56 protein-coding genes (2 of these 56 cut by a window edge) are annotated in these 57,671 nt (G+C 58.2%); 32 read left to right on the top strand and 24 right to left on the bottom strand.

Translation table 11 applies throughout. From position 1 onward, the window contains the following. The 3 genes from aroC to HY282_18165 all read right to left on the bottom strand — a co-directional run. Positions 1-314, bottom strand: partial view of a chorismate synthase gene (gene aroC / locus HY282_18175; GenBank protein ID MBI3805682.1) — the start only. 745 nt of this gene lie to the left of the window's left edge; only the first 314 of its 1,059 coding nucleotides appear in the window; the start codon lies at positions 312-314; its stop codon lies off the left edge, out of view. Between the two features lie 67 nt (positions 315-381). Continuing rightward, entirely contained in the window at positions 382-975 is a 594-nt protein-coding gene (locus tag HY282_18170; protein MBI3805681.1) for a hypothetical protein, read from the bottom strand. Positions 976-1,193: 218 nt separating this feature from the next. Further along, positions 1,194-2,447: an MFS transporter gene (locus HY282_18165; protein ID MBI3805680.1), complete on the bottom strand. Its 1,254-nt coding sequence runs from the start codon at positions 2,445-2,447 to the stop codon at positions 1,194-1,196. A 321-nt stretch (positions 2,448-2,768) separates the two neighbouring features. On the opposite strand from HY282_18165, the gene HY282_18160 reads away from it, so the two are divergent. The 8 genes from HY282_18160 to HY282_18125 are packed head-to-tail and all read left to right on the top strand — an operon-like array spanning position 2,769 to position 9,740. Next, entirely contained in the window at positions 2,769-3,680 is a 912-nt protein-coding gene (locus HY282_18160; GenBank protein MBI3805679.1) for an STAS domain-containing protein, read from the top strand. Beyond that, entirely contained in the window at positions 3,681-4,124 is a 444-nt protein-coding gene (locus HY282_18155; GenBank protein MBI3805678.1) for an STAS domain-containing protein, read from the top strand. It abuts the gene before it with no gap. Beyond that, positions 4,111-4,518: an anti-sigma regulatory factor gene (locus HY282_18150; GenBank protein MBI3805677.1), complete on the top strand. Its 408-nt coding sequence runs from the start codon at positions 4,111-4,113 to the stop codon at positions 4,516-4,518. Before HY282_18155 ends, HY282_18150 begins: the two co-directional genes overlap by 14 nt. Continuing rightward, entirely contained in the window at positions 4,509-5,537 is a 1,029-nt protein-coding gene (locus HY282_18145) for a SpoIIE family protein phosphatase (protein MBI3805676.1), read from the top strand. Before HY282_18150 ends, HY282_18145 begins: the two co-directional genes overlap by 10 nt. Then, positions 5,534-6,889, top strand: coding sequence for an ATP-binding protein (locus HY282_18140; protein MBI3805675.1), 1,356 nt, complete (start codon positions 5,534-5,536; stop codon positions 6,887-6,889). The genes HY282_18145 and HY282_18140 overlap by 4 nt, the downstream gene beginning before the upstream one ends. Positions 6,890-6,892: 3 nt before the next feature. Beyond that, the gene (locus HY282_18135; GenBank protein ID MBI3805674.1) at positions 6,893-7,291 is read left to right on the top strand and encodes a response regulator; all 399 of its coding nucleotides are present in this window, start codon (positions 6,893-6,895) and stop codon (positions 7,289-7,291) included. Between the two features lie 47 nt (positions 7,292-7,338). After that, positions 7,339-8,976, top strand: a complete 1,638-nt coding sequence (locus tag HY282_18130; protein MBI3805673.1) for a hybrid sensor histidine kinase/response regulator — start codon at positions 7,339-7,341, stop codon at positions 8,974-8,976. Then, complete coding sequence (locus HY282_18125; protein MBI3805672.1) at positions 8,928-9,740, top strand: hypothetical protein; 813 nt, start codon at positions 8,928-8,930, stop codon at positions 9,738-9,740. Before HY282_18130 ends, HY282_18125 begins: the two co-directional genes overlap by 49 nt. Positions 9,741-10,441: 701 nt before the next feature. On the opposite strand, the gene HY282_18120 is transcribed toward HY282_18125, so the two are convergent. The 4 genes from HY282_18120 to HY282_18105 all read right to left on the bottom strand — a co-directional run bounded on the left by HY282_18120 (position 10,442) and on the right by HY282_18105 (position 18,268). Next, complete coding sequence (locus tag HY282_18120; protein MBI3805671.1) at positions 10,442-11,788, bottom strand: cytochrome P450; 1,347 nt, start codon at positions 11,786-11,788, stop codon at positions 10,442-10,444. A gap of 148 nt (positions 11,789-11,936) precedes the next feature. Next, on the bottom strand, positions 11,937-15,005 hold the full coding sequence (locus HY282_18115) for a PAS domain S-box protein (GenBank protein MBI3805670.1): 3,069 nt from the start codon (positions 15,003-15,005) through the stop codon (positions 11,937-11,939). Between the two features lie 48 nt (positions 15,006-15,053). Further along, on the bottom strand, positions 15,054-17,591 hold the full coding sequence (locus HY282_18110) for an FtsX-like permease family protein (protein ID MBI3805669.1): 2,538 nt from the start codon (positions 17,589-17,591) through the stop codon (positions 15,054-15,056). Next, positions 17,588-18,268 carry an ABC transporter ATP-binding protein gene (locus tag HY282_18105; GenBank protein MBI3805668.1) on the bottom strand — a complete coding sequence of 227 codons (681 nt, stop codon included), beginning with the start codon at positions 18,266-18,268 and terminating at the stop codon, positions 17,588-17,590. Before HY282_18105 ends, HY282_18110 begins: the two co-directional genes overlap by 4 nt. 277 nt (positions 18,269-18,545) lie before the next feature. On the opposite strand from HY282_18105, the gene HY282_18100 reads away from it, so the two are divergent. After that, positions 18,546-19,238: an arylesterase gene (locus HY282_18100; protein MBI3805667.1), complete on the top strand. Its 693-nt coding sequence runs from the start codon at positions 18,546-18,548 to the stop codon at positions 19,236-19,238. Between the two features lie 23 nt (positions 19,239-19,261). Here HY282_18100 and HY282_18095 read toward each other — a convergent pair whose 3' ends face one another. From HY282_18095 to HY282_18025, 15 genes are all read right to left on the bottom strand, one after another. After that, on the bottom strand, positions 19,262-20,053 hold the full coding sequence (locus HY282_18095; GenBank protein ID MBI3805666.1) for a DUF3108 domain-containing protein: 792 nt from the start codon (positions 20,051-20,053) through the stop codon (positions 19,262-19,264). Between the two features lie 257 nt (positions 20,054-20,310). Continuing rightward, the gene (gene era / locus HY282_18090) at positions 20,311-21,195 is read right to left on the bottom strand and encodes a GTPase Era (GenBank protein MBI3805665.1); all 885 of its coding nucleotides are present in this window, start codon (positions 21,193-21,195) and stop codon (positions 20,311-20,313) included. An 85-nt stretch (positions 21,196-21,280) separates the two neighbouring features. After that, positions 21,281-21,604, bottom strand: coding sequence for a septum formation initiator family protein (locus tag HY282_18085; protein ID MBI3805664.1), 324 nt, complete (start codon positions 21,602-21,604; stop codon positions 21,281-21,283). Positions 21,605-21,643: 39 nt separating this feature from the next. After that, positions 21,644-22,372, bottom strand: a complete 729-nt coding sequence (locus tag HY282_18080; GenBank protein MBI3805663.1) for a hypothetical protein — start codon at positions 22,370-22,372, stop codon at positions 21,644-21,646. 113 nt (positions 22,373-22,485) lie between these two features. Continuing rightward, positions 22,486-23,766, bottom strand: a complete 1,281-nt coding sequence (gene eno / locus HY282_18075; GenBank protein ID MBI3805662.1) for a phosphopyruvate hydratase — start codon at positions 23,764-23,766, stop codon at positions 22,486-22,488. A gap of 24 nt (positions 23,767-23,790) precedes the next feature. Then, complete coding sequence (gene gatB / locus HY282_18070) at positions 23,791-25,224, bottom strand: Asp-tRNA(Asn)/Glu-tRNA(Gln) amidotransferase subunit GatB (GenBank protein ID MBI3805661.1); 1,434 nt, start codon at positions 25,222-25,224, stop codon at positions 23,791-23,793. A gap of 75 nt (positions 25,225-25,299) precedes the next feature. Continuing rightward, a complete protein-coding gene (locus tag HY282_18065; GenBank protein ID MBI3805660.1) occupies positions 25,300-25,749 on the bottom strand; it encodes a gamma-glutamylcyclotransferase in 450 nt (149 codons plus the stop codon). Next, positions 25,746-27,206, bottom strand: a complete 1,461-nt coding sequence (gatA, locus tag HY282_18060; protein ID MBI3805659.1) for an Asp-tRNA(Asn)/Glu-tRNA(Gln) amidotransferase subunit GatA — start codon at positions 27,204-27,206, stop codon at positions 25,746-25,748. Before gatA ends, HY282_18065 begins: the two co-directional genes overlap by 4 nt. Further along, a complete protein-coding gene (locus HY282_18055; protein MBI3805658.1) occupies positions 27,203-27,568 on the bottom strand; it encodes an aspartate 1-decarboxylase in 366 nt (121 codons plus the stop codon). The genes gatA and HY282_18055 overlap by 4 nt, the downstream gene beginning before the upstream one ends. Positions 27,569-27,619: 51 nt before the next feature. After that, a complete protein-coding gene (gene gatC, locus HY282_18050; protein MBI3805657.1) occupies positions 27,620-27,907 on the bottom strand; it encodes an Asp-tRNA(Asn)/Glu-tRNA(Gln) amidotransferase subunit GatC in 288 nt (95 codons plus the stop codon). Positions 27,908-27,918: 11 nt separating this feature from the next. After that, positions 27,919-30,207, bottom strand: a complete 2,289-nt coding sequence (locus tag HY282_18045; protein MBI3805656.1) for a UvrD-helicase domain-containing protein — start codon at positions 30,205-30,207, stop codon at positions 27,919-27,921. Between the two features lie 130 nt (positions 30,208-30,337). Further along, on the bottom strand, positions 30,338-32,167 hold the full coding sequence (gene glmS / locus HY282_18040) for a glutamine--fructose-6-phosphate transaminase (isomerizing) (protein ID MBI3805655.1): 1,830 nt from the start codon (positions 32,165-32,167) through the stop codon (positions 30,338-30,340). A gap of 62 nt (positions 32,168-32,229) precedes the next feature. Then, positions 32,230-33,720, bottom strand: a complete 1,491-nt coding sequence (gene glmU, locus HY282_18035) for a bifunctional UDP-N-acetylglucosamine diphosphorylase/glucosamine-1-phosphate N-acetyltransferase GlmU (GenBank protein ID MBI3805654.1) — start codon at positions 33,718-33,720, stop codon at positions 32,230-32,232. Between the two features lie 158 nt (positions 33,721-33,878). Further along, positions 33,879-34,724, bottom strand: a complete 846-nt coding sequence (locus HY282_18030; protein ID MBI3805653.1) for an amidohydrolase — start codon at positions 34,722-34,724, stop codon at positions 33,879-33,881. A 79-nt stretch (positions 34,725-34,803) separates the two neighbouring features. Continuing rightward, the gene (locus tag HY282_18025) at positions 34,804-35,814 is read right to left on the bottom strand and encodes an alpha/beta fold hydrolase (protein MBI3805652.1); all 1,011 of its coding nucleotides are present in this window, start codon (positions 35,812-35,814) and stop codon (positions 34,804-34,806) included. A 167-nt stretch (positions 35,815-35,981) separates the two neighbouring features. Between HY282_18025 and HY282_18020 the strand changes: the two genes are divergently transcribed. From HY282_18020 to HY282_17970, 11 genes are all read left to right on the top strand, one after another. Continuing rightward, positions 35,982-36,638 carry a dTMP kinase gene (locus HY282_18020; protein MBI3805651.1) on the top strand — a complete coding sequence of 219 codons (657 nt, stop codon included), beginning with the start codon at positions 35,982-35,984 and terminating at the stop codon, positions 36,636-36,638. Next, positions 36,616-37,710 (top strand): DNA polymerase III subunit delta', encoded by a 1,095-nt coding sequence (holB, locus tag HY282_18015; protein MBI3805650.1) that lies wholly within the window; start codon positions 36,616-36,618, stop codon positions 37,708-37,710. The genes HY282_18020 and holB overlap by 23 nt, the downstream gene beginning before the upstream one ends. Further along, on the top strand, positions 37,707-39,683 hold the full coding sequence (gene metG, locus HY282_18010; protein MBI3805649.1) for a methionine--tRNA ligase: 1,977 nt from the start codon (positions 37,707-37,709) through the stop codon (positions 39,681-39,683). Before holB ends, metG begins: the two co-directional genes overlap by 4 nt. Positions 39,684-40,206: 523 nt before the next feature. After that, positions 40,207-42,138 carry an NTPase KAP gene (locus HY282_18005; protein ID MBI3805648.1) on the top strand — a complete coding sequence of 644 codons (1,932 nt, stop codon included), beginning with the start codon at positions 40,207-40,209 and terminating at the stop codon, positions 42,136-42,138. Further along, entirely contained in the window at positions 42,138-42,950 is an 813-nt protein-coding gene (locus HY282_18000; protein MBI3805647.1) for a hypothetical protein, read from the top strand. The genes HY282_18005 and HY282_18000 overlap by 1 nt, the downstream gene beginning before the upstream one ends. Positions 42,951-42,995: 45 nt before the next feature. Next, entirely contained in the window at positions 42,996-44,360 is a 1,365-nt protein-coding gene (locus HY282_17995) for a hypothetical protein (protein ID MBI3805646.1), read from the top strand. Between the two features lie 56 nt (positions 44,361-44,416). Next, complete coding sequence (locus HY282_17990; protein MBI3805645.1) at positions 44,417-45,133, top strand: TatD family hydrolase; 717 nt, start codon at positions 44,417-44,419, stop codon at positions 45,131-45,133. Between the two features lie 149 nt (positions 45,134-45,282). Further along, positions 45,283-45,570, top strand: a complete 288-nt coding sequence (locus HY282_17985; GenBank protein MBI3805644.1) for a hypothetical protein — start codon at positions 45,283-45,285, stop codon at positions 45,568-45,570. Between the two features lie 29 nt (positions 45,571-45,599). After that, positions 45,600-46,229 (top strand): hypothetical protein, encoded by a 630-nt coding sequence (locus tag HY282_17980; protein ID MBI3805643.1) that lies wholly within the window; start codon positions 45,600-45,602, stop codon positions 46,227-46,229. 191 nt (positions 46,230-46,420) lie between these two features. Further along, a complete protein-coding gene (locus HY282_17975; GenBank protein MBI3805642.1) occupies positions 46,421-47,011 on the top strand; it encodes a YdeI/OmpD-associated family protein in 591 nt (196 codons plus the stop codon). 267 nt (positions 47,012-47,278) lie between these two features. Continuing rightward, a complete protein-coding gene (locus HY282_17970; GenBank protein ID MBI3805641.1) occupies positions 47,279-47,701 on the top strand; it encodes a hypothetical protein in 423 nt (140 codons plus the stop codon). 271 nt (positions 47,702-47,972) lie between these two features. Here the strand turns inward: HY282_17970 and HY282_17965 are convergent, their stop codons facing one another. Then, complete coding sequence (locus HY282_17965) at positions 47,973-48,431, bottom strand: SRPBCC domain-containing protein (GenBank protein MBI3805640.1); 459 nt, start codon at positions 48,429-48,431, stop codon at positions 47,973-47,975. Between the two features lie 84 nt (positions 48,432-48,515). Between HY282_17965 and HY282_17960 the strand changes: the two genes are divergently transcribed. The 8 genes from HY282_17960 (at position 48,516) to HY282_17925 (ending at position 54,891) form a co-directional block, all read left to right on the top strand. Continuing rightward, positions 48,516-48,965 (top strand): helix-turn-helix transcriptional regulator, encoded by a 450-nt coding sequence (locus HY282_17960; protein MBI3805639.1) that lies wholly within the window; start codon positions 48,516-48,518, stop codon positions 48,963-48,965. Between the two features lie 192 nt (positions 48,966-49,157). After that, positions 49,158-49,538 carry a hypothetical protein gene (locus tag HY282_17955; GenBank protein ID MBI3805638.1) on the top strand — a complete coding sequence of 127 codons (381 nt, stop codon included), beginning with the start codon at positions 49,158-49,160 and terminating at the stop codon, positions 49,536-49,538. A gap of 136 nt (positions 49,539-49,674) precedes the next feature. Further along, on the top strand, positions 49,675-50,532 hold the full coding sequence (locus HY282_17950; protein MBI3805637.1) for a methyltransferase domain-containing protein: 858 nt from the start codon (positions 49,675-49,677) through the stop codon (positions 50,530-50,532). Between the two features lie 292 nt (positions 50,533-50,824). Next, positions 50,825-51,049, top strand: a complete 225-nt coding sequence (locus HY282_17945) for a hypothetical protein (protein ID MBI3805636.1) — start codon at positions 50,825-50,827, stop codon at positions 51,047-51,049. A gap of 356 nt (positions 51,050-51,405) precedes the next feature. After that, positions 51,406-52,593 carry an exo-alpha-sialidase gene (locus tag HY282_17940; GenBank protein MBI3805635.1) on the top strand — a complete coding sequence of 396 codons (1,188 nt, stop codon included), beginning with the start codon at positions 51,406-51,408 and terminating at the stop codon, positions 52,591-52,593. Continuing rightward, positions 52,590-52,886 carry a MoaD/ThiS family protein gene (locus tag HY282_17935; protein ID MBI3805634.1) on the top strand — a complete coding sequence of 99 codons (297 nt, stop codon included), beginning with the start codon at positions 52,590-52,592 and terminating at the stop codon, positions 52,884-52,886. Before HY282_17940 ends, HY282_17935 begins: the two co-directional genes overlap by 4 nt. Positions 52,887-52,954: 68 nt before the next feature. Then, positions 52,955-53,401: an SRPBCC family protein gene (locus tag HY282_17930; protein MBI3805633.1), complete on the top strand. Its 447-nt coding sequence runs from the start codon at positions 52,955-52,957 to the stop codon at positions 53,399-53,401. 407 nt (positions 53,402-53,808) lie between these two features. After that, on the top strand, positions 53,809-54,891 hold the full coding sequence (locus HY282_17925) for a metallophosphoesterase (protein ID MBI3805632.1): 1,083 nt from the start codon (positions 53,809-53,811) through the stop codon (positions 54,889-54,891). A gap of 189 nt (positions 54,892-55,080) precedes the next feature. Here HY282_17925 and HY282_17920 read toward each other — a convergent pair whose 3' ends face one another. Beyond that, on the bottom strand, positions 55,081-55,500 hold the full coding sequence (locus tag HY282_17920; GenBank protein MBI3805631.1) for a cupredoxin domain-containing protein: 420 nt from the start codon (positions 55,498-55,500) through the stop codon (positions 55,081-55,083). A 297-nt stretch (positions 55,501-55,797) separates the two neighbouring features. Here HY282_17920 and HY282_17915 point away from each other — a divergent pair, with 297 nt between their 5' ends. The 4 genes from HY282_17915 to HY282_17900 all read left to right on the top strand — a co-directional run. Further along, the gene (locus HY282_17915; protein ID MBI3805630.1) at positions 55,798-56,175 is read left to right on the top strand and encodes a VOC family protein; all 378 of its coding nucleotides are present in this window, start codon (positions 55,798-55,800) and stop codon (positions 56,173-56,175) included. Between the two features lie 24 nt (positions 56,176-56,199). Then, a complete protein-coding gene (locus tag HY282_17910; protein ID MBI3805629.1) occupies positions 56,200-56,700 on the top strand; it encodes a VOC family protein in 501 nt (166 codons plus the stop codon). A 13-nt stretch (positions 56,701-56,713) separates the two neighbouring features. Next, on the top strand, positions 56,714-57,277 hold the full coding sequence (locus HY282_17905; GenBank protein MBI3805628.1) for a dihydrofolate reductase family protein: 564 nt from the start codon (positions 56,714-56,716) through the stop codon (positions 57,275-57,277). Between the two features lie 105 nt (positions 57,278-57,382). Then, positions 57,383-57,671, top strand: the beginning of a protein-coding gene (locus HY282_17900) for an NAD(P)/FAD-dependent oxidoreductase (GenBank protein MBI3805627.1). Its footprint extends 878 nt past the window's final position; 289 of the gene's 1,167 nt are visible here — the first part of the coding sequence; the start codon lies at positions 57,383-57,385; its stop codon lies off the right edge, out of view.

Below are 57,671 nucleotides of genomic sequence, written 5' to 3'. Positions count from 1 at the left end.
CCGGGACGGAAGAGTTCTTTGATTGCGTCGTAATCTTTTGATTTGGCATCTTCATTGTAGATGATCAGGCCGATCGGCGTGCCGGTGGTTTTTCCTTCGAACGTTCCGGAGAGTATTTTAACCGCGTCGGACTCTTTTCGCTGGGTCACCAGCTTGCTCTGACCCGGCTTTCGGCGGTCGAGGTCTTTCTGGAGCTCCTCCTCGGAGAGGGGAAGCCCGGCGGGGCAGCCGTCGACGATGGCGCCGAGCGCGACCCCATGGCTTTCGCCGAAAGTCGTGACACGAAAAATCTCTCCAAACGTATTTCCCGACATCGCCGCTCCCAAAAAACGGGCGGGTCACCGACCCGCCCTGATAAATCCACTCGATCATTCAAGCGGCTCAGTGCACGCCGACCTGAAGACACTCCTTGCAAAGCTTCTTTCCCCCCTGCGCTTTGAGGAGCGCCACATTCGTCTGCTCGCCGCACTCGCCACACGCTTCGGCGTCGTACTTTCCCGACTTCGGCGGGGGGGGCAGCGTCACATGGTCGATTTTAAAGAGGACTGACTCCGCCGCGGTCAGGATCTCATTGATCTTGTCGTCGGTCAGCTTCTGAAAGGCCTCCTTCTGTGCCGCGGTGGCATCGGGGCCGGTCGCCTCTTTTCGCAGCTTCCGGAGCAGGCCATGGTCGAAGGTGTCCCAGTAAGTGCAGTAGGCCCGAACCGCTTTTCCGCTCTTCGTATTTTGGAGGATATAGACCGGCTTGCCGACGTTCGTGAGATAAAGGTTTCGCTTGCCGAAGGTGCAGCCGGTGATCTCTTGGATCGCATCGAGCGCGCAGGTCTCATTCCCGACCAGCGCCACCAGCTCCTTCATGTTCTTCATCTGGTCCCCCATCTCCCGCATCAACAGCTTCGCCGCCCGATAACCGACGGCAATATCGAGACAAAGATGCCGATGAAAATCGACCGCCTTCTTAAACTCCTGATCCATCCCAACCCCTCCCAACAAAGTGACCTTATCAGCCGCCGATCATACCATATAATTCCAAGAAATCAAAAACGAACAATCCTAACAAAGCGCCCCCATGTGTCAGGCCTCGCTCCATCCCTCATATCTCTTCTTACAATCAAACACCCCATCCGCCGCATTCGGTCAGCCGATGCAGCAGTCCGTCGCTGCCCTGCGCGCGGTCGCTAAAGCTGCTAAATTTACTCAATCCCCGCCGCCGGCTCCCCCGTCGCCACCTCCGGCGCTTCCTTCTCAACCACCCACCCCTTCACCCAAGGCAACAACGCAAACGCCGGCCAAGAAAGAAAAAAGGTCGCCAAAAAATAGGTCGCATACCCCAGATGCTGCGTCGCCACCCCGGAGAACGCCCCCGCCACATTCCGCGCCAATCCGAACAGCGCCGACAACAACGCATACTGCGTCGCCGCATGCCGCTTGTCGCAGATACTCATTAAAAACGCAAGAAACGGCGCCGTCCCCAACCCGCCGCAGAACGACTCGACCACCGACGAAAGATACATCAGCCCGTCCGACGGCGGAAGCGACGCCGCGCCGGCGTAGAAAAGATTCGAGACCGCCTGGGCGATTCCCAAAATCCAAAGTCCTTTGAAGATCCCCCAGCGGCTCGTCAGCATCCCCCCCAGAAGCGCTCCGGCGATCGTGCTCACCACCCCGAGCGTCCCCGGCACCATCCCGATCTGAACCGGCGTGAAGTTTCGATCGACCCAAAACGGCTTTACCATCGGCCCGAGCGCCATGTCGCCGACCTTGAAGAGGAGGATGAACAGGGCGACGAAGAGAAAGCCGGGCCGCGACGCGAATTGCTTCAATGGGGTTAAGATGGCGTCGGACACCGGCGACGCGGTCGGGCTGGAGGCGGCAAGCGAGCGACCCCGGCGCTCCTCCGGGGCGCGGCTGGAGATCGCCGCGATGACGAAGAGAAGCGCCGCCGCGGCGACAAAGGCCTCCCGCCAGCCGATCGATCCGGCGAGCGCGACAAAGAGCCCCCCGGCGGCGATGAGGGCGATCCGATAGGTCGTCACCCGAATGCCGTTCGCCTCCCCCATCTCGCTCGAATCGAGGAGCTCGATCGTGTAGGCGTCGATGGCGATATCTTGCGTGGCGGAGAAGAAGGCGAGGGCGACCATCAAGAACCAGAAGAAGGGGCCGGTGTCTCCGGCGGGAAGGGCAATGAGAATCAAGAGGGTGGTCGCCATTGCGGCTTGGCAGGCGATCATCCAACTGCGGCGCCGTCCCCAAAAATCGACCGCCGGCGCCCAGAGGAATTTCAGCGTCCAGGGGAGTCCGACGAGGCTGAAGAGACCGATCTCCTTCAGGCTCACCCCATGGACGCGGAAGTAAACCGGCAAGGCGTCGATGATCAGGCCGAAGGGAAACCCCTCCGCGAAATAAAGGATCGCCACCCAGAAGAGCTTTTTACGAAGTGTCGTCATGAATCACCGAGGGCCCTGCCCGGGCTTTAAATCGACGTTGCGTCGAGGCCGGACCGACGGCACGGGACGCGTAAACACCGCTACTTTACCCCGTTCGGCCTCTTTTGTCATCTCTATTACATTCGACATTACATCGACCCTGCCGAGCGGCATAAAACCACCGGAAGGATTGACTTCCTTAAGAGGATCGGTGTAATTTAGGATTACCCTTTTTTTCAGCCTTTTTTAACCGATCCATGATTATCGTTCAAAACCAAGGAGTGATCCGATCCTGATCTTCCGGCGTCGGATTTCATCCTGATCACGGGGAGAGCATCGAGGATGAAAGAACAAAAATTTTCTGAGATCTTGAAAAAACGAAGGGAAGAAATCGTCGGAAGTTGGACCAAGCAGCAACTTTCTCTGGCGGGCAAAGCGGGGCTGACCCCGGAAGAATTCCGCCGCAAGTGCGGCGAGTTTCTGGAGCTCTTGGGAAATGTCGTGGAGAGCGGAGCATCGCTCGATCTTCATCACCCCAAGGCGGCGCCGATCGTTGAATTTCTCAAAGAGTTCTCCAGGGAGCAGGTGCTGAAAGGCTTCTCCCCGACCGAAACGGCGACCTTCGTCTTCAGCTTGAAAGAGGTGGTCCTTCCCCTCCTCCAGCCGCTCGCCAAGAGCGAGGAGACCTTTACCAGCGAGGTGATGCCCTTCTCAACCCTCCTCGACCAGCTGGGGCTCCTCACCTTCGAGTTCTACCTCAACTCCCGCGAGGAGGTCATCGCCCGGCAACAGCTCGATATGTCGGAGCTCTCGACCCCGGTCGTCAAGATTTGGGAGGGGATTCTCGCCCTGCCGCTCATCGGCACCCTCGATTCCCGGCGGACGATGACCGTCATGGAAAAACTGCTTCAAAAAATTGTCGATACGGCGGCGACCGTCGCGATTCTCGACATCACCGGCGTCCCGACGGTCGACACCCTGGTCGCCAACCACATCATGAAAACGGTGGCGGCGACCCGGCTGCTCGGCGCGGAGGTGATCATCACCGGCGTCTCCCCGGCGATCGCGCAGACGATCGTCCACCTGGGGGTCGATCTCTCCGGCATTCTGACCCGGGCCACCATGGCGGAGGGGCTCAAGCTCGCCCTTCGAATGACCAAACAACAATTGACCGACGACCGACGGAACGGAATGACCCCCTTGGAAAAGGGAGCGGCAACCCAGGCCGCCGCACCCCAGAAGGGACGGGCTTAAATGGAGAAGATCCCGATCATCAAAGTGGGCGACACCCTCCTCGTCTCGATCCAAACCGACCTCCAAGATCAGGTCGCCATGTCGATGCAGAGCGATCTGCTCACCAAGATTGAGAAGACGTCGGCCCGCGGGGTGATCATCGACATTTCGGTCCTCGACATTGTCGATTCTTTTCTGGGACGGGTTCTCTCCGACACCGCCTCGATGGCGCGGATCATGAACGCCGTCGTCGTGGTCGTCGGGATCCAACCCTCCGTCGCGATTACCCTCATCGAGCTCGGCTTGGATTTAAAACAGATCCCGACCGCGCTGAACGTCGAGCTCGGACTCCAGCTGCTGCGACAGAAGATCGGCGAGCGGGACGATGAAGAGGGGGAAAGCAACGGCGCCGGCGCGGACGACTTGGGATGGATGGAGGAGCGCTCCCAGAATGGCCATCGTTAATAAGGCGGCCCGCCTTTCGATCGCAAACGAGACCGATGTGGTCCGGGCCCGACAGGAGGTCCGCCTCAAATCCCAGGCGATCGGGTTCAGCATCGTCGATCAGACCCGAATCACCACCGCGGCGAGCGAGCTGATCCGGAACATGCTCAAGTATGCCGGCGGCGGCACCCTCGAGATGGAAATCCTCCAGAACGGCACCCGCTCCGGGCTCCGCATTGTCTGTGAAGACAAAGGACCGGGCATTCCCAATCTCGAGCTGGCGATGAAAGAAGGTTATACCACCGGCAACGGCCTCGGATATGGATTGCCCGGCTCAAAGCGGTTGATGGACGATTTCGACATCTGGTCGGAGGTCGGGAAGGGAACGCGGGTCACGGTCGCCAAATGGCGTTAAAGGTGACGGAGCTCTCCTCGATTGTCCCCGAAGGAGAAGCATGGGCCGGTGAGATCCGCCGCCGAATGACAGGCATCGCGAAATCGATCGGCCTCTCCGAGGAGAAATGTTCGAATGTCGGCCTGGTCGCCACGGAGATGGCGACCAACCTGGCGCAGCACCGCGCCGCCTCCCCGATGATCCGTTATGGGATCACCCTCTCCGAGCAGGGGGAGAAGGGATTGCTGATCCTCTCGGAAGACCGCGGCCCCGGCATCGCCGATCTGGACCGGGCGCTTCAAGATCATTTTTCGACCTCCGGCACCTTGGGGGGAGGGCTCGGGGCGATCCGCCGGCTCTCCGACGACTTCGCCATCTATTCCGAGCCGGTCCGTCCGGGGGTCGCCTTTCCCGGGACGGTGGTGATCTCGCGCACCTGGAGCCGGCTCCCCACTTCCGAGCCGTTCGACTGCGAGGCGCTGACCCGGCCGAAACCGGGTGAGACCGACAACGGCGACGGCGTCTCCTACGCGCCGGGCGACGGCCGGCTGCAGGTGGCAGTCATCGACGGCCTGGGACATGGATTGGGGGCGAGCAAGGCGGCCAAGGCGGCCCGGGAAAAACTGAAAGGAAGCGGCACGCTCCCCTTGGCCGACCTCCTCGACCAGCTCCACATCGAGCTTCAAAAAACGCAGGGGGCGGTGATCGGCCTCCTCCGGCTTGATTTAAGGGAGGGACGGGCGACCTATGCCGGGATCGGCAACATCGACTGCCGGATCTACGGCCGTCAGCCCGCAAGACCGATTTCGGTCAACGGCTCGCTCGGGGTCGTTCCGCCCCGGTGTCGGGAGGAATCGTTTTCTTTCGGGAAGGGAGACCTCTTCATCCTTGCAAGCGACGGCCTCTCCACCAAGTGGGAGCCGAGCCATTATCTGAAAAGGACAGACCCCTCTCCCCTACTGCTCGGGGCGCTCCTGCTGCGGGACCAGCTGCGGGCGAACGACGACGCCACGGTCGTCATCGGACGGATCGGATCATGATGAATCTCACGATGGAGAAGAAGGTTCTCTCCGTAGCGATCGGAAGACAGACCCAGCTCCTCACCATCCGGAACAAGATCCGGACGGTGCTCGATTATTTCGATATCCCGCGCCGGGAACAGAACCGGCTGATCATCGCCCTCTCCGAGTTGATGCGGAACACCATCCTCTATGCGAAATCGGGCGAGCTGACCCTGTCGGCCGCGCAAGAGGGATCGGAGTGGTCGATCACCTTCGTCCTCTCCGACAAGGGACCCGGCATTTCCCGTCTCAACGAAATCCTGCAGGGGGCCTATCGCTTTTCGCCCGGACGCGGTCTGGGAATCCTCTCCGCCAAACGCCTTCTCGATGAATTGGAGATCAGCACCGCCCTGGGCGAAGGGACCGAGGCGCGCGGTTCGATTCGGATCGGCCGCCTCGATGTGCAACGACTCGACGACAGCCGTCTCGCCCGCCTCTACCAGATGCTCACGCTTCAGCCCGACGTCGAAGACCTCGTCACCTCCCTTCGGGAAAAAGAGCAGTTGATCGACCAGTTGAACAAAGAGCTGAGCGTCACCAATGAGGGGATCATCGCCCTTTATCGGGAAATCGATGAGAAGAACACCGAGCTCTCCCGCGCCAATCAGATGAAGTCGACCTTTCTCGCAAACATGTCCCACGAGCTGAGAACCCCGCTGAATTCGATTTTGGCGCTGAGCCAGATTCTCCTTGATCGGATCGACGGCGAGCTGGCCGCCGAGCAGGAAAAGCAGGTCGGGATGATCCAGAACTCCGGCGAGCAGCTCCTGCATCTGATCAACGACATCCTCGACCTCTCCCGAATCGAGGCGGGGAAGGTTCGGATCGAGAAAGCCTGGATCGATCTAGTGAAGGTGATTCAAGAGGCGGTGAAGAGTGTCGAGCCGCTCGCTCAGAAAAAGGGGCTGACCCTCCGGTTCGACCCGCCGGCCTCCTTCCCTTCCGTCTTTGCCGACGAAGCGCGCGTTCGCCAGATCGCACTCAACCTCCTGAGCAATGCGGTCAAATTCACCCTCTCCGGACGGGTGGGGGTCACCCTTTCCCTCGGAAAAAATGGAGAGGGAAAAGAGGAATTTTTTATTTCTGTAAAAGACAGCGGAATCGGAATCGAGCCGAAGAACCTCGGCTACATTTTCGAGCCGTTCCATCAGATCGACAGCAGCGCGGCCCGTAAGTTTGGCGGGACCGGTCTGGGGCTGTCTATCTGCAAACAGTTGGTCGAACTGATGGGAGGGAGAATCTGGGCCAACAGCGCCGTCGGCAAAGGGTCGACCTTTACCTTTACCCTTCCCCAGTCGGACGCGCCGGCCGGCTTTAAAGTGCAGGAGTAGGAAATGCCGAAACGGATCTTGATCGTCGAGGACACGCCGGCCAATTTCTACGTTCTCCAGCGGGTCTTTCTCAAAGAGGGATTCGAAGTCATCCAGGCCGGCAACGGAAGAGAGGCGATCGGGAAAGCGGAGAGCGACGCCCCCGATGTCATCTTGATGGACATGCGCCTTCCCGACATGAGCGGCTACGAGGCGATTCCGGAGATCCGGCGGAACAATTCCGCCGTGCCGATTATCGCGGTGACCGCCGACGCCCTGCCGGGAGACAAAGAGTCCTGCCTGAGCCTTGGCTGCGCCGCCTACTTTTCCAAGCCGATCCAATATCGCGAGATCGTCGAGAAGGTCTTACAGATCCTCTCCGATCCCGATCAACATAAGGGACCGGCCGCACTTGCCGGGTGAAGAAGCGGTTGAATGACTTTCAATAATCAGACGGAAAAGGAGACGCCATGGCAACGATCTTGGTGGTCGATGATGTTGAAACCAACCGGTATGTCTTAGAAAAAATTCTCAAGGCCGACGGTTTTCGCGTGATCACGGCGGCGGACGGCGCCGGTGCGCTGGCCGGCGCCCTGCAGAAGCCCGACCTGATTCTCCTCGATATCAATATGCCCGACATCGACGGCTTCTCGGTCTGCGACCGGCTCAAGAAAGATCCGAGAACGGAAGTCATCCCGATTCTGATGACCTCCGCCACCTATTATGACCTCGAGAGCCGCGTCCGCGGCCTGGAAACCGGAGCGATCGACTACCTTGCCCAGCCAATCAACAAGGCGGAATTGCTCGCCCGCGTCCACAGCAATCTCCGCTCCAAATACTACTATGACCGCGCGCAGCGCGAGACCCGGCGCTTTCAGCTGCTGGCGGAGATCGGGAATCTTTTCTTTACCTCCCTGACGAACGGCCGGTTTTCGCCGGGGATCCCGGAGAAGATCATGGCGATGTTCGACGGAGTCGGCGCCGGCGTCTTTTACCGCGACCGCGCCGAAGGCGCATTCCGTTGGCTCTTGACCGGCGGACTCTTTACCGGAATCGAGGCGGTCCCGAATGCCGGAACCGAACCCCCTTCCGGTCTGCTCGCCCGCGCCTTGAGTAAACGACGGATGATCGTTGCCTCCCGGGCGGAGGTCGACAGGGACCCCTTTTTGGAAGCGGCGTTGCGGGGTCTCACCTTCGACGGGCTGGCCCTCTCCCCCCTTGTCTACCAAGAGTACAGCAAAGGGATTTTATTGATCGCCCTCCCGAAAAATGATCTCTCCCCGGAGGAGGAGCAGCCGCTCGAGGTCCTCTCCTCCCGCCTCACCTCGGCGCTCTTAAATCAGGAAGCCTATCTTTATCTGCAACGGATGAACGAGACCCTCTCCCGTTCCAACCTGAAACTGCGCGAAGAGGCGATGCGGAGCAAAACCGCTCTCTCCTATGCGTCGCATGACCTCAAAACACCCTTGAACGCCATCCTCGGATTTACCTCCCTCCTTCTCGATCGGGCGATGGATTCGAAAAAAGCAGAGGAGGCGCTGAAGCGGATTCTCGCCAACGCGAAAGAGCTCCTTCGAATCCTCGACCGGGGGCTCAATGAATTTCGCTATACAATGAGCGGCGCGGTGGAGGTCGACGTCAGCGCGCTCGTTCTGGAGCAGATCCAAAACGAACTGGCTCCCCTTCTCTTCGGAAAGGAAATCGACATAAAGAGCCGGGTGGAACCCGATGTCCGCCTCCCCGTCTCCGAACCCGACATGATTAAACATATCCTCTCCAACCTCTTCTCCAATGCAGCCAAATTCACCGTTTTGGGATCGATCGAAATCGGCGTTCGAAAGGTCAAGGAGCGCAACCGGGAGGGGGTTCAGATCACCGTCTTCGATACCGGTATCGGGATTGCGCCGGAGCGGCTCAACCAGATTTTCGATCCATTCAATCATACCTCCGGCTATGACGGGAGCGGGTTGGGATTGACGATCATCCATGGCATCGTCCAAGCGATGGGAGGGAAGATTAAGGTGAAGAGCAAACCCGGCGTCGGCAGCCGGTTCACCGTTTGGCTGCCGGCAGAGCCCCCCCTTCCCTCTCCCGAACCGGCGCGGTGAGCGACGAGGCGATCGCGCCGGACCGATCGGAACGGATCACCTTCTGCCTTGTCCATCCGGAAAGCCCCGGCAACGTCGGCGCCGCTGCCCGCGCCCTCAAAAACATGGGGTTCAGCCGGCTCGCCCTCGTCTCCCCGACCGATCCGCGCGGAGAGGAATCGATTCGGATGGCCTACCGCTCGCGTGAGCTCCTCGACCAAGCGGCGCACTTTCCCGATCTCGACGCCGCGCTCGCCGAGGCCCACTGGGTCGTCGGCCTGACCGGCCGCGAACCGAAGAAACAGAGGCGGTCCCATACCTCGATTGAAGCGCTCGCGCCGGAGATCTGGCGGCGCGCGGAGGATCAAAAGATCCTCCTCCTCTTCGGCTCCGAAGGAACCGGTTTGAACAATGAGATCCTCGCCCGCTGTCACCGCACCGCCTTCATCCCGACCGGCCCCTCCTTCTCATCGCTGAATCTTGCCCAAGCGGTCCTCCTCACGGCGGCGGCGCTCCTTCGGACCGCTCCTGCCGACGCCGGTCCGAAAGAAAAAAACGCCCGCCGCGCGCTCCTCCCCGTCGGGGCGTTGGAGCCGTTGTTCGAAGAGATGGAAGAAGCGCTCCGGGAAATTGGATTTTTAAAACCGCCGGCGGATAAAAAGATGGTGAGGATGCTCCGGACATTATGGTTGCGGGCGGAGATGGATCTGGAGGAGGCGAAGATTTTGAGGGCGATGTTTCGGGAGGTTCGCCAGGCGTCGAGGAGAAAAGCGCCGGAGCGGTAATGCTGGACCGCGAAGAAGAAGAGAAGGGCCTCAGGTAGAATCAAATGGGTTGGGATGGGGCGCTGCTCTTGACCTGACTGCCTGAAGGTCGTGGGGTTTTACCCCACCCCCCACCGTGGGGGCCGATTGCCCGGCCCCCTCCGGCCTCCCCGTGCAGCCGGGGGGAGAGATCCCCCCCGCTCCCCCCTTACGGTCACAACTTGCACCACGCGCGGGAAGGGCACCGCGGATGGGGCTTCGACAGGTGACCTGATTCGGTAGGTAAACCGTCGGATATAAAACGCAGCAGCGTGGGGGGGCGGAGTACGCCCTTGCCGCGCAGTCGCTTACGATCTTTTTTAATTCAAACAAAAACAGTACTAGATTTGGGGTTATCTGCTCGGTGGCACGCTGTGTCGGAGAGAAAGGGCCCCACGGGGGGATGGGTGGAGCGAGGACGCAGTGCGCCACCGCTATAATGAAAACGTTCCACCTACCTTTTCAGGGCGCCTGTCTGAGGCGCAGTCCGCACTATCCTTGTGCGGTCGCGCCGAGTTCGGCCGCAGGGGGGCCAGGGGGTTCCACCCCCGGCGTCTGGGGAAGCCGGAGGGGGCGCGACGAGGCGCCCCCTCGGTGGAGGGTGGGGTGAAACCCCACGACCTTCAGCCGTACTCAGCAGCATACTCTGAGCTGACTCAGGGCGCCTCTATCCGCCCGCGCCCCTATCCCCGCCGCGTCGCAACCATCTTCATCCCATACCGGGGCCGCAGCGTAATCAACGGCTGAAGCACCACCGGGTGGCCCGGAACCAACCGAAGCTGCCAGCGCCGGGCGATCGCCGCCATCACCAGAATCGCCTCCATCCAGGCGAACGTCTCCCCGATGCAGACGCGGGGGCCGCCGCCGAAGGGAAAGTAGGAAAACTTCGGCCGGGCCGCTTTCGCCTCCGGCGTCCACCGCTCCGGATCGAAACGAAATGGATCGGGAAAATAGCGGGAATCGTGGTGGACCACATACTGGCTCATCAGGAAAATGGTCCCCCCGGGCACGTTATATTTTTCGAACGAATAATCGTCGATCGCGCGATAGCCGACCAGCCAGGCGGGGGGATAAAGACGCATCGATTCGGCGAGCACCTTCTCGACATATTGAAGTTTGGGGAGATCGTCGACCGTCGGCAGCCGGTCGCCTAAGAGGAGATCGATTTCCGCGTGTAATTTCGCCTCTACTTCGGGATGCTGCGAGAGGAGATACCAGGTCCAGGCGAGGGCGTTTGCGGTCGTTTCGTGGCCGGCGAGAAAAATCGTCATCGCCTCATCCCGCAGCTGAAGGTCGGTCATCCCGCCGGTCCCCTCTTCATCGGTGGCATGGAGCAGCATCGAGAGAAGGTCGCCGCGGTCTTCGTCGCTCGCCCGCCGCTCGGCGATCATCCGGTAGATCGTTTCGTCGAGGCGCTGCTTCGCCTTTTTAAACCGGAGGGTGCTCGGGATCGGCAGCTCCGCCATCAGATCGGCGAACGGGAGGGTGAATCGGTTGAAGAACTCGACCGCCGTCGAGAGCGCCTCCCCGATCTCGTGCGCTTTCGAATCGACATCGGCATCGAAGAGGGTCTTCGCCGCAATCCCCATCGTCAGGTGCATCATCTCGGCATGCAGATCAAACGGCGTCCCCGCCTTCCACCCCTCACGCATCCGGGCGGCATAGCCGGTCATGATCTCGCCGTAGGAGGCGATCCGCTGCCGGTGGAAAGCCGGCTGGGCGATCCGCCGCTGGCGGCGATGGAACTCCCCTTCGCTGGTGAGCAACCCCTCGCCGAGAAGCCGTTTGGCCCATTGCAACCCCCGGCCCTTGGTAAAGTTGCGGTGGTCGGTCGTCAAGACCGCTTTGATACTTTCGGGATGGCTGAGGAGGACCATCTCCTGAGAGCCGATTTTGAAAGAGGCGGCGTCGCCATACTCTTTGGCAAGCCGCATGAGGAAACGAATCGGATCGCGGCGAAAGGCGAAGAGGTGGCCGACCAGCGGCTTGCCGGACGGGCCCGGCGGAAAGGAGTATTCTTTCGTGGACATGGAGTGGAGAATACCTGAATCGGCGCGCAATCTCAAGGGGGAGCGGGGCTTTGCATCTGTCTGCGGCCGGCCTGCAGTCTGAAGGCGTGAGGTTTTACCCCATGACTCTCACAATCCCGAATCAGAATTTCGAATCGGCCGGGAAGGATCAAGCCGGAGGATCATAAGGAATCCGAACCGTCACCGTCGTTCCCACCCCGACCGCGCTGCCGATCTGCACCGTCGCACCGAGGAGGTCGGCGAATTTCTTGACAATAGACAGTCCCAACCCCGACCCTTCGTGGGAGCGGGTATCGGAGGTGTCGGCCTGGTAGAACGGCTCAAAGAGGCGGGAGAGGTCTTTTCCGGAGATTCCGATCCCGGTATCTGAGACCTCGACGCCGACCCGCTGCTCGGCGGGGAAATCCAACAGCCGGACCGTCACCGAGCCTCGGTCGGTAAATTTGATGGCGTTGGAAACCAGATTTCGGACGATCTGCTCGATCTTCTTTAAATCGGAGCGGATCGCGAAGGGGCCGACCTCATTGATCAGATCGACCTTCAGTCCTTTTTCTTCTCCCATCGTCCTCAGGTTATCAACGATCTTTTCGACCACATCGACCAGGAAGACCGTTTCGACCGTCACCGGCATCTGCCCCGCTTCCAGCCGGTTGAGGTTGAGCAGATTGTTGATCAGGTCGAGCAGGATGCGGGCATTATAGGAAATCCGGTCGACCCGCTCTTTGAGTTTGGCCGGATCTTCCACCGGACGCGGCCGGCTGAGAAGGTCGGCGTAGCCGATGATCGCGTTCAGCGGCGTCCGGAGTTCGTGGGAGATCATCGAGACAAATTGCGTTTTGGCCCGGCTGGCCTCTTCGGCCTCGACCTTCTTTTGGTTCAGCGCCTCTTCCACCTGCTTGCGCGCCGTGATGTCGAAGGAGACGCCGATCACCCCGATCAACTCCCCTCTTTCATTCCGAATCGGCGTATCGACGACCATTGCCGTAAAGAGGCTTCCGTCCCGGCGGCGGACCTGAAACTCGCCCGACCATCCCCTTCCCAGCGCCAGCCGGCGCATGATCTTCACCCCTTCTTCATACGAAAGATCGGAAGGGGTCACTTCGGTGATGTTTCGGCCCAACACCTCTTTGGCGCTCCAGCCGTAGAGCTTTTCCGAGAACCGATTCCAATAAAGAATGACCCCGGCGAGATCGGTGACGATAATCGCCTGTTCGACGACATCGAGCAGATTGGCCTGAAAGCGGATCTGCTCCTCCACCTGCCGCCGCTCGGTGATATCTGCAAAGGTGGCGTAAACCTGATATGGCTTCTTCTCTCCCGGTCGGAATTGCGGGATGGCATTCACATTGATCCAGCGGTACCCCTTCTCTTCGGGATGGAAAACCCCCATGATCACATTTTTCACCGGCGCCCCGGTTCTCAGGGCGACCATCGCCGGATGCGCTTCTCCCGGGAGCGCCGACCCGTCGTCCCGGATCGCCCGCCAATCGAGATCGAAGGAACTCCGCCCCTGCATCTGGTCGATCGTCAACCCCAAGATCCGCTCCGCCGACGGGTTCGCCGAGAGGATTTTTCCCTCCTCATCCTGATAGACGACCCCTTGCGTCATCGTCTCGAAGAGAGTCCGATATTTCTCCTCGGAGTGGCGCAATCCCTCCTCGGCCCGCTTGCGCTCGGTGGTATCGATCACAAAGGCGACCCCTTCCGAACCCTCATTGAGCAGGGCGCCGCCGAACAGGCCCCAGAACCGGCTGCCGTCTTTTCGGAGATATTCCCTCTCATAAGGAACACAGCTCCCATGTTGCTTCATCTCCTCAACGGCCTGCCGCGTCCGCTCGATCCACTCCGGCGGCGTCAGGGGGTCCCAGCGGACCTTTCCGGCCCGCAGCTCTTCCCGACTGTATTGAATCATCTTCAGGAAGGCATCGTTGGCATCGGTGATGGAACCGGAAAGATCAAATGAGGCGATGCTCAGAACACCGCTCTCGCCGAGCCGCCGGAAGCGCTCTTCACTCTGCCGGAGCGCCGCTTCCACCTCTTTCCGTCGCGCGATCTCTTGCTGGGCGTCGCGATAGAGCCGGGCATTTTCAATCGCCAGCGCCGCGCGGCGGGCCAACTCTTCGGCCAAAGCGAGATCGACCCGGCTGTATTGCCGATCGGATTCGACTGAGATAAAGGTGATCGCGCCGAGCACCCCCTGTCGGCCGGTAATCGGGACCACCATCGCCGACTTCATCCGGAGTTGCTCCAACAAGGTTCGATGCTTTGCATCCGAAGCCGCTCCTATGACAACGGCGTCGGAAATCTCCGGATAGAGTTCCGATAGACCGGTCCGTATCACCCGGGCGGCGCCATAAGGCCCATCGGGATCGAGCGGCTGGCGCTGAAGGTCTTCTGCCAGGTTTGCCTGGGCCGGATCGGCCGCCGCCACCGCCACCCGGCTGATCGACCGATCTTCCTCACGCATGTTGATCAAACACCAATCGGCGAAACGGGGGACGACGAGACGGGCGATGTTCGAAAGGGTCGTTTTATAGTCAAGCGCATTGGAGAGGAGGGCCGTCGCCTCGGTCTTCATCGACTCCGCCATCCGCTCCGTCCGCCGGTGCATCAGCGCCTGCTCGACGACATAGGCGGTATGCGCCGTTAGGATCAGCCGCTCCGGATTGCCCTCCGTCGCCGGCGTACCGATGCCGATCGCGCCGAGGGTGCTGCCGTGGACTCGAATCGGCGCCGCAGTGCAGGTATACCCATGAAAGAGCTGGATGTAATGCTCCGGCCCGGAGACCGCGATCGGCTGGTTGGTCGCGAGGGCGGTTCCGACGGCATTCGTCCCCATCCGGCGCTCCGACCAGTCATAGCCGGGGAGGACATAAAAGGCCTCGCGCATCAAATGATCGTTTCCGGTCGCATAGAGAATTAGTCCGTCCCGATCGACCAAAAACGCGGTATGGCGCAAACCGGACAGGGAGGAGGAGATCCAGTCGAGGTGGAGCGCGGCGACCTCAATGAACTCTTGGTTGACGTCCAATCGATGACGAAGGATCTGTTCGGAAACCGGATGGAGGATCAACTTCATCGGATGAGGATGGACGCCGGCGGCGCGGCTTCGCTTCCAGGAATCGAGGATGACACGGGACACTAGGCCGGCGGGGGGGAGCCCTTCGATGAAACGTTTCCATTCGGTTTGAATTGGATTAATCTCTTGCCCCACCATAGCCTCATTCTAGGGCACCCTGGCGGCCCTATGCAAGTCCTGAGCGGATTATTCGGCTCTCAGGACCGCGAGCGGCTTTTGTTTGAGGAGCCGATAGCTCATCAAAAACCCGGTGACGAGGGTCAACAGAAGGACGGCGATCAGTCCGAGGAGAAGAGAGATTCCGTCAAACCGCCACCGAAGATCGAGAAAGAAGTGGACGATCCCCCAAGAGAGCCCGATGGAGAGGAGGCCGCCGACTAAGGCGGCAATCAGACCGAGCAAGAGATATTCGACCGCCAGGATGGAAAGGAGGATCGACCGGGTCGCTCCGAGCGTCTTGAAGAGCACCATTTCGTGAAGGCGGCGGGCCCGGGTCGCGGCGATGCTCCCCGCAAGAACGATCAATCCGACGGCGAGTGCAAAGGCCGCCATGAACCGGACGGTCCGGGTAATTTCGGTGAGGATGCCGACGACCGTTTCCAACACCTCCCGAAGATGGATCACCGTGACGTTGGGAAAGGATTTGATCACCGCATTTTGAATCGGAACATCCTCTTCGGGCCGGTCGGTCGCGGTGGCGACATAGGTCATCGGCGCGCCGTCGAGCGCGCCGGGCTGAAAGATAAAAAAGAAGTTGGTCGAGAGGCTCCCCCAATCGACTTCGCGGAGGCTCGTCACCACCCCCTCCACCGCCACCCCTTGAATATCGAATGTAATGCGGGAGCCGAGATGAATGCCGAGGTGCCGCGCCGCCTCCTCCTCGACCGAAACCTCGGCCGCCCCGCCCCCCTCGGCCCCCCCTTTCCACCAGGCTCCCTGGAGAATCGAATTGTGCTTGGGAAGATCGCGCTGATAGGTGAGAACATACTCCCGGGTAAAGTACCAGCCGTCGGGCCGCTCCTCCGTCTGGATCTCCGAGACCTTCTTGCCGTCAAGTTCGGAGAGGCGCGAGCGGACCAGCGGCGTCAGCTCGGCCGGCTTTTTTAAATTCCACTTCGCCAGCGTCGCCTCGAACGGCTCTTTTTGATCGGGCTGAAGGTCGATGAAGAAGAGGCTCGGCGCATCTTCCGGAATATTTTGCTGCAGCTCCGAGAGGAGATTGGTCTCCACTTGGATCAAGGTGAGAAGGATCAAGACCCCGATCCCGATCGAGAGGACGATCATCCCGATCTGCCGCCCGGGGCGGGTGAGATTTCCGATTCCATACCGGAGGATCAACGGCCGGGGACGGCCGATCCGCTTGATGAAGGAGAGGGCCGCCGCCGTCGCCGCCAGCAGCAGGAGCACGGCGACGCCGATCCCCAAGACGACCCATCCTCCCAGCCGCCACGACCCCGCCTGCCAGACCGCCAGCGCGGCCCATCCGACCACGATGAGCGCCCCCAGTTGAACGGCGCGGGGGGAGAAGAATCGGCGCCGCTTTTCTCCGCCGAAAAGATCGGCTTCCACCTCTTGGCGGAAGACCCGCGCCGGAGAGACCTGCCACACCTGCCGCAGCGGCCAGAGGGTAAAGAGAAGGGTCGTCCAGAGTCCCATCGCAACCCCCCGGGCCACCGGTACGAGGGCGAGCCGAAAGGAAAAGCCGGAGGGGAGGAAGGGGGCGAGGAGGGAGAGAAGCGCATGGTGGACGCCAATCCCCAGCGCCACCCCGAGCAGACTGCCGATCCCGCCGAGGAGCAGCGCCAGCAGGAGATAGACCGCCATCACCCCCCAGGTCGGCGTGCCGAGCGACTTGAGGATCGCAATCGTCTGCATCCGCTCGGAGAGGAATGCATGGATGTTGCTCGCGACGGCGATCCCGCCGATCATCAACGTAATCAGCCCGACGAGACCGAGATAGGTGGCGAAGTTCTCCAGAAAACGTCCGAGCCGCGGCTGCGCCTCCCGATAGGTCTGCAGGCGGACCGACTCCGAGGACCACCGCTGCTTCAAGTCGTCTTTTAAAAATTCCGGGGTGGCGGGCAAATCGGTTTTAAAAAGGAGACGCCGGGTGACCCGGCTTCCGATCTGGACCAGATGGGCTTTCTCCAACGCCGCTTGCGAGAGAAGGACCCGCGGTCCGAGGCTGAAGGTGCCGACCGACCGGTCGGGCTCTTTGCGGATGATTCCGCCGATCTTGAAGTGTCCTTCCCCCAGACGAAGGAGGTCTCCGACATGGAGGCCGAGCCGGATCAACAGCCCCTCTTGGACCCAGACCGAATCGGGATCATGAAACGGATCGGCCGCCGGCGGGTCGAGCAACAGCCGTCCGTAGAACGGATAGCCCGGCTCCACCGCCTTGAGCTCGACCAGCTGCGACTGAGAGGCCGCCTCGGTCGCCGCCATGCCGATCACCTCGGTGACCCGTATGAATTGAACCCCCTGCGGCAGATCGGAAAGGGCCCCTTCCCCCGCCGGAGAAAGCGGCCGATTCAGCCGCGCCTCCAGATCGCCGGCGAGAAGGTTGCGTGACTCGTGAAAGCTCATCTCCTGTAGATTGGCGGCGATGTTGCCGACGCCGACGATCGATCCGACCCCCAACGCGATGGAGAGGAGGAAGGAGAGAAAATGTCGAAAGGAGCCGCGCGCCTCCCGCCAGACCATCCGGAGAACAAATCGGCTCATGGGGCTCCTTGAGTCCGATCGTCAACGATCCGGCCATCTCGCAGAGAGATCGTCCGCTCCGCGCGCGCCGCCAGCGTCGGGTCGTGGGTCACCAAGATCAGCGTCGTCCCCTGGTCTCGGTGGAGCTGGAAGAGAAGGTCGATCACCCGGGCGCCATTCGCCGAATCGAGGTTGCCGGTCGGCTCATCGGCGAGAAGAAGGCGCGGCTTCGCGGCATAGGCGCGGGCAACGGCGACCCGCTGCTGCTCACCGCCCGAAAGCTGGACCGGATAATGCCCGCTCCGATCGCCCAGCCCCACCGCTTCGAGGAGCCGATACCCCTCCCGATCGGCACCGGCCTCCCCACGAAGCTCAAGTGGAACTTGAACATTCTCCAGCGCCGTCAGGGTCGGAATGAGATGAAACGACTGAAAGATCATCCCGATCTTCTCGCGGCGAAGCCGCGCGAGATCATCCTCGCTCAGCTCCGAAAGAGAGACCCCCTCGATGCGAATCGACCCGGAGGTGGGACGATCGAGCCCCGCCATCAACCCCAACAACGTCGACTTCCCGCTCCCGGAGGGCCCGATGACCGCCAAAAACTGCTTCGCCGGCACCGAAAGGTCGATCCGGTCGAGGATCGTCACCCTCCTTCCCCCACTGGTCAACTGCATCGTGAGGTCAGCAATCTCAATCATGAAACACCCCCGCTCCAGACACGAATTCGTATTATACACGAGCAATCAAAGAAGAAATAGAAGGGAAGAATGGATTGCGGATTGCGGAGTTTAAAGGCAGAAATCAGAGAGAAGTAAAAAAGAGCCTACACGCATCGGCGTCCTGTGTCCGTGTCTGCATCCGACCCCCCTTCCGCCCTGTTCGTTAAATTTATCCTAAATTTTTATACCGTAAAGAATTACAGCGGCCCAGGACGGAGGGCTCTCTACTTGGAAGGCTTGATCACCTTTCCTGTTTATGACACAATCAATCTTAAAACTTTTCTGCATATCGAAGGAGGCGCGTTTGAAACGGAAGGTCGTTTTTTGGGTGCTGGCCGTTCTTCTTTTTGGAGGGAGTGGGGTGTCGCCAGCGGTTGCCCGGGCCCAAGGAGCGGTCCGTGAGCGGGTGATCGTTGCGTTCGGCGACAGCCTGACGGCCGGACTAGGGGTCGCTCCGAATGAGGGCTATCCGGCGGTGCTGGAGCAAAAGCTGAGAGCGGCCGGTTACTCCTATCGCATCATCAATTCGGGGGTCAGCGGGGAGACAACCGCCGGCGGGCTCCGCCGTGTCGATTGGGTCCTTCGAAGCCGGCCGGATCTGGTGATTTTAGAGCTCGGCGCCAATGACGGTCTGCGCGGGCTCGATCTGGGGGAGACCGAAAAAAACCTCGCCGCGATGATCGAGCGGCTTCAAAAAACAGGGGCGGTGGTGATCTTGGCAGGAATGAAGTTGCCGCCGAATTATGGAAGAGGCTACACGGAGGGGTTTGAGAAAATCTATCCGAGGCTGGCGGCGCGCTATCACCTGACGCTGATCCCTTTTTTCCTCGATGGGGTCGCCGCCCAGTCGAACTTGAACCAGGCCGATGGGATTCACCCGACGGCGCAGGGGTATCGAATTATCGTCGATCGGATTTGGCCGGTGATTGAACCGCTCTTAAAGCGATAAGGGAAGAGAAAGGAGCGCGCCGATCAGAGCGATCCGCTCCCCTCTCCACGCTGTTGCGCCTCCAGGGCGACGGTCACCGTTCCCCGCTGGCTCTCCGACTGGAGCAGGACCGGCATCCGCCGGTCGTCATTCGTAAACCAGATGAAGAGATCGCCATTGCCGGAGAAGGCCCCTTCTTTGGGGAGGGCGGTCTGGACTTTGATGGTGTCGAAGGTTCCGGCGGGGGTCGTCACCCGCTCTTGCTGAAGGACCCGCACCTCGATCTTTCGGTTCTTCCCGCTCTCATGAACGTCGATAAAAAGCGCCCCGCCGATTTCGGGGAACCGCTGCGTTCTGAAGTAGTAGAGTGAGCTGAGCGAATCTTGGACACGCGGGGGAATCTCGAAAACCTCCTCCCGGTTGTTCTTCCATTGAACCGCACGGTGTCCGATCTGATCGAACGTCACCACCTTTTCATCGGTCTTCATCCGCCGCTCTTTTCGGACCTCGACCCGCCGGGAGAAGAGCCCCTCGGCATCCATGTACGACTCGACCCGGTCGTTGATCCGGGTGAAAAGGGAGAGAAAACCGCTCGTCTTGACCTCGGAGGAGAGGTGATAAACCTCTTTTCCTTCAAATTGAACCTTCTCGATCACCTTCATGATCGCCTTCCCGATCTTCATCTGATCCAGTGTCACCTGGTAGGAGAGCCGCTCTCCCGCCACAAAGGGGAAGGGGGTGACGTAGGAGATCGGCGGGATGGCGCTAAAAGCATCGGGGAGGAGGAGCTGAAGTGCAAAAGCGGAAAAAAATAGGATGCGCAGGCGCCTCTGCATCTTTTTATCTCCTTGCGAAAGATTAAAAATGGCCGTCGGGTGAGCGGTTTGATCGGGATCAGATCTCAAGCCGGGGCCGGGCTAAGGGTAGAATAACAGATCGGCCGATTCAGAGCATTGGGAGGAGACATTAAGTGGATGGAGAAAAGACCTTAACCTTTTTTGGAAAATGCTTCAGGGAGGAAAACCGGCAGCAAACGCGCAGCAGCCTCTTTGCGCGCAGCCTCTTTAATGGACGATACACGCCGCATGCTTTGCTAAATTCCTAAATCGGTCAGGAAGGCGTCATCTTTGCTCCAGCCTTTTTTGACTTTGATCCAGAGCTCCAGGAAAACGCGGGTTCCGAGGAGGGTTTCCATCTCTTCACGGGCCGACTTGCCGATCTCTTTTAACATCTGTCCCTTTTGACCGATCAGAATTCCCTTCTGCGAGTCGCGCTCGACGAAGAGGGTGGCGCGGATGGTGATCAGGTTTTTCTCCTCTTCTTCTTTGAACTCGTCGATATGGACGGCGACGGCGTAGGGAATCTCTTCGTGCGTTTTCTGAAAGACCTTCTCTCGGACCAGCTCGGCGGCAAGAAACCGGACCGGCTGGTCGGTCACGAGGTCCTCGGAAAAGATCGGCTCCCCTTCGGGAAGGTGGTTCAGCGCGGCGGCAATAAGACGGTCGGTATTCTCTCCGGTCAGCGCCGAGATCGGGATGATCTCGGAAAAGATCCCCTTCTGCTGGTAAGAGTCGAGAATGGGAATGAGGCGCTCTTTTTTGACCAGGTCGATCTTATTGACGATCAACATCTTGGGGGTTCTAATTTGCTCCAATCGCTCCGCGATGAACCGGTCCCCTTCCCCCGGCTCGGCATCGGGCTCGATGAGAAAAAAGATCAGATCGACCTCTTGGAGCGAATTGATCGCCGTCTGGACCATCCGCTGGTTGATCCGGCTTTTCGCCTTATGAATGCCGGGGGTGTCGAAGAAGACCATCTGCCCCGCTTCGATCGTCTTGACCCCCAAGATCCGGTTGCGGGTGGTCTGCGGCTTGTCGGAGATGATCGAAACCTTCTGCCCCAGAAGCTGATTGAGCAGGGTTGATTTTCCGACGTTGGGACGTCCAATGATCGCGATGAATCCGGAACGGTAAGCCATAAGATCAAATCAAACAAGAAGGAATGTGAAGGTCAGGTAAAAAGAGTTCAGATCGATTCTAGCGTTTGTCTAGCTTTTGATTTTTTTATTGAGGCTCATAAAATTCATAAATCAGCTCTCCCTCTCGCGCCAATCCAAGCCGATCCCGCGCCATCCGCTCGATCGTCAATCGATCGGTCTTCAGCGCCTCGATGCGGCGGGTGAGCTTTTCGTTATCGCTCCGAAGCGTCCGGTTCTCCTCGTTGACCTGGGAATAGGCCTGCTTCATTTTAATGTATTTGAGCAGCCCCATCTCGCCGAAGAGGAAGGAGAGAAGAAGATAACCATTGATAAAGAGGGCCACCGCGCCGAAGAGGCGCTTCATCGTGGCCCGCCGTTGTTCGATCTCTCCCCGGGTTCGGTTTCTCATCTTTATGGAAAATCACGTGAGGCACGCTCCCTCACGTTATTATAAGTGATAGTTGAGCTGAAGCGTTAGAGAATTCTCGCTGGAGATCCGCGCTTCGCTTGCAAAGTAATAGTTTTGATAGATCAGAAATTCGGCGCCGATAAAAACACCGATGAAGCCGTCTGATCGGGCGGTCGGGCCGTTCTTAAACTTGGCCTGCACCTTGGAAAAGGAGAGCCCGATATAAGGGGTGAAGCGCTCCATCCCCTGCAAAGCGCCGCCGATGAACGACTCCAACTCGCCCCAATTGACCCGCGGCGTCGGCGAGCCGCCGTCGCGGCTGAAGAATTCCAAGAACTGAATCCCGACGCCGACCTTGAAATCTCCCTTTTGAAAAAGGGTCCATCGTCCCCCGCCCCCCAATGCCGGACCGAAATCTCCCTCGAACTCGCGGGAGTTGGTCTCCAGATCGGCGATGCCGACCCGAAGGTAGAGATCGACGAAAGGGGTGAGACCGTAGATCCCTTGAAGGAGGATCCGCTCGCTCGTCGCCTGCCCGCCGAATCCGTCTTCCCCGGCCCGCAGTTTACGTTGGGTCAGGTCATAATCAAGGTTGAACTGGGAGAGGGTGTTCGGCTTCCCCGAAGCGGTCGGATCGCCGATCACCCCCGCCTGCGCCTCCGACATCCGGATCAGCAATAAAATTCCGGAAAAAAAGAAAAGAAATTTCGCGAATCGCCATCCGCGCGCCGCTCCCCCGCCCCTTCCGGGCCGTCCCTTTTGCCGCATTCCGCTCTCCTCTGTCGGTTCTCAGTCGGTGAAGTCACCCTCAACGGGCTCAAAACTATAGACAAGGATACCCGAAAATGCGATTTAGTGCCGCGGCGGAAGCATCGGCCTGATCACGATTGTTTGAAAAGATCCTTTCCCCGAAAGACGGCGGCCTCTCCCAACTCTTCCTCGATTCGGAGAAGCTGATTGTATTTGGCGGTCCGATCGGTTCGAGAGAGCGATCCGGTTTTGATCTGGCCGGAACCGGTTCCCACCGCGAGATCGGCGATCGTCGCATCTTCGGTCTCTCCCGACCGATGCGAGACGATCGTTCGGTAGCCGGCCTGTTTGGCCCGCGCGATCGTATTGAGCGTTTCGGTCAAGGTCCCGATCTGGTTGAGCTTGATCAAGATCGCATTTCCGATCCCCTCCCGAATTCCCTTTTCCAAAATTTTCTCGTTCGTAACGAAGAGGTCATCCCCGACGAGCTGAACCCGGCGGCTCAGCCGCTCGGTCAGGAGCTTCCATCCCTTCCAATCGTTCTCGGAGAGACCATCTTCGATCGAGACGATCGGGAATTGATCGACCAGCTTCGCATAATAGTCGATCATCTCCTCGGAGGAAAGCGCCTTTCCTTCCGACTTGAGGTGATATTTTCCCTTTTCGTAGAACTCGCTTGCCGCCGCGTCGAGCGCCAACAACAGATCCCGCTCCGGCCGATAGCCGGCCCCTTCAATCCCCTTCATGATCAGCTCGAGCGCTTCTTTATGCGATCGAACGGCCGGGGCGAATCCCCCCTCGTCTCCAACCGCCGTGGTATATCCCTTCTTCTTCAGCACCGCCTTCAAACTGTGAAAGACCTCGACCCCCATCCGGAGCGATTCCGAGAAGGTCGGGGCGCCGGCCGGGATGATCATGAACTCCTGAAAATCGAGGCCGTTGTCGGCATGGGCGCCGCCGTTGATGATATTCATCATCGGGACCGGCAGCTCCCGGGCGGTCAGACCGCCGAGATAGCGGTAGAGGCCGAGTCCCCGCTCTTCGGCCGCCGCCTTCGCGACCGCCAGCGAGACGCCGAGCAGGGCGTTGGCGCCGAGCGCCCGCTTGCTCGGGGTGCCGTCGAGCGCGATCATCAGATCATCGATCACCGCCTGCTCCTCGGCGAAGAGGCCGAGGATTTCCGGCCGGATCTTTTTATGAACATTCTCGACCGCCTTCAGAACCCCTTTCCCGCCATACCGCTTGGGGTCTTTGTCCCGGAGCTCCAGCGCCTCGCGCTCGCCGGTGGAGGCGCCCGATGGGGCCGCGGCGCGTCCGACGGCGCCGCTCTCCAGAAACACTTCCACTTCCACGGTCGGATTTCCGCGGGAATCGAGAATCTCACGCGCATGAACATCGGCAATCTGACTCATTCGAATCTCCTCCAGACGCGCCGATTATTTCGGCGCCAGCTTCCGCTTTAACAGTTCGTTCAACATCCCGGGATTCGCCTTTCCACCGGAGCGCTTCATCACCTGGCCGACGAAGAACCCGAGGAGCTTCTCCTTGCCGGCGCGGTATCCTTCGACCTCTTTCGGATTGGCGGTCATCACCTCGTCGATCACCCCCTCGAGCGCCGAGGTATCGCTCATCTGAACCAGCCCTTTTTCTTGAACGATCTTCTCCGGATCGGCGCCGCTCCGATACATCTCCTCGAAGACCGTCTTCGCGATCTTTCCGCTGATCGTTCCGTCCTCGATCATCTTCAACATCGCCGCCAACTGCTCGGGACGGATCGGCGCCTGTTCGATCTCTTTATTTTCATTGTTGAGCTCGCGGAGGAGATCGCCCATCACCCAGTTGCTGACGATCTTCGGCTTCGGATAGGCTTTCACCGCTTTCTCGAAGAAATCGGCGAGCCCCTCCGAGCCGGTCAGGATCACGGCGTCATAGTCCGGAATCTGATAGGCCGAGACAAAGCGCGCCCGCTTCGCATCGGGAAGCTCAGGGAGGGTCGCGGTAATTGTGTCAATCCACTTTTGATCGACCGCGAGCGGGACCAGGTCGGGCTCCGGGAAGTAGCGGTAGTCGTGCGCCGCTTCCTTGCTTCGCATCGAAAAGGTCATCCCGCTCTTGGTGTCCCAGAGGCGGGTCTCTTGAACGATCTTTCCCCCCTCCTCCAGAATTTTCTCCTGGCGCACCATTTCATACTCGATCGCTTTTTGAATGAAGCGGAAAGAATTCATGTTCTTCACCTCGGCGCGGGTGCCGAATTTCTCGCTCCCGACCGGGCGGATGGAGACGTTCGCATCACAGCGAAAATTCCCCTTCTCCATGTCGGCGTCGGAGACGCCGGTGTAGATTAAGATTTGCCGGAGCTTTTTGAGATAGGCGACCGCTTCGTCCGAAGTGCGAATGTCGGGCTCGCTGACGATCTCCAGCAGCGGGACGCCGGCGCGGTTGAGATCGACGTGGCTCGCCGCCTCGATCCCCTCATGAAGGTTTTTCCCCGCATCTTCTTCCATATGAATTCGGGTCAGTCCGATCCGCCGGGTCGCTCCGTTGACCGCGATCTCAATGTAGCCATGCTCCGCCAGGGGGAGCTCATACATCGAGATCTGATATCCCTTGGGAAGATCGGGGTAGAAATAGTTCTTCCGCGCAAACCGGGCGTGCGGCGCGATCTGACAATGGGTCGCCACCCCCATCCGGATCGCGTTCTCCACCACCTTTTGATTCAGCACCGGGAGGACTCCCGGATGCCCGAGACAGATCGGGCAGGTCTGGCTGTTGGGAGGCTGACCGAACTTCGTGCTGCAGCCGCAGAAAATCTTCGATTCGGTCAAGACCTGCGCGTGGACTTCCAGTCCGATGACAGCTTCATACTTCATCACAGTATCCTTAGATTATCTTTACGAAAGAAAAAGGCTCGGTCGGATCGATCGCGACCGACGCAATCCTTTCTATCAATCATGGGTCCGAAGCGATTTCAAAAATTGGATGTACTGGGCCGAGAGCTGGTTCTTCTCCGCCCCTTGGATCATCTTGCTGAGATAGGCTTTGGAGGGGAGAAACGCCCCTTGGCGGATCGCCACGTAGGTGAGTGCGGGAAGCCGCTCCCCCTGCTGCGCTCCCGGCCGCTCCACCATGACATCCTGGCGGACGTAGGAGTTCGGATAATCGGCGAATTTGTCCATCCGCTTGAGATCGTCCAGCGTCAGGTCGAAGAGGACGCCGCAGATCTCTTTTCCCTGCTCGGGCAGGATGTCGGCGGTGCCGCTGTTCCACGACCGGGACCATCGGGTGAAGGCAAGGGTGTAGTGGGACAGCCGGCCCACGCCGATCACCTTGTGTCCCGGACAGCGGGCCTGCATCTGGTCATGATCCATGTTCGAACCGTAGGCGAAGTAGATCACAGTGTCGGTCTCCGTGTGTGAAAGTCGGTCGTCCGCTCGTAGGCATCGGCAATGCGCAACACCCCCGCTTCGTCGAAGGCGCGCCCCAAGATTTGAAGGCCGATCGGCAATCCCTCTTGGGAGAAGCCGCAAGGGATCGAGATCGCCGGGATGCCGGCGAGGTTGACCGAGATGGTAAAAATGTCGGAGAGATACATCTGGAGCGGATCGGCGGTCTTCTCGCCGATCCGAAACGCCGGGGTCGGCGCGGTCGGCGTGACGATCGCATCAACCGACTCAAAGGCGTTGTCGAAGTCGCGCTTGATCAACGTCCGGACCTGCTGAGCCTTTTTATAATAGGCATCGTAATAACCGGACGAGAGGGCGTAGGTCCCGAGCATGATCCGCCGCTTGACCTCCGGCCCGAACCCCTCTTGGCGGCTCTTCATATACATCTCGAGCAGGTCGTGCGCCTGCGGCGTCCGATAGCCGTAGCGGACCCCGTCGAAGCGGGCGAGGTTGGAGGAGGCCTCCGCCGTCGCGAGGATATAATAGGTCGCCACGGCATACTCCGTGTGCGGCAATGAGATCTCCTTTATCTCGGCGCCGAGCTGCTTCAACGTCTCGATCGCTTGCGCGATCGTCGATGCGACCGCCGGGTCCATCCCTTCGATAAAATACTCCTTCGGAACGCCGAGCCGCATCCCCCGGATCTCTCCGGTCAGCGCGCCGGTCAGGTCGGGCATCGGAAGGTCGGCCGAGGTCGAATCGGACGGATCGTGGCCGCCGATCGCATTCATCAACAGCGCCGCGTCGGTCACATCGCGGGTCAGCGGTCCGATCTGATCGAGCGAAGAGGCAAAGGCGACCAAGCCGTAACGGGAGACCCGTCCATAGGTCGGCTTGAGGCCGACCACCCCGCAGCAGGCCGCCGGCTGGCGGATGGAGCCGCCGGTGTCGGAGCCGAGCGCCGCGACCGCTTCAGAGGCCGCCACCGCCGCGGCCGACCCGCCGCTCGATCCCCCCGGAATCCGGCTGAGGTCCCAGGGATTCCGGGTCTTCTCGAAGGCGGAGTTCTCCGTCGAGGAGCCCATCGCAAATTCATCCATGTTGGTCTTGCCGAGGAAGATCGCGCCGGCGCGCCGGAGCCGCCCGACGACGGTGGCATCGTACGTCGCCGTATAGTTTTGGAGCATCTTCGACGAGCAGGTCGTCCGGATTCCATCCGCGCAGAGATTGTCTTTTAATGCGATCGGAACCCCGGCGAGCGGCCCGACCGCTTCACCCCGCGCGATTGCCTGGTCAATCCGATCGGCTTGGGCAAGCGCCTCTTTCTGCAGGAGGGTGTTGTAGGCATGAACCTCTTTTTCAACCGAGTCGATCCGCGCGAAGAAGGCGTTCACCAACTCCTTCGCCGAGACCGACTTCTTCTTCAGCGCCTCATTCAATTCATGCGCGGTCAGATGAATCCAGCTCAAATGCCACTCCTGACAGACTCCACCCGATTTTTTTCATCGACCTTGACCACCTTCGGCAGGTATCCCTTGAGCTCTTCCTCGTTATAGGCGGCATAGCAGAAGATGATCACCTTGTCGCCGACCACCCCTTTGCGCGCCGTCGGCCCGTTGAGACAGATCGTCCCGGAGCCTTTGTCGCCCGGCAAAAGGTAGGTGATGAATCGCTCGCCGTTGCTCAAGTTGGAGACCATCACCTGCTCATACGGAAGCATCCCGGCCGCCTCCATCAACGCGCGGTCGACGGTGATGCTCCCTTCATAATGGAGCTCCGACTCGGTGATGGTGGCGCGGTGTATTTTGGATCGTAACATTTGTCTTAACATCTGATTCCTCTTTAAATAGGGCGAGGGGACAATAGGCCTCTCGCCGATTCTCTATTCGATAATCTTCGGCACCCGGAAGAACGCCCCTTCCTTTTCAGGCGCGTTTTCCAGCGCTTTTTCGACCGGGAGCGACGGTCTCGCCCGATCCTCTCGGAAGACATTCGAGAGGGAGAGGACATGGGACGTCGGCTCGATATTCTTCGTATCCGCCTGGTTGAGCTTCTCGACATAGGTGAGGATGTTGCTGAGCTGATCGGTGAGCCGGTCGATCTCTTCGGATGACAAACTGAGCCGCGCCAGCTTTGCCACGTGCAACACCTCTTCTCGATCGATTTTCACCGCATTCTCCCCTAAAAATGTTTCTCCAGTTTAGCATATTTCAATGCCAGTTTCTTCGTCCCCACCGAAGAGAAGGTCACCGTCACCTTCGCCTCTTCCCCTTCGCCCTCGCAGCGCTGGACCCGCCCGATTCCGAAGAGGGGATGGCGCACCATCGATCCGATCGGAAAGGCCCCCTCGCTCTCTTGAAGGTCGGTATACACCGGATCGTCGGAAGGTCGCGGCTCCTGCCGGGGCCGCCAGTTGCGGGATCGATCGTAATTGTGGGGTTGGAGTCGGTCGCGCCCCGCCGGGTAAGACGGTTTCCGGCTGACGATCGTGATCCCCTCTTTGGGGAGCTCTTGAATAAACCGGGAGGGGGAATTCCACTGCGAGCTGCCATAAAGCCGGCGCTGCGCGGCGCTGATGAGATAGAGTCTCTCTCGCGCGCGGGTCATCCCGACGTAGCAGAGCCGCCGCTCCTCCTCCATCTCGCGAAGGTCGGTCAACGACCGGGAGTGCGGAAAGAGCCCTTCCTCCATTCCGATCAAGAAGACGACCGGGAACTCGAGCCCTTTCGCTGAATGGAGGGTCATCAGCGTCACCCCGCCGCCGGTGGCATCGGGCTCATCCCCGGCGCCGACCAGCGCAATCTGGTCGAGAAACGCTTTCAGCCCGGTCGACGTCTCCGCCGGATCGCTCCCCTCCGGCGCGTCGTCCTCTATCATCGGCTCAAACTGATCGGCGGCATTGATGAACTCGAGGATGTTTTCGATCCGCCCCTCCGCTTCGTGCGCATACTCTTTTCGGATAAACTCGAGGTAATTCAGCTCATCGACCAGGTAGCGAACCAGCTGCGGAAGGGTCTGGGTCTCCGAGACGATCCGAATCGTTTCGATAAACCGATAAAACGCCGACAGCCCGCGCCGGGCGTTGGTGGAGAGGCCGATCTCCGCCGCGAGCGTTCCGTCATCGACCGAAACGATCCGGCCGATGGCATCAAAAAGGGAAAGCCGCTCCGCCTCGGCATAGGCGTCGAGCCGCTCCAGCGAGGTCGCCCCCACCCCCCGCTGCGGCAGATTGATCACCCGCCGGAGGCTGATCGCATCTCCCGGATAGACGACCAGTCGAAGATAAGCGATCAGGTCTTTGATCTCCTTCCGCTCATAAAAGCGAAGACCGCCGACGATGATATACGGAATCCCCGCGTTGCGCAGCGCCTCTTCCATCACACGCGACTGCGCATTGGTCCGATAGAGGATGCTGAACTCGGAGAGGGTCCTTCCCTCGCGGTCCTGTAGGCTCCGAACCGTGTCACGGACGAAGCGCGCTTCGTCCTCCTCATTTTCGACCTGAGCCCAGAGGAGCGGCTCGCCGGTCGGATTTTCGGTGAAGAGGTCTTTCGATTTCCGCCGGGTGTTGTTTTCGATCACCGCCGCGGCGGCCGAGAGGATCATCCCGGTCGAGCGGTAATTCTGGCTCAGGACCACCACCTTGGCGTCGGGAAAATCGCGCTCGAAGCTCAAGATATTCCCGACGTCGGCGCCGCGAAAGGCGTAGATCGACTGATCGTCGTCCCCCACAACGCAGAGGTTTCTCCGCTCGGTGATGAGAAGATGAATCAACCGATATTGGGCCGCGTTGGTGTCTTGGTACTCATCGACCAAAATGTATTCGAACTGTTCTCGGTAACGCTCCAGCACCTCCGGAATGGAGGTAAAGAGGCGGATCGTCGTCCCGATCAGGTCGTCGAAGTCGAGCCCCTGGGCCGCCGTCAACCGCTCTTGATAGAGCGCATAGACCTTCTTGAGCTTGTCTTCCAAGCCGAAGTCAGCCCCCTTGTCCAGGTATTCATGCGGGGTGATCAATTGATGCTTCAGCTGACTGATCCGGGTCAGAAACGTTCGGGGGGGATAGAGATCCTCGTTCACCCCGAGGGCTTCGGTGCATCCCTTCACCAACGCGAGCTGATCGGCGGAGTCGTAGATGACGAAGTCGTTTTTGTATCCGAGGCGATGGATGTTCCGGCGAAGGATCTTCAGGCAGACGGCATGAAACGTCGAGATCGTCAGCCGGCGCCCCGGCTCGCCGGGAACCAGCTTCATGATCCGCTCCCGCATCTCCTCCGCCGCCTTGTTGGTAAAGGTCACCCCCAAGATCCGGCTGGGAGAGACACCGCACCGCTCGACGAGGTAGGCGATCCGGTGGGTGAGGACGCGCGTCTTGCCGCTCCCCGCCCCGGCCAAAATAAGAAGCGGCCCTTCGGTATGCTGGACCGCTTCGAGCTGCCGCGGGTTCAAATTGCTGAGGATGTCTGTCATCGGGGCCTTAAATTCTTAAATCAAATATGGATAATACGGGATAAAGAAGTCGGACGTCAACATCCGAAAGAGAAGAAAAGACTCACCCCTCCTCTTGAATTCGGACCCCTCGATTTTGAGCTCCGAGCAATTATTCTACCGTGACGCTTTTTGCCAGGTTTCTCGGCTGGTCGACATCGCTCCCCCGCAGCACCGCGATATAATAGGCAAGCAGCTGCAGCGGGATCGTCATCAGAATCGGGCTGAGCTGAGGGTGGACCTTCGGGACGAAGAAAACCTCGTCGGCGAGCGACGCGATTTCGTTATCCCCCTCTTCCGCGAAGGCAATGATGATTCCGCCGCGCGCCTTCACCTCCATCACATTGTTGACCATCTTGTCGTAGACCTCATCCTTGGGAGCCAACACGACCACCGGCATGTTCTCGTCGATCAAGGCGATCGGACCGTGCTTCATCTCCCCCGCCGGATACCCCTCGGCGTGGATGTAAGAAATCTCCTTCAACTTCAGCGCCCCCTCGAGCGCGACCGGATATTGGATCCCCCGGCCGAGGTAGAGGAAGTCGCGATGGCGGAAAAACCGTTTGGCGATGGCGGCCACCCGCTCCTCATGGCGGAGGAGCTCTTCGATCTGTTTGGGGAGATGGACCAACGCGTGGATCAGCTGTTTTCCCTGCTCCTCCTGAAGGACCCCCCGCTTTCGGCCGAAGTCGATCGCCAAGAGGGTCAGCGCGGTCAGCTGGGTGGTAAAGGCCTTGGTGGAGGCGACGGAGATCTCGGGGCCGGCGTGGGTATAAAAGATCGATTCGGCCTCGCGGCTGATGCTGCTCCCGACCACGTTGCAGATCGCCAGGGTGCGGGCCTTCTTCGACTTCGCTTCTTTTAATGCCGCCAAGGTATCGGCCGTCTCGCCCGACTGTGAAATCACCACCAACAGATCGTTCGACGCGAGCCGCGGGTTCCGGTAGCGAAATTCGGAGGCGATGTCGACTTCGACCGGAAGGTGGGAGAGCGACTCGATCAAAAACTTTCCGACCAGGGCGGCATGCCACGATGTCCCGCACCCGACCAAGATCGCCCGTCGGAAATTCTGGAGATCTTTCGCCGATAAACCGACCTCTTCCAGAAAGACCTCTCCCGCCTCCTGGCCGACCCGGCCCCGGATCGTGTCGACGAGGGCGCGCGGCTGCTCGTGAATCTCTTTTTGCATGAAATGGCGGTAGCCCCCCTTTTCGGCCATCACCGGGTCCCACGAGATATGTTGGCTCTTCTTCGAGAGGAGCGCTCCCTTGAGATCGAAGATCTCGGCGCCGCTGCGGGTCATCACCGCCAGCTCTCCATCGTCGAGGAAGATCACCTCGCGGGTGTGGCTTAAGAAGGCCGGAATATCGGAAGCGACAAAGAACTCCTTCTCCCCGACGCCGACGACCAGCGGACAGCCGGAGCGGAAGGCGATCAAGCGTTCCGGCTCTTTCTCGGAGAGAACACAGATCGCGTAACTTCCGACCATCCGTTCGATCGCCCCCTGGACCGCTTTCTCCAGCGGCATCCCGCTCTGATAGAACTGATCGATCAGATGGACAATCACCTCGGTGTCGGTGTCGGAGGTAAAGAGCCGCCCCTGCGCTTGGAGGCCCTTCTTCAGCGAGAGGTAGTTCTCGATGATCCCGTTGTGGACGACGACGAGGGAGCCGGCGCGATGCGGGTGGGCGTTCTCCTCCGACGGCTTCCCATGGGTCGCCCAGCGGGTGTGGCCGATTCCGGAATGTCCGTTCGGCGGAATCGGTGAGAGGTTCGCTTCGAGCGCGGCGAGCTTTCCGACCGATCGCCGGACATCCAGCGCGCCGTCGGCAAAGTAAGCGATCCCGGCGGAATCATACCCCCGGTATTCGAGCCGCCGAAGCCCGTCGACCAAGACCGACACCACATTTTTCTCACCGATATACCCGATGATCCCACACATGTGAAGACTCCGAATAGGAGCTGAAGCATGACAGGCCGGGGGGAAAAGAAAGGCTGCCTCTTTTACTCTTTCCCCCGTTCGCCTCCACCCTCAGCTCTCTTTGACTTCTTTTTAGCTGCCCAGCCTTCCTTATTCTCTTGTCGAACGCGGGAGATCGCCAACGACCCCGGCGGAACATCGCGGGTGACGGTCGTTCCGGCGGCGATCAACGCGCCCGCCCCGACCCGCACCGGCGCCACCAACTGGGTGTCGCTCCCGATAAAGACATCATCCTCGATAATCGTCCGATATTTCTTCTCGCCGTCGTAGTTGCAGGTGATCGTTCCGGCGCCGATGTTGACCCCTTTGCCGACGACCGTGTCGCCGATGTAGGTCAGATGATTCGCCTTCGATCCCTCTCCCAGCTCGCTCTTTTTGATCTCGACGAAATTGCCGACCTTCGCCCCGCGCCGAAGCACCGTGCCGGGCCGCAGGTGGGCAAAGGGGCCGACCGACGCGTCCGATTCGATCTCCGAATCTTCGACGACAGAGTAATCTTTCACCACCACCTGCGCGCCGAGCCGGCTGTTCTTGATCCGGCAAGGATAAAGGGTTGACCCCTCCCCGATCGCGCTCTTCCCCTCCAGCGTAACGCCCGGATAGATGAGGACATCGCGCCCGATCTCGACGGCGGGGCCGATCCGAACCTGCGCCGGATCGATGAAGGTGACCCCCTCGGACATCCAATGGGTGACGATCCGCTTTTGGAGAATCGCCTCGGCCCGGGCGAGGTCGGCGCGGCTGTTGACCCCGATCACCTCGTCCGGATCGGCTTCCACCCCGGCGAGCGGCTCCCCGCGACGGGCGGCGATCCCGATCAGATCGGTGAGGTAATACTCTTTCTGCTGGTTGTTCGGCTGCACCTCCCCCAACGCCTCAAAAAGAAAAGGGGCCTCTATTATATAGACACCGGTGTTCACCTCGTCAATCGCCCGCTGCGCCGGCGTGGCATCCTTCTCTTCGATCACCTGCAGAATCGCGCCGTTCTTTTTTCGGATCACCCGGCCGTAGCCGTATGGATTTGCAAGCCGGGTTGTTAGAATCGTCATCGTCGCGCCGGCGCTCCGGTGCGCCTCTCGCAGCTGCCGGAGGGTCTCCGGCCGGAGCAGCGGCGTGTCGCCGCTTAAAATCAGGACCGAGCCGGTAAAACCGAAGAGCGCTTCCTTCGCTTGAAGGACGGCATGGCCGGTGCCAAGCGGCGGATCTTGAAGGAGACAGGTCACCCCCCGGTCCGCGACCGCCTTGGACACCTGCTCCGCCTGATGCCCGATGATGACGAAGCTCTTTTGGATCTCCGCCTGTTTGACCAGATCAAGGATGTAGAAAAGCATCGGGCTGCCGGAGAGGGGGTGGAGGACCTTGGGAAGGGTCGACTTCATCCGCTTCCCCTGGCCGGCCGCCAGGATGATCGCCGCCTCGCCCCCGGAGCCGCCGTTGAGAGAACGCCGCTCCGCCGCCGGGGCCGCTTTCTTTTCCGGCGCCGGTCCCTTTTCCCTTCTTTCCTGATCCTTCATTTACTTTAAACCCAATCTTCCGGTGGGTGACACCCCTCGTCTTTGGGGGATTTTGGGGGATCGCTTCTTTATCCCTTGAATTATAACTTAAACGACAGAATATACCTGACTTTTTATCCCGCTTTCAATCCTTTTTTCGGGGTTTGAATAGAAACAGGCTAGAGTCCCAAGAGCCGCTTCGCGTTCCCGAGGAGGATCTTCTCGCGGACCTCCGGCTTAAACCCCGCCTTCTCGAAATCGGCGATCCAGCGCTCCGGGGTCAGAAAGGGATAGTCCGAGCCGAACAACACCCGGTCTTGCAGCAGCGAGTTGGCATGCTGGACCAGCGAGGGGGAGAAATATTTCGGCGACCAGCCGGAGAGATCGATGTAGACATTCGTTTTATGAACGGCGACGGCAAGCATCTCCTCTTGCCACGGCCAGGAGGGATGCGCCCCGATGATCGTCAGCCCCGGAAAATCGGCGGCGATGTCGTCGATCGCCGGAATCGGCCGACCGTATTTGAGCTTCAGCCCATTTCCCCCCGGCACCCCGGCGCCGACGCCGGTCGTCCCGGTGTGAATCAGAAGCGGCACCTTCAATCCCTGGCAACACTCCCAGAGGGGATAAAACCGGCGGTCGTTCGGCTCAAACGCCTGGGCGATCGGGTGGATCTTCAACCCCCGCAGCTTTAATTCTTTCACGGCTCGTTCGAGCTCTCGAATCGCCATCCTCCCCTTCCAGGGATCGACGCTGGCGAAACCGATGAAAACGTCGGGATACTGTCGGACCGCGTCGGCGACATAGTCGTTGGTCACCGGCGGGAGGCCGGTGTGGGTCTCCGCATCCCAGGCGAGCAGCACCGCCAGCATCTCGGCCCGCCGGTAATAGGCCGCCATCTCCTCCAAGCTGACGACGGCATCGTGGCGATGGAAATAATGGAGCGCATCGGAAAGGTATTTCCCCCCGGCCTCCACCAGATACTCCCGCGTTCCGGGATGGACATGCATATCGATCGCCCGCATCCGTGACTCCTATAAGATCTGGAAATTCTATCACAACTTCCCGGTGAATTCCTCCGGGAAGACCCGCCCTTTGCGTTTTCTAAATTGATCTCAACCGGTTCGGGTCGGTTTGCAGCGCGGAGAGAAAAGCAAAGGCGCGCGCCTCGGTCCAATAACGCGCCTGCCAGGGCCACCGCCCCTCGACGAACCCGGTGTGGCCGCCGAACGGGGGAAACAGGGCGGTCAGCCACTTCGACGCTTCAATTGTTTTTAAAGGGATGGAATGTCTCGGAAGGAAGGGATCGTTCAGCGCGTTGATCAGGAGGACCGGCCGACGGATCGCATCGAGAAACCGCTTGGAGCTGCTGCGGGTCCAATAATCAAACCCGCTCCGAAAGCCATGGATCGGCGCCGTCACCAGGTCATCAAACTCGGCGAAGGAGGCGATCCGCCGGACCCGCGCCGGATCGACCAGCCCCGGAAACCGCCGCTCCTTCAACACCGCCTTCTCCCTGAGGGTCTTCAAGAAGACCCGTCCATAAATCCGGCTGAACCCACGGTCGATGTTTTGGGCCGCCGCCGCCAGGTCGAACGGCACCGAGATCGCCACCCCGGCCCGAACCGCCTCCGGCGCCGCCGTCCCCTGCTCGCCGAGCCACTTGAGGAGGACATTCCCCCCCAACGAGAAACCGACGATGAAGAGCGGCGATCCGGGAAAGCGCGAGAGGAGTTGCCGGACGACCCAATCAAGATCGGTCGTCTCCCCCGAGTGGTAAAACCGACGCTGCCGGTTCATCTCCCCGCTGCACGATCGAAAGTTGAGGGCGACTCCCCGCCAGCCGAGCCGTCGTGCCTCCCGATGCATGCCGAGAATATACTTCGCCCGGGAAGAGCCCTCCAGCCCATGGAGGAACAAGACGGTCGGTGTTGCGGTGTCCCCCTCGGCCGGTTCGGGATCGAGGAAATCGAGATCGAGAAAATCGTCATCCGGCGTCTCCCACCGCTCGCGCCGAAGCGGCAGCGCCTCGGTCATCCCATAAAGACGCCGCCAAACGGTCTGAACATGCGGCCCGGGACACCACCAGGCAGGCCGAAAGTCGTCACTGTCCATCAGAACACCCAACCGGTTCATTGCGAATTGCGGAGTGCGGATTGCGGCGTAGCAGATAAAATTCAAAAGAGGTTTTCCTTCTCATCTTTGCAATCCTTTTGCAACCCGCAATCCGAAATCCGCATTCCGCAATTCGAACATCTTCATTGCAATTCCGCCTCCCCTCCATGTATGATAAACCGTTCGCGGGAGGGGTGGTGACGGGTCATTTTATCACATTCGAAGGGGTCGAAGGGAGCGGGAAGACGACCCAGCTGGCGATCTTGGCGGACGATTTAGAAACCCGCGGTCTCTCGGTCGTCCGGACCCGCGAGCCGGGGGGAACGAAGATCGGCGATGCGATCCGGGCGCTGATCCTTGATTCCAAAAATCAGACGATGGATGCCAAGGCGGAGCTCCTTCTCTATTTGGCGAGCCGGGCCCAACACCTCAAAGAGGTGATCCTCCCCGCTTTGGAAACAGGCAAAGTCGTTCTCTGCGATCGGTTCGCCGACGCCACCTATGCCTACCAGGGAGTTGGACGGGGCCTGTCGAAGCGGGGGATCGAGCAGATTGGCCGGTTCGTCACCGAGGGGCGTCAGCCCGACCTCACCCTCCTTCTCGATATCGATCCTAAGAAAGGGCTCGCTCGTCTGAAAGGCCGGGAGGAGATCAACCGACTCGATCGGGAAGCGCTTCAGTTTCACGAGGCGGTTCGAAAAGGATATCTCCATCTCGCCAAACGAAACCCGCGCCGGATCCAGGTGGTCTCCACCGACGGAGCGGTCGACGAGATTGCCCAAAAAATTAGAAAGGTGGTTGATGACTACTTCCGAAACGCCTGAAAAATCGGATGCGCCGCGCGGCTTTGGTGAAATTATCGGACATTCCCGCGCGATCGACATCCTCCAATCGATGCTCCTCTCGGATGAGATTCCCCATGCGATCCTCTTCATGGGAGAAGAAGGGATCGGCAAACGAACCGTCGCCCGCGCCTTTGCGCAGACCCTCCTCTGCCATGAACGGCAGATGCCCGAAGGACCGGAGGGCGAAGAAGGACCGATCGAGCCGTGCGGCCGCTGCCTCTCCTGTCAAAAGCTCTCCGCGGGAAATCATCCCGACTTCATGACGATCGAGCCGGAGGGGAGCGCGATTAAAATCGAGCAGGTCCGGACCCTGCAGGACCGGATCATATACAAGCCGATCGACGGACCGAGGCGGATCATCCTGATCGATCCCGCCGACAAGATGAACGGGGCCGCCGCCAACGGTCTCCTCAAAACATTGGAAGAGCCCCCCGCGCATGCCGTCTTGATCTTGATCACCGCCAAGCCCTACTCGCTTCCCGAGACGATCCTCTCCCGCTGCCAGAAGATCTCCTTTTATCCCCTCTCCCTCTCGCAGGTCGAAAAGCTCCTGGCAGAGCGGAACCACTGGTCGGTTCAGGAAGCCCGCCTGATCGCCGCGCTGACCGGCGGCCATCTCGGCGAGGCGCTCTCGTTGTCGCTCGAAGCGGCCCGGGAAATGGAAGAGGGGCTCTATACCCTCGTCTCCGAGAAGACGTTGATGAACTACGAACGGCTCTTCGAGGTCGCCACCACCTACTCCCGGGACGAAGAGGTGATGGCCAAATCGCTCCACTACCTCGCCGCCTGGTTCCGCGATGTGCTGGTGCTGCAGGCGGTCCCCAACCCGTCGATGCTCGATCCTTCCTGGCTCGTCTACAGCTGGCGGCATGAAGAGATCAAGCGGTGGGCCGGACGGATGAATACAAATGAGGTCGCCACCTTCCTCTCCAACCTTCAGATCCTCCAGCAGGCGCAGATCCGCAACGTCAACCGGCAGCTCTCCCTCGAAAATCTGTTGATGCAGCTCAAAGACAAATTGATCAATCAGGAGCAGAAGACCTCAGGATGAAGTCGCACGAAAAGTTTTATCTCACCACGCCGATCTACTACGTCAACGACGAGCCGCACATCGGCCATGCTTATACGACGATCGCCGCCGACATTCTCGCCCGCTACCACCGTCTCCTTCAACACGACGTCTTCTTTCTTACCGGCACCGACGAGCATGGCCAGAAGGTGGCGCAGGCGGCGGCCAAGCGGAACGTCCCCCCGCAGCAACATGCCGACGAGATGGTCGTCCGTTTTCAGGCGCTCTGGAAAAAGCTGAACATCTCCAACGACGACTTCGTCCGGACGACGCAGGAGCGGCACACGCGGGTCGTGCAGACCGTCCTCCAAGAACTTCAAGACCGGAAAGAGCTCTACACCGGCAGCTATGAGGGATGGTACTGTCTCCCCGACGAGCGGTTCTGGACCGAAAAGGATGTCGTCGACGGCAAGTGCCCCGACTGTGGAAGACCGGTGGAGCATCTCTCCGAGCAGAACTACTTCTTCAAGATGGGCCAATATCAAGACCGCCTTCGGCAATACATCCGCGATCACCCCGACTTCATCCGGCCGGAGAGCCGGCGAAACGAGGTTTTGGGCTTTTTGGAAAAACCGCTCACCGATCTCTCCATCTCGCGCCCCAAGAGCCGCCTGCCGTGGGGAATCGAATTTCCGTTCGATTCAAATTATGTCACCTATGTTTGGATCGATGCGCTCGTCAACTACATCTCGATCCCCGGCTATGCGACCGACCCGGCCCGCTTTCAAAAATGGTGGCCGGCCGATCTCCATCTTGTCGGAAAAGATATTTTGACGACGCACGCCATCTACTGGTCGACGATCTTGATGGCGCTCGGCCTCCCCCTCCCGAAAACCCTCTTCGCGCACGGCTGGTGGACGCTCAATGCGCAGAAGATGTCGAAGAGCCTCGGCAACGTCGTTCACCCCGGCGATGTGATCGAACGCTACGGCGTCGATCCCTTCCGCTATTTTCTCTTCCGGGAAGTTCCCTTCGGCCAAGACGGCGACTTCTCCGAGACGGCGCTCGTCAACCGGATCAACAGCGATCTCGCCAACGACCTCGGCAACCTCCTCTCCCGGACGCTGACGATGCTGGAGCGCTACACCGGCGGCCGCACCCCCCCCGCGCACGAGGGGAAGCAGCCGGAAGATCTGGCGCTGCGCCGGAAGTTGGAAGGGTTGCCGGAGAAGATCGATACGCTGCTCGGTCGATTGGAATTTCAGAAGGCATTGATCGAAATCTGGGAGGCGGTCAGCCAGGCGAACCGGTATATTGAAAACGCCGCCCCGTGGGTCCTGGCCAAAGATCCCGCCAAAGCGGAGCGTCTCCAGACCGTCCTCTACCACACGACCGAAGCGCTCCGGATCATCACCCTCTTCATCTCCCCGTTCATGCCGAACACGGCACTGGAGATGGCCCGGCAGATGGGGCTTCCCTCCCTCTTCGAGGGGATCTCTCTGAAGGAGGCGGCGCAATGGGGCCGGCTGCCGGCCGAGATGCCGATCGCCAAAGGAAAATCGCTCTTCCCACGAATCGAAAAGAAAATGGAGACTCCATTGGAAAACAACCCTACCGCCAACACACCCGCACCGAAGGAAAACGTCCCTGCCGAGAAAAAGAGCACCCCGGCCTCCCCTACCGGATTTAAGCCGGCCATTGCTTATGATGACTTTGCCAAGATCGACCTGCGGGTCGCGGTGATTCTCACCGCCGAGAAAGTTCCCGGCTCGAAGAAGCTCCTCAAGCTGCGCGTTTCGCTCGGCTCGGAGGAGCGGCAGGTCGTCGCCGGCATCGGGACGAAGTATGCGCCGGAGGCGCTGATCGGAAAGCGGATTGTGCTCGTTGCGAATCTTCAGCCGGCGAAGATTATGGGGGTGGAGTCGCAAGGGATGCTTTTGGCGGCGGGGGCGGAAGAAGTTTTGGAGTTGGCGACCTTTATGGAAGAGATTCCGCCGGGGACGCGGATTAAGTAGCATTTTTAGAATCTGCTTCTGCTCGTTTTATTCCTATCGTCTAATTATTCATTCTTTTTTCACCCACAAACTTGTGGATTGACACCTTTCATGATGCCGTGATAGATTGCCCCCTGGGTTATACCCTAAACTGAATCACCCCGGAAATATCGACTGGTAAAGAACCGGACAACAGTTATAAAAATGAGCCGAGGGGCAGACATGCCCCCCCTCTTATAGAATTCCTTAATGGAGACCTAGAACAGATGGGAATTAGAATATACATGTGCCAAAGCGTCTCTGCCCCTATTGCAAAGAGCCCGCAAGAATATCAGCAACCGTGTGTCCGCACTGTGCAAGGAAGATTAAGCCAATTCCATTATCGAGGGAGATAAAAGGGTGATTAATTCCCTTAGATGTATGGCTCGTCCTGGTAATCATTCTACTCTTTCTTAATCGGATTTTCTTCGAATAACCATGGGAATTGGTAATAATCCCATTATGGCTTGTAGGAATTTTCAAGAGAGAAGTGGATAACTGACGCATGCTGATTCCGGACCATGAAACCGCCGTTGACTTTCTAAATTACGAGGCCGTCTCCAAGACGGTCGTCGAACTACTGAAGGACAACCGTCAGCGTGCGCTCACCATCGGCATCCATGGGGACTGGGGCGCAGGGAAATCCAGTGTCCTTAAGATGGTCGAATCCGCTATGGCTGGCGACAAGGAGGTCGCGTGCCTCTGGTTCAACGGCTGGGCATTTCAGGGCTTCGACGACGCGAAGACGGTCTTGATCGAGGTGATTATTAGCGAGTTGTGCCGGCAGCGTTCGGCGGTTGGCAAGGTCAAAGAAATCAGCAAGGGCCTGCTGAAGAGGGTGGACTGGCTGAAGCTGGCTCGGCGTGGTGGTAGCCTCGCGTTCACGCTGGCGACCGGCCTGCCCCCTCTCGACCAGATTAGTACGGTTATGGACAACATCCAGAGTCTCGCGGGTAGCGTCAAGTCAATGTCCCCCGCAGACATCGAGACCAAGCTTACCGAAGCCGCCTCGTTCCTAAAGTCGGCTGAGGAGCGTAGCGTTCCAGACCAGATACACAACTTCCGCAAGGAATTCGCAAAACTGTTGGAAGAGGCCAAAATCGACCAGCTCGTCGTGCTAATAGATGATCTCGACCGCTGCCTTCCGGCAACCGCAATCGATACTCTCGAAGCCATACGCTTGTTCCTGTTCGTACCCAAGACCGCGTTTGTCATCGGCGCCGATGAGGGCATGATCGAGTACGCGGTCCGACAGCATTTCCCAAACTTGCCGCTCGGCTCGGGAGGGGTGCCCTATACGCGGAACTACCTTGAGAAGCTCATCCAGGTGCCGTTTCGCATCCCAGCCCTGGGCGTGCAGGAGTCGCGCGCCTACGTCACGCTTCTACTTGTGCAGGCGCTCGTGGGAGAGGACCATGTCGGCTTCAAGACTCTGCTTGCCAAAGCGCGAAAGAGTCTGAATCAACCGTGGCTTGGCGGAGGCATCAGCCAGGCTGACGTTCGTGCCGTTGATCCCACACGGCACGACGTACTCGACGCCGCATTCGTCCTCACACAGCAGATTGGCCCGATCCTCGCCGAAGGGACTAAAGGGAACCCGCGCCAGATCAAACGCTTCCTGAACTCCTTGTCGATCAGGCTCACTATCGCAAAGGAACGAGGGTTTCAAGATAGCATGAATCCGGCAGCGCTGGGCAAGTTGATGCTTGCCGAACGCTTTCAGCAGGATTTCTACGACCACCTCGCCTCCGAGGCCATGCTTAACCCGAACGGCAAAATTTCCGAGCTACAGGAGATAGAAACAGCCGTGCGCAAAGACGCCAAGACAGCAAAAGGCAAGAAGGATAGTAAGGGTGAGAAATCTGCCATAGGGCCCGAACAGGACGCCGCCAAATGGCTCGAACGCGAATGGCTTGTTCGCTGGCTGAAAATCGAACCCCCTCTCGGAGAAGTCGACCTTCGCCCGTATGTGTTCGTCGCCAGAGAAAAGCGAATTCTTGCCTCCGCCACTGAATCGAACGGCCTGGAGAGTCTGATCGAGACATTGATGTCCAATTCGGACGTCGCCGTACGTAGCGTCGAGCCGCAGGTGAAGGCCCTGCAACTGGCCGACGCCACACAAGTGTTTGCGACGCTGCTGGAGCGTGTCGTGCGCCACGGCAAATTTACGACTGAACCGCCAGGTTTCGGAGGTCTGATGATAGTTGCCAAACACCATCCGCAGTTTCAGACCGAGCTTCTCGGGTTGCTCAGCAGCGCAGATGCTAAGGCGCTCGGATTCTGGGTAGTGAAAGGCTGGAACGACATCATCACCGAACCCTTGGCGGTCAAACAGCTACAAGAGCTGCTCATACGCTGGGCATCACAGAACGACAATGAGCAGCTCAAAAAGCTAGCCGCTCAGGCGATTACTACGCCTCGCAGAGGGACTCGCTGATGGGCACATCCGGCCCCTCAAACGGACCCAATCCCCGCACGCCGCTCGTGCCGTCATGGCTGGACGACGGACCAGGCGCGGTGCCTGCGGATGGTGACAGCGAACCGCCTGATAGTGGTCAGCCCGACAATCCCGGCCAGTCACAACCCCTGCCACCACTACCACCTGCGCCACCGCCCGGTCGGTTCACGTCCTCACGCCGTAACTTTTCGATATTTACAGGCTCAGGCGGTAGCGATCACCGCGCTTTGCGCCGCGCCGTCCGCGATTATGTCCGCTCAGGGATGCGCGGCAGCGGCAACGCTACGCGCCGCATGGGTGCATCGCGAACAACGGCGCGCGGTGTGCTCGGCGTGCTCCGGGATTTCCAGCGTGAAGGTGTCAACCCAACGCTCGCGCGTCTGAATCTGAGTGACCTAGCCGGCCGTCCTCTTGAGCACATATTCATCGGACTGACCGATGTTATCTGCGGGGACGGCGGTTCGATCGACGAGGGAATAGCGCGTGAGGCTTGGCTGGAGACAATCGCAGAACTCGACGGTTTAGATGTTGCAGACCCCGCCGCACTCCCACCGGACCAGATCCGCGATATTTTCCTCACCTTCATCGCGCATTCGGTAGTGGGCCGGCTGCTACAGGATATTGGTGCGAACGGATTCAAGTTCGCTGTTGACCTCGCCAGCATCGCTGAGTTTGATGCTCAACTCAAAAGCTATATTCGGCGTTCTGTGCGTGATTCTTTCTCAGGTGACCTGTCGGCACCGGCAACACTGTCTGATCAACAGGTCCGCGCGATCGTCAATCAAACCTAGTCAGGAAGCCTGGGATCTGCTCGTCACACAGGGAGATGCTGAAGGATGAGACGTCATAGCATGATCGCCAGGCTTGGACCGAGCGACACTGGGCAGGTGACGGTCGTCCAGACGGAATCGCTCCGCACGGAGATTCGTTTTGTCGACGGCTATCTTCGACTCGGATTCGGCATCGGCCAGGTGATCGATCAGTTGACTCAGCTCGGGGTTGTTCCCTCCGAGGTCAGCGTCGATCTCGCTATTCTGGCGGCAATGGTGACGGCGGCCGACACCAGGATCTCCCGCGCCATTGACGCTCAGGATAGCTGGACACGCGAGATTGACTTGTATATCCCTGTTCACGACCTGCCGCGCTGGACCATTCTGACACCCTTGCTTGTCCGAACACTCAACTTCCTGACCGGAGACCATTGGCGGTTGTTTTTCCGCGAACGGCACGCAGGCAACCAGCAACTCATCACCCGCCCTACCGGTCCCGCAGGGGCACCGTTCACATCGGTGTGCCTGTTCTCAGGTGGCCTCGACAGCTTCATCGGTGCCATCGACTTGCTCGCGGCAGGGCAGATGCCGCTCCTCGTGAGCCACTACGGCGACAGTAGTACCAGTTCGCAGATGCTATGTGCTCAGCGTCTGGCAAGAGAATACGGGGACATGCGACCAGGGCATGTGCGCGCAAATGTTCGCTTCGACAAGAACGATTTCACTCACCAGATGGACGGGGAATCAACAACACGGGGCCGGTCCTTTCTCTTCTTCGCACTCGCTTCTCTCGCCGCCAGCGATTTCAGGGAACGACCCGTCATCTATGTGCCGGAAAACGGTCTGATTTCACTGAACGTGCCGCTCGATCCGCTGCGCGTCGGCGCTTGGAGCACAAGAACGACACACCCGTTTTACATGGCACGCTGGCAGGCTATTCTTGATGGACTCGAGATCGCCGCGACATTGGAAAATCCGTACCGCTTTAAAACCAAAGGCGAGATGCTCGGCGCATGTGCCAATGTGGATCTGGCGCGCCAACACGTCGGGGACACGATTTCTTGTTCGTCAATTACCAAAGCACGCTGGCTCGGGCTCGCACCGGGGCATTGCGGGTTCTGCGTTCCTTGCCTGATTCGCCGGGCGGCAGTCACATCGGCCTTCGGCGATGATCCGACAACATACACCATCGCGGACTTAAGGAGACGGCCCTTGGACTCCAAGAGCGCTGAGGGCGAGCATGTCCGCTCGTTCCAAATGATGGCACGCCGTCTCTCTCAGCGCCCCGCGCTCGCGCGGGTTCTGGTCTACAAGTCCGGACCGTTGTCGGACTATCCAGAGTCTGATGTCACCGAATATGCCGACGTGCTTAGGCGCGGCATTCAGGAGGTCGACACCATAACGGGCCAAGCCTTGGTACGTCCCGCATGAGCACATCAGCGCGAGGATTCGACTTTCACTGTCACGTTGACCTCTTGCCGGACCCTGTGGCGACTATCGCGGCCTGCGAGCACGGTCGCATCTTTACACTTGCAGTGACGACAACCCCAAAAGCATGGGTCCAGAACCGCCGGTGGACGGCTGGTAGCCACTATGTTCATGCCGCCCTCGGCCTGCATCCCGAACTCGTGGGCGAACGTCACACTGAGATCGATTTGCTGGAACGACTGCTGACGGAGACAACCTTGGTCGGAGAGATCGGACTAGACGGCAGCCCCCAGTATCGAAGCAGTTGGCAGGTACAGAGGGAAGTATTTATCCGTACATTAAGCGCTGCTCAACGGCTCGGGGGGCGCGTGGCTAGTATCCACAGTCGCCGCGCGGCTCGCGAAGTATTAGGCTGCCTAGCCGAGCACACGACCGCGCAGCGTGTCCTACCGATCCTCCACTGGTTTTCCGATACTATGACGCTGGCACAACAGGCCGCGGAGCAAGGTTGTTACTTCTCTATTAATAGCCGCATGCTCAGCAGCAGGTCCAGTACGGTTGTGGTCCGAGAACTGCCAGCCGAAAGGGTCCTTACAGAAACGGACGCCCCATTTACGGGCACGGTTGACCGCAAGAACGGGTTACGAGATGTCTTAACAACTATTAAGCAACTTGCTGAGGTTCGCGGAGTCCCCGTCAATGAGATGGCGGCGATCCTCGCCGCGAATGCTGAGCGTGTCTTGGCTTTTGCTGGGATTGCTTCAACATGCACTTAGAACTCAGTTAAGTGCTCTGAGAGTCATAATGGGTGACCCTAAATTTCTTTTTCTAAATTTTCTGCGATTTGCTCAGAAGAATTGTCATCGCGGTCTTTCTGCTGGTTACGGCATCATGCGACCGGCTACAACAAAGCCCCGCATCTCCGATGTCGCAGCTTTCTGGTGTAGCGAACCTGCAAACGACATTGGTACGAATAGGAAAGTATCAACTCCTGCAGGCGAGCGTGGAATCCGGGCGAGGAAAAGGCTTGCAAACCGTGCTTCGAATCGACACGGAAACTGGAGAGACATGGGTGCTGCTTGCCGAAGATCCGCCGAAGTGGAAGCGACTAAATGATCCGGATTTGAGTAACAATGACATTGATCCGCTTAAGCTTTTCTCGCCAGAAGAGAACGAGAAGCATCGAAAAGAGCAGGAGAAAGCGCAACGGTAGGCAGAACTAGTGAACACAGTGGGTCAATAATGCAGACACCCCACAATTATGTACCGGTGCTTTTTGCAAGCCTCTTGCAGCCGATCGTTGATCTATTCGATCACATGGAGAAGAAAGAACCAAAGGGGCCAAACGAGGTCCAGGCGTCGAAACACGAGAATGGCTACGCAGCTTCGATTGCCGTTCTCACGGTAATCGTGATCGAATCTGTATGCAATAGGGCACGGCATGTGTATGGACTCGTTGATCGAAATGGAGCCGTCCAAACTCTCAGGGAGTTGCAGGCGGGCGGCCTTGCAGACGATGTCGAAGAACTCTTCGTGCTTCGTGATGTCATCGCGCACAATCATATATGGGAGGCAATTGCGGAGGACGACACGACCGGCTTGACCCTTGTCTCCGCAACAAAGCATCCGAGCTATGGCGACGCCAAGTTTAATCGGACTGTCGACCTAGAGATACGTCAAACACGGCGTCTTCATCTCGATATTTTCCCTGCTCGAATTCATCGTCAGACAGCGATTGTGGTGCTTCAGAAATGCGTCGAGGTCCTCCGCTTCCTGGAAAACAGCGACACCCGGCTTGTAGGAAGTACCGATCCTCATATCATCTGGAAGTCAAGACCTGTAGCTTTCTACCAGTGGGTGGATGAACTATAGACAAGAAAATTAATAGAGACAGAAAATTAATAGGGTCAGGTCTTTAATCTTGACCTAAGAAAATAATAGGAATCAATAGGAACGATAAAGGGGATAGTCCCCCTTTAATCGTTGCAAACCAATCATGAACACCAAAGAAGAAAAAGAAATTGTAAACAATATAAGCTCACTTTATTTCAGAGTATCCATAAATGAATAGAATGAATCCTAAGGTTGATTTCTTTTTTAGTAAAGCCAAAAAGTGGCAGGAAGAAATGAAGAAATTGAGAACGATCGTTCTTGCCTGTCCGCTGACCGAAGAATTGAAGTGGGGGAAGGCTTGTTACACCTTTCAGAAAAATAACATCGTCTTAATTCATGGATTTAAAGAATACTGTGCGCTTTTGTTTTTCAAAGGCGCCTTGTTAAAGGACGCCAAGGGTATTCTCATCCAACAAACGGAGAATGTGCAGGCGGCGCGCCAGATCCGGTTTACTCATGTTCGAGACATCGTTCAGATGAAACCCCTCTTGAAAGCCTATATTGATGAAGCCATCAAAGTGGAAAAAGCCGGCTTGAAAGTGGATTATAAAAAGACTTCTAAATTCATCGTTCCTGAAGAATTTCAAAAGAAATTAGACGAACTCCCCGCCTTGAAAACGGCTTTTGACGCATTGACGCCGGGACGGCAAAGAGGATACGTTCTTTATTTTTCAGCACCCAAACAATCCAAAACACGCGAGTCCAGGGTTGAAAAATGGTTGCAGCCAATTCTCAATGGAAAGGGATTAAATGATCCGTAATGCCATCAAAAATGATTAAATAGTGTCTGTCCCTATTTCATTTCCTTTTTCAAATTAAGTATGGCATCCCCGGAATTTCGGAAAAGCCTTATAACTCTGATGAGATCGGACCATTCTTGCAAAAAGCGATAGAAGAACGGATACACATCATGTGCAAATTGACAAATCAGCATAGCCATATATACTTACTTTCGACCACGCGGCACATTTCCTTTAATTTATCTAAAACAAAAAGACATCCAGGTAGATAAGGAGAAGGGGGAGTAAATGAAAAATGTTCTTGATAAGGTTGTGTATAAAATAGAAAAAGTGGTTGAGGTCGATTGTAACCAGACACTTAAAATAATGACTGCAAGATGGTATAATTTGGGACCTCATGAATATATGCGTCCTTGCATCAATGCCGAAATTGACTGTACTCGAAAAAAGCTGGCAAATGCTCTAATTGTCGATACAAGTCAGGCCACAGGGGTCTTTAGCCAGGAGGATCAGCAATGGCTTGCTGAATATGCGATCCCCGAATTAGCCAAAGCAGGATTAAAGGCGGTCATTACCGTGTTGCCCAAAAAGGCCGGCACTCTATTAGCTACAATGCGCTGGAAGCGCAATGGTAGCCAATCGGGAACAGATTACCTTGAAGCCGATTCGCTTCAGACGGCGTTAGATTTGGCGAAAAAATATACTAAATAAAAAGGAAGACAATACCGACTCATCGATGCTGACTGGCAAACAGCACATGACATCGAAGCGCTCTCCCCATCAGGAATTCCAGGGACACCATACTTAATTCTTGGCTTTCCTTAAGTGGAGGGATACTCTCCCGCCATGGTCAGAATCGCACGAGTAATAGCATCCGGTATCCCTCACCACATCACTCAACATGGCAAGACACACACCGTTGACGTTCCGGAGTTGGCCTTTCCTGGCCAACGCCTGCTCGACCAATCACTGGAAAGGGAATTTAATTCCAGTTATCGATTTTCAGATCATGCGGGGAGGGCTTCCCTTTTCCTGTTTCGACATACTCCCGAAGACTTAAAAGGAATACGGCCCACTTCATACTACAGTGCGATGTAAACTCAATCGCCTCGCGCCAGTTTCGGTGGCCGAAGAGGAGCGTCGTTTGATTGTCCTGCTCTGATAATTGGAAGGTGACGTCGGTTCCAACCCATTCCGGCGGCCCATCGACGCAGCGCCATCGAACCTCTTTCGGGGCATTGAGCGCTTGCACTTCCATCACCATTTTGCCTAAGAGCTCACCCGTCTTCTTTCGAAAGACGAATTCGATCTTTCCTCCGATTCGGCCATCGCCTGAAACTTCTTCGGTCCACCAATGGCCCAACCCTTCCAAGGTGGTTAACGCTTGATAGACCTGCGCGGCAGGGGCCTTGATCCCGATCCGATGAATAATGTCGACCATATGAACCTCCAGTAATGTAGTGATAACGACTTATGACATTTATACTTGCAAAATACAAGCAAATAATTTAGTATTGACTGACGTATGAAAAAGGGAAAGAACAAGCTTCGATCACACTGCCCTGTGAACTATGGTCTTGAGGCGTTTGGCGACCGGTGGGCGCTGCTGATCCTTCGAGACATTGTTTTTCGGGGGAAGCGGACTTACGGAGAGTTCCTCAAATCGGAAGAGGGTTTTGCGACCAATATCCTGGCTTCGCGCCTGGAGCACCTGATCGAGGCCGGGATTCTTCAGCGTGCGGGGGATCAAACGGATGGAAGGAAAGGGAGCTATTCCCTCACTGAAAAGGGTCTCGACCTGATTCCTTTGCTTTTTGAAATGGTGTTATGGAGCGCGAAATACGACAGCCGATCGGAGGCCAAACGGATCATTCGTCTGGTCGAACTCATTCGAAAAGACAATCGCAAAATCAGTCGGAAAGTGAGAGAGGCGGTAAAGCGGGGCGAAGCGATCGTCGCTGACTATTTGTCGTGACGTTATGGAGGAATGCAATGTCAAAACTCCGCGTCCAGCACTTCGCGATCTCCATTAAATCCGCATAAAGCATAAAGGAGTCCGGTCTTGCAGCTTATATCGTCGGCGACGGTGGCCTGTGTAGGTTTCATCCTTTTCCTCACAGGCTGTAGCGTCCTGCAGCCGCAGAGCCGTCAGGAACAGATCCATCACTTGGGGAGCGGGGTCATGCCCTTTGACCTTTCCAAGACCACGCATATTTTTAAAATGACGGAAGAGGGCGGCGTGCAGCGGGTGATCGTCAAGGATCTAACCGCCTCGGATCAGATTTCACGCATCCAACAACATCTTGAACACGAAACGGCGCGCTTTCAGAGCGGCGACTTTTCCGATCCGGCGGCCCTTCATGGAGAAAACATGCCGGGGCTCAAAGAGCTGAACGCCGGCGCCTCTCAGTTGAAGATCACCTACACCGCGTTGCCGATGGGGGCTGAGATTCGATTTGAGACGAGCGACATCCACTTACAGACGGCGATCCATCGCTGGTTTGGCGCCCAATTGGCCGAGCATGGCGCAGATGCAATGTCCGAATGAGAGACAATTAAACAGCCCTGCGTCCCCTCTCCGTCATTGGAGCCGGCCGTATAAAGAGATCCATTCTTAGAAACGTTCTGTCAGCAGTCGGCTCCGCTTTTCATGCGGAGCGCGATTCAACCGCAGAGGCAAGCATATGGGCCACTCCGATACCGACAAAGTTTTCAGTGGCTCCGTCCCGAAGCTTTACGACTCCCTACTCGTGCCGCTGATCTTTGAGCCCTACGCGGCGGACCTGGTGAATCGGCTCCGGTCGAGACCCCTTTCTCGTCTACTCGAAATCGCCGCCGGCACCGGCGTGGTGACGCGTGCGTTGGCCGCTGCGCTCCCCCAAACGGTCTCGATCGTCGCGACCGATTTGAATCAAGCGATGCTCGACCAAGCCTCCGCCGTGGGGACGACGCGCGCCGTCGTGTGGCGTCAGGCCGATGCGATGGCGCTCCCCTTCCCCGACGGAACGTTTGACGCCGTCGTCTGCCAGTTCGGCGTCATGTTCTTCCCCGAAAAGGCCAAAGCTTTTTCGGAGGCGCGCCGCGTGCTCCGGCCCGGAGGCTTTTTCATTTTCAGCCTTTGGGACCGGATCACGGAAAACGAATTCGCCGACACCGTCACGGCCGCGCTGGAATTGCTCTTTCCCAACGACCCGCCCCGCTTCTTGGCCCGCACGCCGCACGGCTATCATGACCCTCGCGCCATTGAACGAGATTTGGCAGAGGGCGGATTCATCGCCTCGCCCCGGATTGAAGCGGTTGCGGCGCGCAGCCGGGCCGCCTCCCCCCGCCTCCCCGCGATCGCCTACTGCCAAGGGACGCCGCTGAGAAATGAGATCGAAGCCCGCGATGCTTCCCGGCTCGGCGAAGCAACCGACCTCGCGGCGGAGGCAATTGCGAAGCGGTTTGGGCGGGGCGCCGTCGATGGCAAGATCCAGGCATACGTCGTCACGGTTCAACTTCCGGGGAGACCCCACTTCATTCTTGACTCTCCTTCGGGATAAGGGTACCCTCCCGACAGGCCTGGAAGCGCACCGGTGGACCCGCCTGCGAAGGATGCGTTTCGCGCTTGACTTTTTTACTTATCTGGTAGAAGTTGAAACGGTCTTTTATCAGGCGCTTCGTTCACCGATCTGATCGGGTCCACTGAAGGATCTTGAGAGAAACGGTGAAATCAAAAAGGCAAGACAGCGCTGATCCTCGCCGACATCGGAAACGGCAGCGATGGATTAAAATAGGGATCGACACTTTTTTGCAATAAGTAACCGGTTTCACATAAACGAACCAAGGCGAGTCGTGTCTGACACGACCATTCCCCTCAACGCGAAAGGCGCAAAGCTCGGAAGCTTCGTCCTTTCCCTTTACAAAAAGGATAACCATTTGGCAAAGCCGAATTATCAAAATGAAAAGCGTCAGCGAGATTTAGCGAAGAAAAAGAAACAAGAAAAAAAGAAACAGAACAAATTGGAGAAAAAACAAATCGCCGCAAAGATGGGCCCGGATCCGTCTCCAGGAAACTGAATTCCGGATTCTTGGGATACCCTGCTTCATGATTGACGCTCCTTGGAGAGAAGGGACCCCTTCCGGGATGGCGAGAAGAGCCTGGTTGGTCGCACCCGCTTTCCCCCCTCATCACGCAACCCGGCAACCGTCGGCAGCAACCCTTTCTTCATCAGGTGGGCCGTCTCCCTATCGCGTCGAAGCCCGGGACCGAAGCAAATTGAATCAATGATCGGATTTTTCATGCCCGATGTCGATTTCAGGGTCCCCGGACGACTAGTAAGTGCAGGACGGTCATTTTTAAGAAAAGAGATGAGGAATTCGCTGATCCCGGGTAAAAAGAGGCTTATTATGAACAAAGATAAGGAGAATCCATGATGAGTAGCGTACGCGTTTTGGTGGGGACACGGAAAGGGGCATTCATCCTGACATCGGATGGGAAGCGGGCGAAGTGGGAGGTCAGCGGACCGCACTTCGCGGGATGGGAAATCTATCATATCAAAGGCTCTCCCGCCGATCCGAATCGCCTCTATGTCTCTCAGACCAGCGGCTGGTTCGGACAGATCATTCAGCGATCGGATGACGGAGGGAAAACGTGGCACCAGCCCGGCACCCAGCCGGGCGAGCCGACCACGACCCCCGAGGGGATGCCGATGGGAGAGAGCAACAAGTTCGTTTACGACACCTCGCCGGAAACCGGCAAGCCGCTCACGACGCACCAGTGGTATGACGGCACGCAGCACCCGTGGGAGTTCAAGCGGGTCTGGCACATCGAGCCGTCATTAACAGATCCGAATACCGTCTATGCCGGTGTGGAAGACGCGGCGCTCTTCCGGACCACCGACGGCGGACAGAGCTGGCACGAGCTCGCCGGATTGCGGGGCCACGGCACCGGGCCCCAATGGATGCCCGGCGCGGGAGGGATGGGACTGCATACGATCCTGCTCGATCATCAAAACCCGAATCGAATGTATATCGCGATCTCCGCGGCGGGGGTTTTTCGAACCGACGACGCCGGCAAGAGCTGGAAGGCGGTCAACCAGGGGCTGGTCTCTCAATTCATTCCGGACCCGAAGGCCGAAATCGGCCATTGCGTTCACCGGATCGCCATGCACCGGTCGCGCCCGGAGGTCCTCTTCATGCAGAAGCACTGGGACGTCATGCGGAGCGACAACGCCGGCGAGTCGTGGCACGAGATCAGCGGCAACCTGCCGACCGACTTCGGGTTTGTGGTCGACGTGCATGCGCACGAGCCGGACACCATTTATGTCGTCCCGATCAAGAGCGATTCGGAGCATTTCCCCCCCGAGGGGAAGCTGCGCGTTTATCGCAGCCGCACCGGCGGAAATGAATGGGAAGCGCTGACGAAGGGGCTTCCCCAGAGTAACTGCTATGTCGATATCCTACGCGATGCGATGGCGGTCGACGCGCTCGATTCGTGCGGGATCTATTTCGGCACCACCGGCGGACAGGTCTACGCGTCGCCGGATGGCGGGGAGAGCTGGAACGCCATCGTTCACGATCTTCCGGCCGTCCTGTCGGTCGAAGTGCAGACGCTCAGATGATCCGCGTCGGGCTCCCTTATCATCTGCGGAACCTGGCGAAGGCCGACGCGGAGGTCCAGCTTCAAATCGGCGGCCCGATCACCCAACGGACCGTGCTGAATGCGCTCGAGGCGCGCTACCCGATGCTGGCCGGGACGATTCGGGACCATGTCACGCAGCAGCGCCGGGCGTTTCTGCGGTTCTTCGCCTGCGGAGAAGACTGGTCCCACGCATCTCCCGATGCCCTGCTCCCCGAAAAGGTGGCGACCGGAGAAGAGCCGTTTCTCATCATCGGCGCCATCGCAGGAGGGTAAGGGGCGGCGGTTTAAAATTGAAGGACTGAATCAGTCAAACAGACCCCATTTTAATAGGAGGATCAATCATGGCTAAAAATACGGTTCGACTTCACCGGGTTCTTCGTTCAACTCCCGAGAGAATCTACCGGGCGTTCCTCAATCCCTATGCAATGGCCAAATGGCTTCCACCCAACGGCTTCACCGGCAAGGTTCATCACCTCGATGCCAAAGTGGGCGGGACCTATAAAATGTCGTTCACGAACTTCACCAGCGGTCACAGCCACTCGTTCGGCGGGGCCTATCTTGAGCTCGTGCCGAACGAACGGATCGTCCACACGGACAAATTCGACGACCCGAATTTGCCCGGAGAGATGCAGGTGACGATTGCTTTGAAGCAGGTTTCCGTCGGAACGGAACTGAACATCACGCAAGAAGGGATCCCCGACGTCATTCCGCTGGAGGCCTGCTATCTCGGCTGGCAAGAATCGCTCACCTTGCTTGCAAAACTGGTCGAGGCGGAGATTCCGGGGTAACTTTTATCACCCCCGGACGTCATCGCAAGGGGAAGCGCTGAATGAGTCAAGGGCTGAGATGTCACCGGCTATCGCTGACACTCAGCCGCCCCGGTGTCTGTCTTAGGCCGACACCGATTTCATACCATCGAAAACCATCGAACGGCCAAGCTTCCCCTCTCCACAGCGAACGGGAACATCGTCGGTGAGAAGGGAGACGGGGCGGGAATACATCTCCGTCCGTCATAGATCTCCCATGCCATGCAATTTGTAGAGACGGTCTCCCATTCGACACCGGGTATGAAGCAACCCCTGAAGATGTAACCAAAACTTAACCCAGCCTTGACCATCCGTTAATCTGCCACCGTTATTCTCTCCCTGTTTTTCTGACCGTTTCAATACCTAAAAAAATTAAGGGAGGATTCAAGATGAAAAAGGGCTTTCGATTCCTGGCAGTCGCATGCGCGATGGGTCTGTCCTGTATGACCGGAGCGGCGATCGCGGCCAAACCCGACCCGCCGCTCACGGTTGCCGTCTTTGGAGATTGGCCGTACAGCACTCCTTTGCTGAATAACGCGCCATTGTTGCTCAATTCTGTAAACAACGATCCGGAGGTAAACCTCGTGATCCATGTCGGCGACATCCACTCCGGGAGTATGCCCTGCACCGGTGCCGGATTGAATCCGATTCCCGCGGGCGCCAATCCCGGCTGGAATCAAGGGGTCTTTAATATCTTTCAGCAGTTCAAAGATCCATTCGTCTATACGCCGGGGGATAATGAATGGACCGACTGCCACAAGACAAAAGAATCCTCCAGCGGCTATCCGTTGAATGAGCTGGCGGCCGTCCGGAGTCTGTTTTTCCCGATTCCGGGTTACACCCTCGGCGGCGTCCGAAAAGAGGTGGCGTCACAGGCCCTGGAAAATGAAGGAAATCCCACAGACGCGCAGTTCGTTGAGAACGTCATGTGGAAGCAGTCCAATGTGCTCTTCGTCACATTGAATGTCCCCGGGTCCAACAACGATGGTTTGCCCTGGAGCGGCGGCACGGGCCAGTTCTTAAATGAAGGTGCTCGTCTACAGGAAGTGGCAGAGCGCAACGCGTCGAATCTGCGTTGGTTAGACCGCGCCTTTAAGAAAGCCAAGAATGCGGCGGCGGTGGTAATCGCCCTTCAAGCCGATATGTGGGACCTCGCGGCGGTGGTTCCCGGCGGGGATGGGCTCAATGGGTATGATGAATTTGTTCAAGCGCTGGCGGATCACGCGGTTGCCTTTGGACGCCCGGTCCTGTTGCTCAACGGCGATTCTCACATCTATGGAGCGGACCAGCCCCTTGCCGATCCGACGAGCGCCACCGGTCTGATTCATCATACGCAAGCCGTGCCGAATTTGACGCGCATCACCGTTCAAGGCTCCACGAACACGCCGAATGAATGGCTCAGGCTGGCCATTGATCCGAGCTCGCCGAATGCCTTCACCTGGCAGAACGTCTGTTATCTCTCCTGCCCCTAAGGCATCAGTGAGTACCGTGCGTCTGCCTTGCCGGCTCCGGAAATAGAAGATTTCAGGGCTGCCGCCTCCTTATCGGTCGGGCAACGTTTACAACAGAGATCATCGGGCAGGTCTACAAGTTGAGTGTAGAGCGCTATATAAAATTTGTAGATCTGCCCCAACAGCGATCCGGCAGCGATCCGGCTCGGTTTACGACGCGCGGACGACCACCATCTGTCCTTCCATCCCGACCTTGCGGTGTCCCTCCAGATCGCAGAAATAGGCAAATCCCCCTGGCTTGAATGGAACGAAGGTAATCGTCGTCTTCTCCCCTTTTTCTTTCACTTCTCTGGAGAGGATAAAAAAGTCGGGCAGCGCAAGATGGTGCGGAAGGCCGTCGGTGTTGATCAGCGTCACCTCGACCACATCCCATTCGTTCACAAAGAGGGTCGGATTGACCTGGCCGTCGATCTTCCCGCCGCTCCCCACGAACAGGCGCTTCTCCCCATTCACATCACTCTTCAGAGTAAACGCCTTGACCGTCCGGCTCGGATTCGCAGGTCCGGCCATCGCCGTCACAGAGAAGATAATGCCGATCAAAATCCCCATCAATAAACCCCATTTTTTCATTTTGCGTCTCTCCGGTTGATCATGAGCCCACTCTCCCAGATCACCCTCAGTATAAAAGCCGGCTCCGTTGGGGGCAACGCCCCAAAATAGGTGTTTTAAGCGTGGGGCGTCGAAGGTCCGCCGTCTAATGAGATGAACCCCGGCCCACCCCTCGAATCTGTTTTGAATCGCGGATCGCTCCCCGGCGTGACCGACACGCAATTGATTTCTCTACGACTCCCTCGATATAATCCATTTTGATCCAAAGTCGACGCGTTCATCCTCGAACGCCTTTTTACCCTTTTCCGGAGAAATGAAATGGAAAGTAATCCCGTCGTCTGGTTTGAAATCTACGTTCAGGATCTTGATCGCGCAAAGCGTTTCTACGAGTCGGTCTTTCAGATCGCATTGCAGAAACTCAACTCGCCGATTCCGGGAGTCGAGCTCTGGGCATTTCCGGCAGAGATGAGCAATTCCGGCGCATCCGGCGCTCTGGTCACGATGGAAGGGTTCACGCCGAGCGGCAACGCCACTCTGGTCTACTTCCATTGTGACGACTGCGCCGTCGAGGCGGACCGCGCCACCCGTGCCGGCGGGCAAATCAAACGGCCCAAGACCTCCATCGGAGAATACGGCCAGATCTCTTTGGTCACCGATACGGAGGGAAATATGATCGGCCTGCATTCAATGGAATAGAACGATGCCGGCGGAGCGGAGGAGATGCCAATGACAATTCCAAAAATCACCCCCTGTTTGTGGTTCGACAATCAAGCCGAAGAGGCGGCGAAATTTTACACCGCCATCTTTAAGAACGGCAAAATCGGAAAAATCTCCCGCTATGGGAAAGAAGGTTTTGAGATTCATGGAAGACCGGAAGGATCGGTCCTGACCGTCGAATTCGAGATCAACGGTCAGACCTTTACCGCACTCAACGGCGGTCCGGCGTTTCAATTCAACGAGGCGATTTCGTTTCAGATCCCTTGTGAGACGCAGGAAGAGATCGATTATTATTGGAACAAACTTTCCGAAGGGGGAGATAAAAACGCGCAACAATGCGGCTGGCTGAAAGACAAATACGGCCTCTCCTGGCAGGTGGTTCCAAGGAGGATCGGCGAATGGGTCGGCAATCCCGACTCTGAGAAATCGCAGAGAGCGATGAAAGCGATGCTTCAAATGGAGAAGATCGACCTGGCGAAACTCAAACAGGCGTATGAGGGATAAAGGAGAAACTCGATTGAGAAGATTGGTTTTATTCATGCACACCTCGCTGGACGGTTTTGTGGCGGGACCGAATGGAGAGATGGACTGGATCAACGTCGACGAAGAAATTTTTGACTATGCCGGGCAACGGACGAACGAAGCCGACACCGCCTTGTATGGACGGGTCACCTACCAGATGATGGACAGCTACTGGCCGACCGCCGGCGACCAGCCGAACGCGACGAAACACGATATCGACCATTCCCGGTGGTATAACAACGTCACCAAAGTCGTCCTGTCCAAGACGATGAAGGGAACAGACCGGCCCAAAACAAGAATCATCAGCGACCATTTAAAAAACGAGATCACAAAACTCAAACAGAACGGAGAGAAAGACATTCTGATTTTTGGCAGCCCGACAGCCGTTCATTCTCTCATCGCCGAAAACCTCATCGACGATTATTGGCTATTCATCAACCCCGTTTTGATGGGACAAGGAATTCCGCTATTCAAGGGCGTCAAAGACAAAACAGCCCTCACGTTGGTTGAAAGCCATCCGTTCTCATCGGGGGTGGTTTGCCTTCACTACCGGGTGTAAAGGTGATAACGCATAAAGGATTCGCGGCCGGCAGGACGTTTCTGAAACGGCGGGCTTGGGGGAGGGGTCGACTCATAGGCCGACACACCCCGTCGTATCGGTAACATGTCGAACGATGTCGCCCATTCTCAAATCGCCCCACGTGATGCCGGCCGCGATACGATCATCATCGGCGCAGGGCCGGCCGGGCTCGCGGTGGGGGCCTGCCTCAAAGGGGCCGGTCTCCCCTTTCTCATCCTGGAGCAGAGTGACCAGGTCGGAGCAGCTTGGCACCGCCATTACAACCGGCTCCACCTCCATACCGACAAGGCCCACTCCGCACTCCCCTTCGTCCCCTTTCCCAAGGAGGTCCCGCGCTACCCGTCCCGCCTGGAAGTGATTCGTTACCTGGAGC

The sequence above is a fragment of the Candidatus Manganitrophaceae bacterium genome (assembly GCA_016200325.1).
GTDB lineage: Bacteria > Nitrospirota > Nitrospiria > SBBL01 > Manganitrophaceae > Manganitrophus.
This window is presented reverse-complemented; position numbering and strand designations above follow the sequence as displayed.

Coding starts and splice junctions, on each gene's coding strand:
- HY282_18170 (MBI3805681.1), bottom strand. CDS start 975: ATGGATCAGGAGTTTAAGAAGGCGGTCGATTTTCATCGGCATCTTTGT.
- HY282_18165 (MBI3805680.1), bottom strand. CDS start 2,447: ATGACGACACTTCGTAAAAAGCTCTTCTGGGTGGCGATCCTTTATTTC.
- HY282_18160 (MBI3805679.1), top strand. CDS start 2,769: ATGAAAGAACAAAAATTTTCTGAGATCTTGAAAAAACGAAGGGAAGAA.
- HY282_18155 (MBI3805678.1), top strand. CDS start 3,681: ATGGAGAAGATCCCGATCATCAAAGTGGGCGACACCCTCCTCGTCTCG.
- HY282_18150 (MBI3805677.1), top strand. CDS start 4,111: ATGGCCATCGTTAATAAGGCGGCCCGCCTTTCGATCGCAAACGAGACC.
- HY282_18145 (MBI3805676.1), top strand. CDS start 4,509: ATGGCGTTAAAGGTGACGGAGCTCTCCTCGATTGTCCCCGAAGGAGAA.
- HY282_18140 (MBI3805675.1), top strand. CDS start 5,534: ATGATGAATCTCACGATGGAGAAGAAGGTTCTCTCCGTAGCGATCGGA.
- HY282_18135 (MBI3805674.1), top strand. CDS start 6,893: ATGCCGAAACGGATCTTGATCGTCGAGGACACGCCGGCCAATTTCTAC.
- HY282_18130 (MBI3805673.1), top strand. CDS start 7,339: ATGGCAACGATCTTGGTGGTCGATGATGTTGAAACCAACCGGTATGTC.
- HY282_18120 (MBI3805671.1), bottom strand. CDS start 11,788: ATGTCCACGAAAGAATACTCCTTTCCGCCGGGCCCGTCCGGCAAGCCG.
- HY282_18115 (MBI3805670.1), bottom strand. CDS start 15,005: ATGGTGGGGCAAGAGATTAATCCAATTCAAACCGAATGGAAACGTTTC.
- HY282_18110 (MBI3805669.1), bottom strand. CDS start 17,591: ATGAGCCGATTTGTTCTCCGGATGGTCTGGCGGGAGGCGCGCGGCTCC.
- HY282_18105 (MBI3805668.1), bottom strand. CDS start 18,268: ATGATTGAGATTGCTGACCTCACGATGCAGTTGACCAGTGGGGGAAGG.
- HY282_18100 (MBI3805667.1), top strand. CDS start 18,546: ATGACACAATCAATCTTAAAACTTTTCTGCATATCGAAGGAGGCGCGT.
- HY282_18095 (MBI3805666.1), bottom strand. CDS start 20,053: ATGCAGAGGCGCCTGCGCATCCTATTTTTTTCCGCTTTTGCACTTCAG.
- era (MBI3805665.1), bottom strand. CDS start 21,195: ATGGCTTACCGTTCCGGATTCATCGCGATCATTGGACGTCCCAACGTC.
- HY282_18085 (MBI3805664.1), bottom strand. CDS start 21,604: ATGAGAAACCGAACCCGGGGAGAGATCGAACAACGGCGGGCCACGATG.
- HY282_18080 (MBI3805663.1), bottom strand. CDS start 22,372: ATGCGGCAAAAGGGACGGCCCGGAAGGGGCGGGGGAGCGGCGCGCGGA.
- eno (MBI3805662.1), bottom strand. CDS start 23,766: ATGAGTCAGATTGCCGATGTTCATGCGCGTGAGATTCTCGATTCCCGC.
- gatB (MBI3805661.1), bottom strand. CDS start 25,224: ATGAAGTATGAAGCTGTCATCGGACTGGAAGTCCACGCGCAGGTCTTG.
- HY282_18055 (MBI3805658.1), bottom strand. CDS start 27,568: ATGTTAAGACAAATGTTACGATCCAAAATACACCGCGCCACCATCACC.
- HY282_18045 (MBI3805656.1), bottom strand. CDS start 30,207: ATGACAGACATCCTCAGCAATTTGAACCCGCGGCAGCTCGAAGCGGTC.
- glmS (MBI3805655.1), bottom strand. CDS start 32,167: ATGTGTGGGATCATCGGGTATATCGGTGAGAAAAATGTGGTGTCGGTC.
- glmU (MBI3805654.1), bottom strand. CDS start 33,720: ATGAAGGATCAGGAAAGAAGGGAAAAGGGACCGGCGCCGGAAAAGAAA.
- HY282_18030 (MBI3805653.1), bottom strand. CDS start 34,724: ATGCGGGCGATCGATATGCATGTCCATCCCGGAACGCGGGAGTATCTG.
- HY282_18025 (MBI3805652.1), bottom strand. CDS start 35,814: ATGGACAGTGACGACTTTCGGCCTGCCTGGTGGTGTCCCGGGCCGCAT.
- HY282_18020 (MBI3805651.1), top strand. CDS start 35,982: ATGTATGATAAACCGTTCGCGGGAGGGGTGGTGACGGGTCATTTTATC.
- holB (MBI3805650.1), top strand. CDS start 36,616: ATGACTACTTCCGAAACGCCTGAAAAATCGGATGCGCCGCGCGGCTTT.
- metG (MBI3805649.1), top strand. CDS start 37,707: ATGAAGTCGCACGAAAAGTTTTATCTCACCACGCCGATCTACTACGTC.
- HY282_18005 (MBI3805648.1), top strand. CDS start 40,207: ATGCTGATTCCGGACCATGAAACCGCCGTTGACTTTCTAAATTACGAG.
- HY282_18000 (MBI3805647.1), top strand. CDS start 42,138: ATGGGCACATCCGGCCCCTCAAACGGACCCAATCCCCGCACGCCGCTC.
- HY282_17995 (MBI3805646.1), top strand. CDS start 42,996: ATGAGACGTCATAGCATGATCGCCAGGCTTGGACCGAGCGACACTGGG.
- HY282_17985 (MBI3805644.1), top strand. CDS start 45,283: ATGTCGCAGCTTTCTGGTGTAGCGAACCTGCAAACGACATTGGTACGA.
- HY282_17980 (MBI3805643.1), top strand. CDS start 45,600: ATGCAGACACCCCACAATTATGTACCGGTGCTTTTTGCAAGCCTCTTG.
- HY282_17975 (MBI3805642.1), top strand. CDS start 46,421: ATGAATAGAATGAATCCTAAGGTTGATTTCTTTTTTAGTAAAGCCAAA.
- HY282_17970 (MBI3805641.1), top strand. CDS start 47,279: ATGAAAAATGTTCTTGATAAGGTTGTGTATAAAATAGAAAAAGTGGTT.
- HY282_17965 (MBI3805640.1), bottom strand. CDS start 48,431: ATGGTCGACATTATTCATCGGATCGGGATCAAGGCCCCTGCCGCGCAG.
- HY282_17960 (MBI3805639.1), top strand. CDS start 48,516: ATGAAAAAGGGAAAGAACAAGCTTCGATCACACTGCCCTGTGAACTAT.
- HY282_17950 (MBI3805637.1), top strand. CDS start 49,675: ATGGGCCACTCCGATACCGACAAAGTTTTCAGTGGCTCCGTCCCGAAG.
- HY282_17940 (MBI3805635.1), top strand. CDS start 51,406: ATGAGTAGCGTACGCGTTTTGGTGGGGACACGGAAAGGGGCATTCATC.
- HY282_17935 (MBI3805634.1), top strand. CDS start 52,590: ATGATCCGCGTCGGGCTCCCTTATCATCTGCGGAACCTGGCGAAGGCC.
- HY282_17930 (MBI3805633.1), top strand. CDS start 52,955: ATGGCTAAAAATACGGTTCGACTTCACCGGGTTCTTCGTTCAACTCCC.
- HY282_17925 (MBI3805632.1), top strand. CDS start 53,809: ATGAAAAAGGGCTTTCGATTCCTGGCAGTCGCATGCGCGATGGGTCTG.
- HY282_17920 (MBI3805631.1), bottom strand. CDS start 55,500: ATGAAAAAATGGGGTTTATTGATGGGGATTTTGATCGGCATTATCTTC.
- HY282_17915 (MBI3805630.1), top strand. CDS start 55,798: ATGGAAAGTAATCCCGTCGTCTGGTTTGAAATCTACGTTCAGGATCTT.
- HY282_17910 (MBI3805629.1), top strand. CDS start 56,200: ATGCCAATGACAATTCCAAAAATCACCCCCTGTTTGTGGTTCGACAAT.